Here is a 57,671-nt window from a genome sequence, read left to right on the forward strand (position 1 = left end):
GCTCCTGACCGGTGACGCCGAGAAGGCCGCCGAGACCGCCACCGACGCCACCGACGCTGCCGCGTCCGAGGCCACCGGTGCCGCCTCCGAGGGTGCGGAGGCCGCCGAGGTCGCCGAGACCGCTGCCCCCGCCACCGAGGGTGCCGAGGCGACCGAGGTCGCCGACGAGGCGAAGGCCTGATCAAGCCGTACGACGCAGCGACCGCGGGCCGATGGCCCGCGGTCCGCTGCGCGTGTGGCCCGGCTCGCGAGGCCCGACCGGTCGCCGAGCCGTACCGACTCCCCACCAGACGACACAGAGGGAAGACCCACCATGGCTAACATCTCCGCGGCCGACGTCAAGAAGCTCCGTGAGCTCTCCGGCGCCGGCATGATGGACTGCAAGAAGGCGCTCACCGAGGCCGAGGGCGACTTCGAGAAGGCCGTCGAGATCCTGCGCATCAAGGGTGGCAAGAAGATGGCCGAGCGCGCCGCCGAGCGCGAGGCCTCCGCCGGCCTGGTCGCCACCGCCGGTGGTGCTCTCATCGAGCTCAACTGCGAGACCGACTTCGTCGCCAAGAACGACGCGTTCATCGCCGCCGCCGACCAGATCGCCGCGGTCGCGAACGAGAACAAGATCGGCGACGCCGAGGCGCTCAAGGCCGCCGAGCTCAACGGCAAGACCGTCGGCGAGGTCGTCAACGACCTGGCCGTCTCCATCGGCGAGAAGATCGAGCTCGGCCGCGTGGCGTACTTCGACGGCGAGGTCGTCACCTACATGCACCGTCGCGCCGCGGACCTGCCGCCGGCCGTCGGCGTCATCATCGAGTACACCGGTGACGAGGCCGCCGCGCGCGCCGCCGCCATGCAGGTCGCCGCGATGCGCCCGAAGTACCTCACCCGTGACGAGGTCCCCGCGGACGTCGTCGCCAAGGAGCGTGAGATCGCCGAGGCGACCTCGCGCGAGGAGGGCAAGCCCGAGCAGGCGATCGCCAAGATCACCGAGGGTCGCCTCAACGGCTTCTTCAAGGACGTCGTCCTGCTGGAGCAGCCCTCCGTCGTGGAGAACAAGAAGTCGGTCCAGGCGGTGCTGGCGGACTCCGGCACCCAGCTGACCCGCTTCGCCCGTTTCGAGGTCGGGGCCTGATCCACTAGGTTTCACCCCAGACGTCACGAGGAGGCCGGTCCCGCTTGATCCCCCACACACGAGGATCAGCGGACCGGCCTTCTTGCATCTCCCGCCCACCCCGATGAAGGGAACCCCCTTGACTGGTTACCGCCGTGTCCTCCTGAAGCTCTCCGGAGAGGTCTTCGGTGGCGGACAGGTCGGCCTCGACCTCGATGTCATCAACGGCATCGCCGCCGAGATCGCCGATGTCGCCCGCTCCGGCACCGAGGTGGCGATCGTCGTCGGCGGTGGCAACTTCTTCCGCGGCGCCGAGCTCCAGCAGCGCGGCATGGAGCGTGCCCGCGCCGACTACATGGGCATGCTCGGCACCGTGATGAACTGCCTGGCGCTGCAGGACTTCATCGAGAAGAACGGCGTCGAGACGCGGGTGCAGACCGCGATCACGATGGGCCAGGTCGCCGAGCCGTACATCCCGCGCCGCTCGATCCGTCACCTGGAGAAGGGCCGGGTCGTGATCTTCGGCGCCGGCGCCGGCATGCCGTTCTTCTCCACCGACACCGTCGCCGCCCAGCGCGCGCTCGAGACCCGCTGCGAGGTGATCTTGATGGGCAAGCAGGGCGTGGACGGCGTCTACGACTCCGACCCCAAGACCAACCCCTCCGCGGTCAAGTTCGACACCCTCACCTACGACGAGTTCATCGCCCGCGACCTCAAGGTCGCCGACGCCACGGCGGTCAGCCTGGCCCGCGACAACGACGTCGACATGGTCTTCTTCAACCTCTCCACGCCCGGCACGATCGCCCGCGCGGTCTCGGGTGAGAAGATCGGTACGACGGTCTCGCGGGGCTGACCCGCCCCGTACGACCGGCCGCACCACCCACCGAGCAGCAGCGAACACACAGGAGCACCCGTGATCAACGAGATCCTCAACGAGGCCGACGCCAAGATGGGCAAGTCGGTGGAGTCCACCCGCGAGGAGTTCGCCGCGATCCGCGCCGGGCGTGCTCACCCCAACATGTTCAGCAAGATCCTGGTCGACTACTACGGCTCGCTGACGCCGATCCAGCAGCTCGCGTCCTTCACCGCCCCCGAGGCACGCACGATCCTGGTCGCGCCGTTCGACCAGGGCGCGATGAAGAACATCGAGCGGGCGATCCGCGACTCCGACCTCGGCGTGAACCCCGCCGACGACGGCAAGGTGATCCGCTGCGTGTTCCCCGAGCTCACCGAGGAGCGCCGCAAGGAGTACATCAAGGTCGCCCGCGGCAAGGCCGAGGACGGCCGCGTCGCCGTACGCAACCTGCGCCGCAACGCCAAGCAGCAGCTCGAGCGTCTGGAGAAGGACGGCGAGGTCGGCAAGGACGACGTCACGGGTGCGGAGAAGCGCCTCGACGGCCTGACCAAGAAGCACACCGACGCGATCGACGAGATGCTGAAGAACAAGGAGGCCGAGCTGATCGAGGTCTGAGGACCCCGGCACTCGTCTGACTTCATGCACTCCACCTCAGCGCAGCCCAAGGACCACGGCCGCGCCGGGCGTGACCTGCGCGCGGCCTTCGGCTCCGCGTTCGTCCTGCTCGGCGCCGTCGTCGCCTCCCTGATGGTCGAGAAGACCGTCTTCATGGTGATCGTCGCGATCGCCGTCGTGGTCGCCATCTGGGAGCTGCACAAGGGCTTCCTCGCCAAGGACATCGACCTGCCCGAGCAGCCGATGATGGTCGGCGGCCTGGTGATGGTGGTGGTGGCGTACTTCTGGGGCGCCCCGGCGCTGGTCACCGCCACGGCGGTGACCGCGCTGGCGATCATGCTGTGGCTGCTGCGCCGCGGGATCGACGGCTACGTCAAGAACGCCACCGCCGCGGTCTTCACCGTCATCTATGTGCCGTTCCTCGGCTCGTTCGTGGCCCTGATGCTCGCGGAGGGTGGCACCACCGGCGGCGGGTTCGACGACGACGGCGTCAAGGGCATCCTGGTCTTCGTGCTGGTCACGATCGCCTCCGACACCGGGGGGTACGCCGCGGGCGTGCTCTTCGGCAAGCACCCGATGGCCCCGGTCATCTCCCCGAAGAAGTCCTGGGAGGGCTTCGCCGGCTCGATCGTCTTCACCGTGGTGGCCGGCTGGGCGCTGGTCACCTACCTCCTCGACGGTGACTGGTGGGTGGGCATCGCGCTCGGCCTCATCGCCGTGGTGATGGCGACGCTCGGCGACCTGTGCGAGTCGGTCATCAAGCGCGACCTCGGCATCAAGGACATGAGCCAGGTGATCCCCGGTCACGGCGGCCTCATGGACCGCCTCGACTCGCTGCTCGCCACGATCGCGCCGATCTGGCTGCTGCTGCACTACGCGGTCTTCTGAGCCGCGCCATGACCTGGTTCCTCGTCCGCCACGGGCGCCCGCTGGTCGACCCGGGCACCCCGGCGGCCTCCTGGGAGCTGGACCCGGCGGGCTTCGACGACGTCTGGGCGCTGCGCGAGCGGCTCCCGCAGGACGACGCGGTCTGGTTCACCTCCCCGGAGCCCAAGGCGGTCGCGACCTGCCAGCTGCTGACCGAGGGCGACGTCGGCATCCTCGACGGCCTGCGCGAGCAGGAGCGAGGTGCTGCGTGGGTCGAGGACTTCGAGGCGACCGTGCGGCGGGCGTTCGCCGACCCCGACGCCCAGGCGCACCCGGGCTGGGAGCCGCTCGCCGCGACCCGGCTGCGGCTGCTCGACGCCGTACGACCGATCCGGCACGCGCACGCCGACACCGACGTGGTGCTCGTGGGCCACGGCACCGCGTGGACGCTGCTCGCGGCCGAGCTGAGCGGAACCGCGCCCGATCTGGATCGCTGGGCGCGCCTCGGCATGCCCGACGTGATCACCCTGCCCGAGCCGCTACCCTCCCTCCGGTGAGCACCGACGAACAGGCACCCGTGCAGCCGGAGCCACCGGCCGCAGGGCCCGGTGCCTCCGCACCCCCGTCGCGGGCGGGGTGGCGCGACCGCGACCACCCGACGTTCACCGCACTGGCCGCGTTCTTCGCCGGTCTGGTGCTCGTCGTGGTCGTCCCCGGCACGTACGCCGCGCTGCTGCGGCTCGTGGTCGATCAGGAGACCGCCGAGGACCTGTTCCCGCTGGCGCTCCTGGCCCTGGTGGTCCCGCTGGTGCTGGCGTTCGTGCCGCGGACCCGGCGGGTCGGGCGCTACCTGCTGCTCGGCATGGTCAGCACCGCGGTGGTGGTCCTCGGCTCGGCAGCGCTCGTGCTGTGGATCCTCTACCGCACCGAGGGCTGAGCGGGCGAGCGGTGGCGGAGGCTGGGGTTTTCGCCCCTCACCGCCCCGGTGGGAGAATCGGCCCTGATGTCTGAGACGCCCCCCGCCGCCGCCCCCTCCGGAGCCACGACGCTCCCGCTGGTCTTCGAGGAGCCCCGCGGCCGCAAGAAGCCGCCGCGCCACCTCGCCGACCTCGACCCCGCGGGCCGCAAGGCGCTGCTGGAGGAGCACGGCCTGCCCGGCTTCCGGGCCAAGCAGCTCTCCACCCACTACTTCGCCCGGCTCGTCGACGACCCGGAGCAGATGACCGACCTGCCCGCCGCTCAGCGCGCGGAGCTCGTCGCGGCGCTGCTGCCCGAGCTGATGACGCCGCTGCGCACGCTCGAGGCCGACAAGGGCACCACCCGCAAGACGCTGTGGAAGCTCTTCGACGGCGCCCTGGTGGAGTCGGTGCTGATGCGCTACCCCGACCGGGCCACGATGTGCGTCTCCAGCCAGGCCGGCTGCGGCATGGCGTGCCCGTTCTGCGCCACCGGCCAGGGCGGCCTGCAGCGCAACATGTCCACCGCCGAGATCGTCGAGCAGGTCGTCGCGGGTGCCCGGGCGCTGGCCCGCGGCGAGGTCCCCGGTGGCCCCGGCCGGGTCTCCAACGTGGTCTTCATGGGCATGGGGGAGCCACTGGCCAACTACAAGGCGGTCATCGGCACCATCCGGCGCCTCACCGACCCCTCGCCCGACGGCCTGGGCATGTCGGCGCGCGGCATCACGGTCTCGACCGTCGGCCTGGTCCCGCGGATCTACCAGCTCACCGACGAGGGCATCCCGGTCACGCTCGCGCTGAGCCTGCACGCCCCCGACGACGAGCTGCGCAACGAGCTGGTGCCGATCAACACCCGCTACTCGGTCGCCGAGACCGTCGAGGCGGCGTGGAACTACGCGCGCACCACCAAGCGCCGGGTCTCGATCGAGTACGCCATGATGCGCGGCATCAACGACCAGGGCCACCGCGCCGACCTGCTCGGCGACGTGCTGCGCTCCTACGGCGACTGGGGCTGGGTGCACGTCAACCTGATCCCGCTGAACCCGACCCCGGGCTCGAAGTGGACCGCTTCGGACCCCGCAGACGAGCGTGAGTTCGTACGCCGCCTGGAGGCCAAGGGCATCCCCACGACGGTCCGCGACACCCGCGGCCGCGAGATCGACGGGGCCTGCGGGCAGCTCGCCGCGACCGAGGACTGACGCCTCAGGCGCCGGCGCGCAGGATCGCGGCCGCCTCCTCGCCGCTGTCGACGAGGTGGACGTGCTCCTCCATCGGTCGTCCGCGCGCGAGCGTCTCCAGCAGCGGCCAGGCCGGCAGCGTCGAGGTCCAGTACTCCCGGCCGACCAGCACCATCGGCGCCAGCGAGGACTCGTCGGCGTAGTAGTTCTCGCACGCGTCCTGGAAGATCTCCTGCACCGTGCCACCGGCGCCGGGCAGGAACACGATCCCGGCGTCGCAGACCTGCAGCAGGATCGCCTCGCGGGTGGAGTTGCGGAAGTACTTCGCGACCGCTGTCGCGAACAGGTTGGGCGGCTCGTGGCCGTAGTGCCAGGTCGGGATGCCCAACGAGTCCGCGCCGGGCGCGAGGTCCGCGCGGACCTCGCGGGCGCTGGTGACCCACGCGTCGATCGAGGGGCGGTACGACGGCACCGCGGACAGCCGCGCGACCGCGTCGTCGAGGTCGGCCGGGCTCGCCGCGGCGTACCACGCGCCGAGGTTGGCCGCCTCCATCGCGCCCGGGCCGCCGCCGGTGGCTACCGCCAGGCGTGCGCCGAGGGCCTGCGCGAGCCGGGCGGCGTCGCGGTACGTCGGGTCGCCGCGCCGAGCGGCGTGCCCGCCCATGACCCCCACGACCCGGCGCGGGGCGGCCCACTCCTGGAGCGCCTGGTCGATCGCGTGGTCGTGCAGCGCCTGGCGCAGCGCGGAGTCCGCCGTGGCGGGGCGCTGGGACCAGGCGTAGGCCCGCCCGTCGAGGGACGCCGCCCAGGTCGGGGCGTCGTAGAGGTCCTCGACGGTGTACAGCGAGGTGCGACCCACCTCGGGCGGCTCCACCGGACCGGCTCCGGGCGGGGCGGCGAGGTCGGTCGCCGGCGGCTGGTCGAGCACCACGGCGCCGGCCGCGCGGGCTCGCTCGGCCTCGGCCGGCGGCCAGGTGCAGCCGAGGAACGTCGCCCCGGAGAGGTCGCGGGAGCGGAGCGCCTCGATGCGACCGGTGAGGTCGAGGGTCCGCACCCGCCAGCCCGAGAGCGACCGGGCCCCGGCCGCCAGACGCCGATCGAGGTCGGCGAGGGAGTCGATGTCGACGATGCGTCCGCGGTGTTGCTCCACCCTGGCGAACCTAGCCGCCGGCGGGTGGCGGCGTGCAGTGGCCGCTCAGTGGCCGCTCAGTACGCCTGCGCCATCAGCTCGGCGAAGAGCGCGTGCTCGTCGGCGTCCAGCCCGCGGGCCCGGGCCCAGGTGCAGATGTTCGTGCAGTCGCGCATCAGGAAGTCCGGGCCCTGGAGGTTGCCGACCAGGTCGACGGCCTGCGGCACGTCGATGAGCACCACCCGCTCGCCGGCCGCGAGCACGTTGTAGGCGGAGAGGTCGCCGTGCACGATCCCGTGGCTGGTCATGGTGACCAGCGCGGCGCGCAGCTGGTCGAACCAGTGGGCGGCCAGCTCCACCGATGGACGGGTCTGGGCCAGCCTCGGCGCGCTGCAGGTGGGGTCGTCCTCGGCGGTGATCCACTCCATCAGGATCTCGGTGCCGTCGACCTGCACGGGGTAGGGGACCGGCACGCCGAGGGTCCACAGCCGCCGCAACGCCTCCCACTCCGAGGCCGCCCACTCGCCGGCGGCGACCTGACGGCCGAACGTGCTCTTGCGCTTGATCGCGCGCTGGTCGCGGGAGCGCCGGGTGCTGCGGCCCTCGGTGTACGCCGCGGCGCGGTGGAAGCTGCGGTGCTCGGGCGCGCGGTAGCGCTTCGCGGCCATCACCACGCCGCGGTCGGGGTCGTGAGGGTCGGCGCGCTCGAGCAGGAAGACGTCGGCCTCCTTGCCGGTCTTGAGGACGCCGAGGTCGGTGTCGACGGCGCCCTGGGAGGTCACGACCCAGTCGGGGCGTGGTTCGGGTCCCCGGGCGAGCGCCTCCACGGCGTACCAGGTGGACCAGCGACGGCCGGGGCCTGCTGGGTCGTCGTACGCCTGGAAGTCGCAGACGAAGGACGGGTCGAGGGTGGCGGGGACGGGGGTGGACGGGTCAGGTGTGAAGTCCTGGGGCATGACGAGGGGTGCTCCGTGCGATCGAGGGGAGGCCAGGGGCCGGGACGGCGATGTGCGCGCCGGTGACAGTCGTGGTCATGTCACGCTCCTCTCGACGGGAGCCCCTCCTGGGCTCGCTCGGGGCAAGCGTCCTCGGCGCCCCGCGTGCGGGGCAACCGGTTCTTGCGGGTGCCCTCCTCAGGCGGCCCGGGAGCCGTGCGGCACCGCGCGGTCGGCCACCCGGTCCCAGCGGTCGTCGATGTGCACGACCGCGCGCCCGAGGCGCTGGAACAGGCTGGCCGCGACGGCCGCCGTGCGTCCGGAGCGGCAGTGCACCCAGAGCTCGCCGGAGGGCAGGGTGGGGCCGATCCGCTCGACGTCGTGGAGGGGCACGTGGATCGCGCCCGGCAGGTGCGCCCGCTCGTGCTCGTCGGCGTCGCGGACGTCGACCAGCACCCGGCGGTGCGCGGGGTCCGCGGCCAGGTAGTCGGCCCACTCGACGCGGCGGTAGCTGGCCGGGGGCGGCTCGGGCGACAGCACGTGGGTGCCGACGCCGTCGATCCCGATCCGGGCCAGGTCGCGCAGCGCCGGCTCGAGGAGGTCGGGGGAGTCGCTGAGCAGCACGATGTCGTCGTGCCAGGGCACCAGCCAGCCGACGTAGGTCGCGAAGTCCGCGGACCACTCGACGTTCACGGTGCCGGGCACGTGCGCCTCGGCGTACCGCTGTCGATCCCGCAGGTCGATGACCCAGGAGCCGCACAGCACGGCATCGGTCACGTCGTCGGCGGTGACCCGGCGGGCGGGGGCGGCGTCGCGACGGTCTTCGAGGCTCATGGTCCCTCCCACGGTGGTAGACGAAAGCGGTGCTAGATAAAGTTCACCGACTTAGTCTAGGTATACCTGCTCGGGCCCGTCGCGACCAGTAGTCCGTCGGAGTACGTTGAGGTGATGCGCACTCCCGTCCTTCGCCGGCTCGCCGCGCTGGTGGCCCCGGCCCTGCTGATCCCGCCGCTGCTCACCAGCCCGTCCGCGGCGCTGGTCGCGGACCCGGTGCCGGGTGCGGCGGGCATCGGCGACCCCTACTTCCCGCTCGACGGCAACGGCGGGATCGACGTGCGCCACTACGACGTGCGCGTCGCCTACGACTTCGACAGCGGGATGCTGCGCGGGCGCACCGACGTGCGCTTGGAGGCCACCCGGTCGCTCGCCAGCTTCCACCTCGACCTGCTGGTGCCGGTGCGCTCGGTGCGGATCGACGGACGCCCGGCGCGCGTCGAGCGCCCACGGCCGCATGAGCTGAAGATCATCCCGCGCCGCCCGCTCGCCGAGGGGCGGGTGGTGACCGTGGAGGTCCGCTACGCGGGTCGCCCGGGGCCGGTGTCCTACGCCGGTGAGAGCAACTGGCTCGCCGACGCCGAGGAGGTGGTCACGATGAACCAGCCGCACATGGCGCCGTGGTGGTTCCCCGCCAACGACCACCCGCTCGACAAGGCCACGATGGACGTGCGGGTCACCGTCCCGCGCCACAAGCAGGTGGTCTCCAACGGCACGCTCGTGGACCGGCGGGTCGACGGGGCACGCGCCACGACGCACTGGCGCTCGGCGGACCCGATGGCGCCCTACCTCGCGTTCTTCGCGGCCGGGCGGTACGCCGTGGCACGCGGCGTACACGACGGTCTGCCGTGGTACGTCGCGGTGTCGAAGGAGCTGCCCCGCCCGGTCGCGCGGCGCGCGATGAGGCTGATGAAGCGGACCCCGGCGATCACCGCGTGGACCGAGACCGTGCTCGGCGACTACCCGTTCGAGAGCACCGGCGGGCTCACGACCTCGCTGGACCCCGGCTTCGCGCTGGAGAACCAGACCCGGCCGACGTACCCCGTCCTGCAGAACGAGCGGGTGGTGACGGTGGTCCACGAGATCGCCCACCAGTGGTTCGGGGACTCCGTGGCGCTCGCCCGGTGGCGGGACATCTGGCTCAACGAGGGTGCCGCCACGTTCATGGAGAAGCTGTGGGCCGAGGAGCACGGCGGTCGCGACGGGCAGGACTGGCTGGTCGAGCAGCGCGACGCCCTGGCGGCCGAGCGGGGCTTCTGGCGGGTGCAGGTCGACGACCCGGGCCCCGAGCGGATCTTCGCCACGCCGGTCTACCTGCGCGGGGGGATGGCCTTCCAGGCGCTGCGGCACCGCATCGGCGACGACGACTTCGGCGACCTGCTGCGCACCTGGGTGCAGGGCCGCGAGCACGGCCACGGCACCACCGCGGAGTTCATCGCGCTCGCCGAGCAGGTCAGCGGCGAGGACCTCGACGCGTTCTTCGAGGCCTGGCTGCGCGCCCCGCGCCCGCCGGCGAAGACCGCCGCCAACGGCTTCTGACTCCACCCCGAGTCGACGCCACGGCGCCCGATGAACGGGACGCGGGCGTGACGCCGGTCACGTCATGGCTAGGTTGCCCCTGACCGGCCGTCATGACCAGGAGGAGGAACGCCGTGTTCCGTCACATCTCACGCGCTCTCACGCTGCTGTTGGTGGTCGGCGGCCTCAGCGTCGGCCTCACGCTGCCGTCCAGCGCGTCGCCGGCCGGCGACGGGCGCGCGCCAGCAGACTGCACGTCCCCACAGCGGGACCTCGCGGCAGCAGAGACCCGCCTCGGTCAGGTCACGAAGAAGGTCGTCCGTCGCGCGGCCGAGCTGGAGCGCGCGCAGAACAAGCTCGAGCGGGCCAAGAAGAAGGCGTCCGCCAAGCCGACGAAGCGGCACAAGAACCAGGTCACGAAGGCGAAGGCGGCCAAGAAGGCGGCCGCCGCAAAGCTCCGGAAGGCGAAGAAGAAGCGCGCCGACGCGAAGAAGTCCGTGCGCAGCGCGCGGACCGCACTCGCCGCCTGCCGCGCCGGCCTGCCTCTCGTGACCGGCCCGATCACCGGCGGCGAGCACGGCTTTCCGGGCACCTCGACGACTCTCGACCTCCAGACCCCGGGCTACGAGGAGACCGAGTACTTCCTCAGCGGGACCGCGACGTCCTACGAGCGCGACGGCGCCTGGACCTCCGACGGCCGGTGGGGCGTGAGTGCGGCCGACACCGCGCCGTACCGCACCCGCCTCCTGGTGCGCGCACCACGCAACCCCGCCGACTTCAACGGCACCGTGCTGGTCGAGTGGCTGAACGTCTCCGGCAACTCCGACGCCGACGTCGCCTTCCCCTACATGTACGACGAGATCGTCCGTGAGGGCTACGCGTGGGTGGGGGTGTCCGCGCAGAGCGTCGGCGTCAACAGCGAGGGCGGTGCCAGCACGGTCGGCGACAGCGTGATGGGCCTGAAGAACTGGGACCCGGCGCGCTACGGCGACCTGGTGCACCCCGGGGACGAGTACTCCTACGACATCTTCACCCAGGCCGGCGCCGCGCTGCGCGCCGCCCGAGGCGTCGACCCGCTGCCCGGCATGGAGGCCGAGCAGCTGATCGCGGCGGGCCAGTCGCAGTCGGCCTTCCGGATGGCGACGTACGCCAACGCGTTCCAGCCGATCGCCGGCGTCTACGACGGCCTGATCGTGCACTCCCGCAGCGGGATCAGCGCACCGCTCGGCGCCCAGGCGGACGCCCCGGCACCGCAGGGGCCGGCAGGTCCCGACGCGCCGTCGCCGGTCCGGCTGCGCACCGACCTGGACGTCCCCGTGCTGCAGATGCTCTCCGAGACCGAGCTCTTCGAGCTCGGAGGGGGAGCGCCCGGCACCCGGTTCGTCGACGCTCGTCAGCCCGACAGCGCGATGGTCCGCACCTGGGAGATGGCCGGGACCGCGCACTCCGACAGGTACCTCGTGGCGATCATGAACGCGATGTACCAGCGTCAGTTCGAGGGCGCCCGCGACCTTTCCCCCGTGCTCGGCCTGATCAACGACGGCCCGCAGCGCTATATCTCCGCCGCCGCGCTCCGCGCCATGCGCACCTGGGTCATCCAGGGCGAGGCGCCCCGGAGCGTCGACCCGATCCAGACGGCGGACGGCACCATCGTGCGCGACGAGCACGGGAACGCGGTCGGTGGCGTGCGGACTCCACAGGTCGACGTACCGATCGCGGCACTGTCCGGTCAGACCACCTTGGTCCCCATGAACGGATCCACCACGCGGTTCGACGCGGCGAGGCTGCACGAGATGTACGGCAGCAACGCCGAGTACGTCGCGCGGTTCACCGCGGCCGCCCGGGCCGCTGTGGCCGGGGGATTCCTCCTGGAGGAGGACGCGGAGCTGCTGATCGCCGCGGCCGCGGCGTCCGGCATCGGCGAGCCTGCTGAGGGATCCCCAGGTCACTGATCCGGGAGGGTCCTCGCCGCACCGTCGGAGGCAGACGGCACGATGGGCCCCGATGACGACGCACACGCCGACCGAGGTCCTCTCCCGGGTCTTCGGTTACGACGCCTTCCGGGGAGACCAGGCCCAGATCATCGACACCGTCGTCGCCGGCGGGGACGCGCTGGTGCTGATGCCCACCGGTGGCGGCAAGTCGCTGTGCTACCAGATCCCGGCGCTGGTGCGGCCCGGCACGGGGATCGTCATCTCCCCGCTGATCGCGCTGATGCAGGACCAGGTCGACGCGCTGGAGGCGCTCGGCGTCCGGGCGTCGTTCCTCAACTCCACGCAGTCGGCCGAGGAGCGCCGATCCGTCGAGGCGGCGTACGTCGCGGGTGAGCTCGACCTGCTCTACCTGGCCCCGGAGCGGCTCTCGGTGCCCTCGACCGTGGCGCTGCTGGAGCGCGGCACGATCTCGCTGTTCGCGATCGACGAGGCGCACTGCGTGTCGTCGTGGGGCCACGACTTCCGGCCCGACTACCTGGCGCTCGCGATCCTGGGGGAGCGGTGGCCCGGCGTACCCCGGATCGCGCTGACCGCGACGGCCACCGAGGCGACCCGCGCCGACATCGTGGCCCGGCTCGGCCTCGGCGGGGCGCGGGTGTTCGTGTCGTCGTTCGACCGGCCCAACATCGAGTACCGCATCGTGGCCAAGGACAACCCGCGCCAGCAGCTGCTGGAGCTGCTGCGCACCGAGCACGCCGGCGACTCGGGCATCGTCTACTGCCTGTCGCGGCGCTCGGTGGAGGAGGCCGCGCAGTTCCTCTCCCGCAACGGGATCCCGGCGCTGCCCTACCACGCCGGCATGGACGCCCGGCAGCGCGCGGAGCACCAGTCCCGCTTCCTGCGCGAGCCCGGGCAGGTCATCTGCGCGACCATCGCCTTCGGCATGGGCATCGACAAGCCCGACGTGCGGTTCGTCGCGCACCTCGACCTGCCGAAGTCGGTCGAGGGCTACTACCAGGAGACCGGCCGCGCGGGGCGCGACGGCAACCCGGCCACGGCCTGGCTGGCCTACGGGCTCGCCGACGTCGTGCAGCAGCGCAAGATGGTGCAGACCTCCGACGGCGACGCCGCCCACAAGCGCCGCCTCGGGGCCAACCTCGACGCGATGCTCGCCCTCTGCGAGACCGTGGAGTGCCGCCGCGGGCAGCTGCTGGCCTACTTCGGCCAGCCCGGCGGCTCGGCCTGCGGCAACTGCGACACGTGCACGGCGCCGCCGGAGACCTGGGACGGCACCGTCGCGGCCCAGAAGTTCCTCTCCGCGGTCGTCCGCCTCGCCCAGCGCCGCCAGCGCTACGGCGCCGGCCACGTCATCGACATCCTGCTCGGCAAGACCACCGAGCGGATCGTCAACCTCGACCACACCTCGCTGAGCGTCTACGGCATCGGCACCGAGCTCGACGAGCGGCAGTGGCGCGGCGTCGTACGACAGCTCCTCGCGCAGCGGCTGCTGACCGTGGGCGACGACGGCTACGGGACGCTCGAGCTTACTGAGGACTCCTCCGCCGTGCTGCGCGGCGAGCGCGAGGTGCGCCTGCGCCACGAGGTCGCGCCGTCCTCGACCCGCCGGTCGCGGTCGTCCACGCGGAAGGCCAAGCCCGACGACGTACCGCTCGACGCCGCGGGGGAGCAGCTCTTCGAGCAGCTCCGCGCCTGGCGTGCCGCGACCGCCAAGGAAGCCGGCCTCCCCGCGTACGTCGTGTTCCACGACGCCACGTTGCGCCAGATCGCCGCAGTGCGCCCGACCGTCCGCGAGCAGCTCGCCGGGATCTCCGGGCTGGGTGCCGCCAAGCTCGAGAAGTACGGCGACGCGCTGCTCGGGGTCACTGCGGGGTAGGCCCCGAGATGGGCGCGGGGCAGGCGCTCGTTGCGAGCGGCCGAGGTCGAGGACCCCACCCTTCCCGCCGCGCGTTCTAGACGCGCGCCCAGCGCCGCGCCTCACTCACCGCGACGGCGAATTCCGCGCCGTGGGCTGCCACATCCCGGCACCCTGGTGCGAAGCCCACGACGGCGGCACTCCCAGGGCGGCCGGCGGCCGCACGGACCTTGTGGACGGGCTGCTCCTCTGCTCCCACCATCACCTCCGGGCCCACGATCTGAGGTTCACCACCGACCGTGTGGCCGATGGCGGGGCGAGGTTCCATCGGTGGGCGTAGGCCGGTGGGGGAGGTCCTAGCGGCGGGTAGACGCAGCTGGACGCGGGCGTTCGGTGACTTTTTCGGTCCACACTCGGCGTCGGGCACGCGGGTCGATCCGTGTCGATGACGCAGCCTCTGGGTGGTGGTGAGTGAGGAGGATCCACTGTCGGTGGTGGCTGTTTGACTGTTCTCATGCAGGCGGACCCGGTGTGGGATGAGATGTCGGAGGACGAGGTCCTCGACTTCGCCGGCGCCTGCGCCGAGACCGCACAGCGGGCCGAGGTCGACCTGCTGCACGCGGCTTACCAGTGGGCGGTGATGCACTGCGCGCAGCGGTTGGACCCCCTCGAGGCCGCCAAGCCCGGCCGGGAGAACGCGCGGCGGCTGGGCGGTGCCGGCGTGTCTGAGGTGAGCGAGTTCGCTGCCGCGGAGCTCGGCGCGCGGATCGGGCGCTCTCCTTACGCCGCCGCGCGGCTGATCGCCGACGCCCAGGACCTGCACCACCGTCACCCGCGGCTATGGGAGAGGGTGCAGGCCGGCGAGGTACGCGCGTCGTACGCCCGTCACGTCGTGACCCGGACCCGCGACCTCAGCGTCGAGCAGGCGGCCTACGTCGACGCGGCGGTGGTCGAGTCCGCCGACGGGCGGATCACCTGGTCCCGGTTCGAGGCGCTGGTCGAGGGCAAGGTCGCCCAAGCGGCGCCCGAGGTCGCGCGGGAGAAGGAGGAGCGGGCCGCGAAGGCGCGGTTCGCCAAGAAGCTGCGCGGTGAGGCGCACGGGATGGCCTCGTTCATGATCCGCGCCGACCTCGCCACGATCGAGGCGATCGACGCGGCCGTGAGTGCCAAGGCCACCCGCATCGCGCAGGCCCAGCCCGACGCGCCGCACCGGCAGACCGACGACGAGCGACGGGTGTACGCCGTGCTGCTGCTGGCCACCGGCGCAGAGCCCGCCGCCGACCCGGCCGACCTGGTCCCCGACGTCCACCTCGTCGTGCACGTCTACCACGGCCCGGACCGCGAGGGCATCGCCCGGATCGAGGGCCACGGTCCGGTCACGGAGGAGTGGGTGCGCGAGGTGCTCGGGCCGCGGGCCCGGTTCCGGATCAGACCCGTGCTCGACCTCGCCGGTCAGGCACCGGTGGACGGCTATGAGATCCCGGAGCGACATCGCCAGGCCGTGCATCTGATGACGCCGGCCGACACCTTCCCCTTCGCCTCCTGCACGAGCACCTCGATGCAGGTCGATCACACCATCGCCCACGATGACGGCGGTGCGACAGGCGTGGGCAACTACGGGCCGATGACCACCTTCCACCATCGGATCAAGACCCACGGCCGGTGGCAGGTCCAGCAACCCTTCCCGGGCATCTACGTGTGGCGCGACCCCCACGGCGCCCTCTTCCTCGTCGACCACACCGGCACCCGCCGGATCCCGACCCGATTCACCGAGCCGGTGGCCGTCGAGCTCTGGTACTCCCCGATCGAGATCGAGTACGCCGCCTGACCACACGCAGCAAACGCGGCGGAGTGGGCGTGGCCTGCTGGCACCGATGAAGTGTTGCTCGGCAACAGCGGGGCCGATAGCGAGGCGAGCCCGCGCCACTAACTGATCGGATGATCGTGGACCGCCGACGAAAGGTGCACGCCATTTAGTTCGAGGTAGAGCTGCCGCTCGGTAACAGTGAGCGTGAGCGCGTTGCGGCGCTCGATCGCGTCCACGGCGGAATCGATGAACCCGGGATCAAAGTTGTGCAGGACGATCTCGCTTGCGCGATGTATTTTCGCGCCCGCCCACTGCGCCAGCACCCTGGTGTGGTCGCGGTGCGTGTAGATGGTCGTGCGCTCAGCAGCCTTGCTGCCCGCGTGAAGGCGCGCGGCGTCCGGCGCCCCAACCTCGATCCAGGCCAGCAGCCTCCCGCTTAGGTCGCGCACGAGCACCGCCGGGTCGGCGGCCGCCGAGATCCCCTCGCTGAACGCGATGCCCTCTTCGTATTCGAGGCAGTAGGCAAGCACACGCGTCACGAGGTACGCCTCGGTTTCCGACGGATGCCGCGCCGCCCGAAGCGTGAACTGCTCGTAGACGCCCCGATCCATGTCGGCCAGCTCGATCTCGAACGTGTGCATCGTCGCGCCGGCTGCCATGGGGCAATGCTGGCCTACATCGCGTCCTGAAGTCGAATGGCTTGAATCGCCGGGGGGGAAACGAGGAAACGTCGCGACGTGTCAGCGACAAGGCCTTGTCTTCCCTCGGAAAGCGGCGCATATCCTTCTGGGCGCACGGGACGCACGACGTTCACACTCCAGCGACGTAGGCGGTGAGGAAGTGGACGCCGTGTCGGTCGAGGTTTCCGCGGGCGCGGTCGTAGTGCTCGGTCGTGCGCGGGTCGGCGTGGCGCGTCAGGATCTGCGCGTCGCGCAGCGGGACGCCGGCGTCGAGAGCGTTGGTGATGGCGGCGTGACGCAGCGAGTGCGGGCTGATGTGCCGAGGAATCCCCGCGACCTTGGCGACACGCACAACCATCCGGTAGACGTCTCGGCGGTCGATCGGCTTTCCCGTGGTCGGTCTCAGGACGAGCGGCCCGTCGGATCGCTGTCCTCGGCAGGCCTCAAGGACACGCAGCACTGGGATCGTGATCGGCATGGTGGCGGGCTTGTTGCCCTTGCCGACCAGGTGCAGGACTCGGTGTCCCCGCAGCGTTTCCGCGTAGTCCTCGATGCGTACCGCGGCTGCTTCGGATGCGCGCAGGGCGTTGATGCCGAGGAGGAATGCGAGCGCCCCGTGGTGCACCGTGAGGGTCTGGGCGACCTGGAGGAAGCGGATGAGTTCGAGTCGGTCGAGTCCCTGGGTGCGGGACTCGTCGTGTTGGACCTTGGGAAGGCGTGCGTAGACGGCCGGGTCGGCAGTGATCAGACCGTCGATGTGTGCGAACCGGAAGAAGCCGTGGACGCCGTGCATCATCGTGACGATGGAGGAGTCCATCAGGCCGGTTTCGCCGAGTTGGTGGATGTACAGCTCGACGTGGGCACGCTGGATACCGAGGAGTGGATCCAGTCCGTGGTTCTCGCACCAGGTGAACCAGCGCCCGAGCTGGTAGGCGTAGAGCTTGTGCGTGCGTCCCGAGTAGCGGGCGAGGTAGGAGACGGCTGCGAGTTGGGCCGTGGTCATGGTGGTGGGCTGGAACGGGAAGACGGTCGAGTCGGACATGGAATGCTCCGTGCGGCGGCTGGCTTGGCTCAGCCCGCCCGCCGCCAACGCGCCAAGCTCTTTGGCCAGCGACGCTAGTCCGAGGCGTGACTCAGCGCGTCCGCAGGCGGCGGCATGACGCACCGGGCCGTGCGCTCATCGCGGCAGAAGCGGACCGTCTGTGCAACCGTGAGGCGTGCTCGAACGTCCCATGCCTGTGAGGCACCCGCGACTGGCCGCTGCGAATCTTCTGCTCCTGGCGCTTGTCGTCGCCTGCGGCGAAGATGACAGCGCCGATGCCGACCCCAGTTCGAGCGGGAACGGTCCAGTCGTCGCGCACCGTGCTGAGGGAGACGGTTCTGGCGACGGCGCACTGATCGAGGGTTCACTGGCAATGTCCGGCGGGTGCCTGTTGGTGGGCGATCTCCCGGTTGTCTGGCCATACGGAACCACGTGGGATGCGGAAGCCCAAGCAGTCCGGTTGTCCGACGGCCAAGTGGTCGCCTCGCGCGGTCGAGTTAGCGGTGGTGGCGGCTACCACTACTTAGGCGACCTTGCAGCCGAATTCGCCGAGCCGCTGGCGGACTGCCCGACGAACAAGTATGAGGAAGTCGCGATGTTCAATGCCGGGGAGCAGATCACCGTCACCGAATAGTGCATGTTCGCAGCGGCAGGTGCGGAAGTTTCGAAGCGCCGGCCTCCTACGCACGCTCGCTCATCGGCAGATCCGTGCGTCCGGATCGCGGCGGAATGACACCGCTGTTTCGGCTGGCACGCGTGGCGCTCGATAGCGAGCGATCTGAACGGCCAGCGGGGTTACCGGGCGGCGGTAGGCGTGCCGCACGCGCTCTGACGGTTTGACGCACAATTGCCATCTAATCGCTCTAGCCTGGCACTCATGAGACGAGCGGCTTCCATCGGCTTAGCTATCGCGGTCTGCCAACTTGTCGGTTGCTCCGCATCTGGAGGAGACAGTCCAGTGCCCACCGCGACAGTGACCACCACCGCCACCGTCACTACTACTGCGACGCCGGAGGTGCCTTCGGCCCAGAAACCAGCACGTATCGGCAGCGAGGTGATCGGCGACGGCGTTGTCGTTCAGCTCATCGAGGTCGATCCGAACACCCCAGTCGACTTCGAGGACCACGAGCGCTGGGCGTCCGCGTTGGTGAAAACCTGCGCAACCGTCGATACGAAAGACGGCGAACCCCTTGAGGTGTCGTGGGCTGCTTGGCAGATGACGGACGCCCAGTCCGGGGTTTACAACATCACCGACGTCACGGGCGGCGTGACCTATCCATTGCCCACCTATCCCCAGTTCCCGCAGCGCTTGGCTAAGGGGCAATGCGTTCGCGGGTGGATCACGTTCAACGTCGCCCCGAACACGAAGTTGTCTCAGGTGATCTACGGCAATGGCGGCGCTGAGCCCATCCACTGGACGATCGACTAAGCGCATTCGGGTGGGCGTCTATGGCGGCGGAATGGGGCAGGTTCAACCTGCCTGGTCCGAGCGGCGGTCCAACGGGTCGCGGCATGCCTTTCAGCCTGGTGTGACTACATCCAGGGGGCAAGGTAGCCGGTGCACTCGGTCGGCTTGGTTGTGGTGTAAAGCGAGGACACGTCGACCAACACACGTCCCGATGCGGGAATCAGCTCTGGGTACTCTCCGGCACCGCCGACGATTTCACCGGCCTTGTTCGTGCAGACCACCTGAAACGACGCCCCATCGAGTGGCTCACTAGTCGGGTTCGTGACTGCAAACCGCGCGCCGTAGGAGTCGGCGTACTCCGGCCGGTAGATCTTGCCGGGGAACGTGCCCCAGTCCTCAGATGTCTGGTCGTCGAAGGTTCCCTCGTCCTCGACCAGTACCGTGGCCTCGACGGTTGCGGGCTTCTTCCCCTTCGGCACCGCGACCTGGGTTGCGACCGGGAGCACCTGTCCTGGCCAGCTGAAGTGAGAGACCTGGGAGCCGCTTGCTAGTAGTTCGCCGGATTCGTCTAGCAGGTTGAAGTTGACGGTGACGGTCTGGCCGGCGTGGTCGTCGTCGTTCTGCACCCTAGCGATCGTCCAGGCGTAGCCGTACTGGGCGCCGAAGCCGGAGTCCACCAGCGTCCACGGCTCCTCCTCGGGTGACGGGGCACCGCTGCCACCCTCCGTCCCTGTCGCGTCGGGGAGCTTGTCGCTGACGTCTTCACCGAGGTCCGCGGACTTGAAGACGTCCGCGTAGGCCTCGGCGTCAGAAGGGTCCATGTTCCCCGTGACTCGCAGGAGCAGGTTGTCGCGGACCGTGTTCCACTCACTTCCGAGGAGTCTGCTGCCAGACTGCAGGTCCTGGATGTACTCGGACCGCTTCTCCGCGTCCTCCTGCGAAGGCCACTCCTCGATGGTCGCGCCGCAGTCGACCCCCGGCTCGTCCCCTTCGCAGGACACCCGCGAGTCTAGGACGACGGTTGCGGCCGTGTACCCGTTCGGGCGTCCGATGAGGTCGTTCGGGTCGTTGTCCTCATCGAGCTCGATTAACTCCGTGATGTCGGGGATCTGTGACTGCAGGACCAGCGCCGCGCTCTGAGCGGTGGGGTCGCTCGAATCCGAGGAGTCGTCAGAACCGCCACCGCAACCGGCCAGCAGGACCAAAGCCGCGCAGACCGCGAGTATCTTTCGCATGGGAGGACCGTAGTGCAGTCGACCGACGGGGTCGCATCAGAGAATGTCGAGTTCGCCGAATTGCTACACGCGAGGATTCGCCCGGGCCCGCGCCCGTGCTGGGCTGGGTTAGAGCGCTTCGTGACATGTACCGCTCTCGCGGCGGAATGACGCGAGATTCGAGGCGAGCTGCTCGCAGAAGATCTGAACGCTTGCCCTGCGCCCACCTGGCTCGACCTCGCCGACACGCCTCCACCCTTTTGCGACGATCCTCTGCACCTGCCGCCGGCCAGAACGACCGTGGGGCCTCGCCGACGACCGACGAGAAGCAGTTGCAGAACGACAAGTACGGGCAATGAGAGCACCCACGACGCTTTGCGGGGCAGAATGAGACCGTGGACGTCGCCCAGCTCGTGCTCGACTATCTCAAGGCGCTTGCCTGGCCTCTGATCGTCGGGTTCGCCGTCTACCACTTCCGCGAACCGATCAGAGACAAGATCAGCTCGCTCGAGAACGCAAAGACTCCGCTTGGCGAAGCGAGCTTCTACCGCGATGTGCACAGCGTTGAAGAGCGCGCCGGTGAGATCGCGGAACAACTGGCCGCAAAGGACGAGCCTGCGTCAGTGAACTTGAACGGCGGTACGCCGTCCGTCGCCGGATCGTCCTCTTCGGTCAGCCCGCCTGCGACCATGACGCCTATCGCACCTGAGAGCGCATGGCTAGCGTCCGCTCTTGGGACTGTGCTTGAGGGGTACGACCTCAGTTCGGTGCGAGATCTGGTCCAGCTCGATCCAAACGCTGCCGTCATCATGAGCCTTCGAGAGCTGGAGAAGCTGACTAAGGCAGTGGTGGTGATTTCCGACATGGAGCCACTTCAGCGACCGTTGAGCCTCCAGCCGCTTCTTGAACGCCTGCGCGGGAAGCTCGCCGCCGAGTACATCTCCATCGCGCGAGATCTCGCACGCCTCCGAAACCGAGTCGCTCACGGAGATGAGGACGTTAACGCCTCCGCCGCTCTGAGCTTTGTCCACGCATGCGAGCCACTCGGTGAAGCGATCACCTCACTCGGCCAGTCGATGGCTCGCCATCCCTCCCGAGCTGTGGCCATCCAACGCGCCCTCGGCGTGAGTCAACATCCAGTCCTCGACCCGCAAGGCACCGACGGATCGATTCAGTAGCCTGATCGGCCCCTGGGGTCACCCGTCGAACTCGTTGGCCGCGTTGCACCGCCCGGGCAAGTCGATCGCGCTCTCGGCGGGAGAGGGGCGCGAGTTCCACGCCGGCACGCGCGGAAAGATGTGCCCACGTAGGCCGAAGCCCTGCCGAGCTCAAGGGGCTCATCCCAATCCAGGGTGTAGTCGCGGTCTGAACCCTCCGGTCTCGAGCAGGCTCCTGGCGATGTAGTTGGTGAGGTTGCGGAAACCGAGCGCGGAGCCGCGGAGGTGTTCGAGTCGGCCGTTGATCGCTTCTGTCGGGCCGTTCGATGTGCCTGGGCGGTCGAAGTAGGCCAAGACGTCGTCGGCGCGCTTCTTCAGCGTCCGCCCGAGGGTCGTGAGCTCGACCAGGGCCTTCGGGACGCCGCTGCTGACAGTGGCGATCAGCTGGGCCATCAACGCGAACCCCTGGCTGCGGTCCTCGTGCCGGTACGCGGCGATCATGCGCTGGTAGACGCCCCAGGTCGCCTCGACCTCGACATGCTCATCGGCCGCGAACAACGCCCGCAGGCGCGTGGCCTGCTTGTCGGTGAGCAGGCCGGCGCCGGTGTGCAACGTGCGGCGAGCCGAGTAGAGCGGGTCGCCCTTCATCCCGCGGTGGCCGTGGATGGCCTGCTGCACACGCCGGCGGCACCGGTCGAGTGCGTCGCCGGCCAGGCGCACGACATGGAAGGGGTCCATGACCGCGACCGCGTCGGGGAGCTCCTCGGTGGTGGCGGTCTTGAAGCCGGTGAACCCGTCCATCGCCACGACCTCCACACCGTCGCGCCAGGAGTCGGGACGGGCGGCGAGCCAGGTCTTGAAGACCTCTTTCGAGCGGCCCTCGACCATGTCGAGCAGCCGCGCCGGTCCGGTCTTGTCGCGGATCGGGGTGAGGTCGATGACCACGGTGACGTACTTGTCGCCGCGTCGGGTGTGTCTCCAGACGTGCTCATCGACCCCGACCACACGAACGCCGTCGAAGCGGTTGGGGTCGTCGATGAGGACCCGCTTGCCTTCGGCCAGAACGGCGTCGTTGGCCGTGCTCCACGCGACCCCGAGTCCCTCAGCGACGCGGGCGACGGTCAGGTGGGCGACCACGATCCCTTCCAGTGCCCACCGCAGCCCACGGCGCGAGAGCTTCGCTCGGGGCTCGGCGGCCCGGCTGGTGTCCTGGCGCCAGACATGCTGACAGCCGGTGCACCGGTAGCGGCGGATCGTGACGACCAGGATGGTGGGCCGCCAGCCGAGCGGCTCGTGGGCCAGCTGCCGGGTCACGGTGTCGCGTGGCGCTCCTTCGCAGCCACAGCGGCGGCACCACTGATCGGCGCCGTCGCCTGGTTCGTCGACCCGGCATGCGAGGACCGCGCGGTCGGGCTCGAGGCGTTGGCCGGTGACGACGAGGCCGAGCTCATCAAGGCGGCAGAAGGTGGTCAGGTCGGGGTGGGCGAACGCGGTCGAGCGGTCGCCGACGGTAGCGTCAGGCACGTCGAGGTCTTTCAGGATGGCGAGCGTAGGAACTTCCATCCTCGGGAGACCTCGACGTCTATCCCGGGACCGCCACGCCAACGCCCGCTACACCCTCAACTGGGAAGAGCCGCTCAAGGCTTCCGGCACGCCCTCGGCACTGAACACACATATGCCCTGGGCGCGGCCGAGCGCTGGACGCGGGGGGGGTCGGCAAGAATGCCGGGATCGGGTGATTGCAACCGGCCGCTGCCGATTTCGTCCCGCCGGTGGACGAAGGCATCCGGGAGGGATTGATACAGGTGACAAGGGTGGGCCTAAACGGTACGAGCTCTTTCGTCGGGCGGCAGTTCTACTTGCAGTTCGCCTCGTACCAATCATTCATCGCGGTGTTGATGACGTTGGCTGTGTAGCAGTCGTTGGTCCAATCCTTCGCTATCAACTTGGTGTTGTGCTCGTTGAGGTTGCCAGCGAACACATTACCGAGGTAGGTGCTGGGTGACGAGTAGGTGAGATTGCCCTTCGCCGCCAGCTTCGCCGCATGGTTCACGACGTCCCCCATGTAAACGACATCGTTGATGCCGCTTCCGCTGTACCCGGCCTTGATCATCAGAGCGCGACCGTATGACACGCCCACGCCAGCAGAGATCGGGTCCTTATACCCCGCCTTGGCCAACTTGAAGTTGAGGACCCTCATCAGCGAGTTGACCTTCGCTACCAAATCGAAGACCTCGTTTATGTCGACCTTCTGGGGTGTGTTGAAGACAGCCCAGACACCGTCCCCAACGATGTTCACCTCACGCGTCCGAGCACTTGAGTTCAGGATTGCCACAACCTCAGAGATGTATGCCCGGTACAACTTGGCCAACGCTGGTCGGTTGTACTTGTCGGGAAGCGAGGATGAATCGCGGATGTCGACAAACACGGCAGAGCAGTATGCATAGAACCCGTTGACGAAGGTCAAACGGTCGCGGCCGGGCAACTCCTTGACCTCTTCGTAGTTGCCCTTCGGCGTGGCCAGGATTCCGTCGATACGAGCGAAGCTCGCTGAATGGTCGTACGCCTTGTAGTTGCTGTCCATCAGGCGACCACCCTCGCGATGCCCGTCAGCGCGACGAACAGCAAGCCACCCGCGAGCCCCTTGATGGCCCGGTCCGCCCACTCGAACTTGCGGCGAGCGACGGCGGCGTTGGCGTGCACCTGCTCACCGATGTGCTTGGTCAGCTCCTGCTTGTTAAAGGTAAGCGAACCCAACTTGTGCACGAAGTCGGCAGGCTTGCCCTCGTAGCCACCGGCGATGTGCTTGTAGAAGAGCAGGTTCGTGTACGCCTCGGGATCACGTCGGCGGCCGACCTTCACCTTTGGGACAAGTCCAACCACGGCGAACGCTGCCGCGAGCAGAAGAATCCCGGCAGCGAGCCAAGCAGGCACAACCAACCAGCAACCGGGGTCCTGCGCATCCTTGACGATGTTGAAAAGCATCACGCCCGCGGCACCTGTGACTGCGAGCGTCACGCCGATCTTTGCGTCGCCATGTCGGATCCAGTCGTTGACGAGCGATAGCGCCTTCCAGGCATGGTCCGGATCAGGCTCGCTCGGCCAGTTGGCGATGGCCGGGATCGAGTCATCGGTGTCGGTCACTTCGTCCCCCTAGTTGTGATCGTTCCGACCCTAGAGGCGGCCGCCGACAGTTTCGCCAAACATCAATCCCCGAACCCCCGGCCCGCCTTCCCCCGGTCCTCATAGAAGCCTCCAGCGATGGCACATCTGATGACCCCGGCGCTCGGTCCGTCGGAGAAGATGCGGCCGGTGGTCCTGTGGTTCCCGCCCCCGCAGTCAAGCGACCGAGCCGAGGAGTTCCGCCGCAGTTCGGGGTGGTCCTTCAGTCCCACGCAGCGGCAGTCGGCAGACAATGCCGAGGCAGCTGTTGGTATTCGTCGCCCATCGGACGTCGTTGACGAGTAGAACGTGTCGAATCGAGGAGGACGTGACCGTTGGCCGAAGTGTGATTGATCCTTGATGACCGGACTGTTGCCGACGGTCCGGTACGTCGTGGCGGCCGCAGCGCCGTGACTCACAACCGAAGGAGTCCGCGCGGGCTCCGATGAGGCCATTGGCGGCTGATGGTCTCGTCGGCAGAGTCGCTGACGAAGCTAAGCGAGTCCGCTGCCAACCGTGGTGGGATGCCTTGAAGTGCTCGGCGGTGGCGGGGCGCAACACCAAGATTCTCCGCGTCATAGTGGGCTACTAGAGGATTCCCGTAGGACCGGCGTCCGGCCAGACTCGGTCCAGGTGCCCGGCGGGCTTGCTCTCTTTTGGGCTGCCCACCCGTCCGCGGGTGTGGCTCGATTCCGGTTTGCAGCCCACCGGGCACCGCTGACGAGGCGTGGCTCAAGAGGGGACTGCCCAGCTCGTAGTAGCAATGCCCACCTCGCCGTCCACATCGGTACGAGCACAGGCGGGAGCAACGCATGGACCATGTCGTTATCGGGGTCGATCCCCACAAGCTGTCCGCGACGATCGAGGTCGTCGACCAGCACGAGCATCTCCTCGGATCCGGTCGCTTCAGCACCGACCAGGCTGGCTACGCCGCCATGCGTGCCTACGCCAAGACGTGGCCGAAGCGCCTGTGGGCGGTCGAAGGCGCCAACGGCGCGGGTCGTCCACTTGCCCAGCGTCTCCTCGAAGCCGGCGAACATGTCGTCGACGTGCCCGCGAAGCTTGCTGTCCGTGTCCGGCTCTTCGACACCGGCCACAACCGCAAGACCGACGCCCACGACGCACACGCGGTCGCGGTCGTAGCCGTGCGCACGACGAACCTGCGGGTGCTCAAGGTCGACGGCGAGCTCGAGGCGATGCGGATGCTGGCCGATCGCCGCGAAGCCCTCACCCGGCGTCGTGTTCAGACCGTGTGCCGACTCCAGGCGCTACTCGCAGAACTCCTGCCTGGCCAGGCCAAACGCGACATCACCACTGGTCAGGCCAAGGCGATGCTGGCCACCGTTCGCCCGCGCGACATCGCCGGGAAGACCCGTCGCCGCATCGCTGCCGAAGAGCTGGCCGAGTTGATCGCGGTCGAGGCGAAGATCAAGAAGGCCACTGCCGAGTTGAAGGCGATGGTCCTGGCGCGGGAATCACGGCTGATGGACATCCACGGTGTCGGTGCTGTGGTGGCCGCCAGGATCCTCGCCGATGTCGGAGACGTCGCCAGGTTCGCTGACCGCAATCGGTTCGCGTCCTGGACCGGTACCGCGCCGCTGGACGCCTCGTCTGGTGAGCAGAACCGGCACCGTCTCTCCCGCGCCGGGAACCGCCGGGTCAACCACATGATCCACATCGCCGCGGTCACCCAACTCCGGCTCGACACCGAAGGCCGCGCCTACTACCGGCGCAAACGCGCCGACGGCAAGAAGCCCCAAGAAGCACTCCGCTGCCTCAAGCGACGCATCTCAGATGCCATCTACAAGCAGCTCGTCACCGACGCTGTCCGAGCCGAAGGCGCGGACCCGGGAGGGCACTGCGGGGCGTCTCAAGAATCCAGCGCGGTCGACCTACCCCCGCACATCGACACTTCGGATCAGCCACTCCCGGACCCGCAGACCCGACGCTACGCCGCACCACCCGGCACGCGGAAGAGCCAACCGGTCGGAACCCTCGCCAGCACCGGTTGACAACAGAGGGGAGCCGGAAGGACACCCCTCAGTCCGCGCACCCACCCTCAGTGATGCCACGCGGGTGGAGCCATCCGCCGAGGATTCTCCTTGGCGCCGGGTCAGACCAACGCCGACGCGTCGTACACCCAGCTCGTGTCGGCAGCGGCGAGCGACTCGACCCACGACGCCGGCGCGTGGTTCATGATCGCGGCGTAGTCCCAGTAGTCCTTCCACAGGCACACGCGGCCGTCGCGGACGCGGTGGACGGTGGCGAAGGGGAGGGTGAGGACCTCGCCGGTGGCGAAGGTCCAGGTCTCGGAGTGCTCGTACATCACGTTGCCGGCGGCGTCGGCGACGAGCAGGCCGTCGTGGTTCTCATAGGCCGCGAGTTCGCCCCAGCCGACCTTCAGTCGCTTGGCGATGTCGTCGGGGCCGCGGGCCGACAGCGTCGGGCCGAGGGGCATGTCCATATAGACGCAGTCCTCGGTGACCCACTCGGCGAGGCCGTCGTAGTCGCGCGCCGACAGCGTGCGCCACAGGCCGCGCACGGCCTCCTCGGGGGTGCGGGTCACGACGCGACGTCCGAGGCGGTACGACGGGTCGCGGGGAGCGGCTCGCGCGACTCCTCGCCGGCGCGCAGGAAGCGGCCGGTGCGCTCGCTGCGGAGGGCGTCGGTCGGGGCGCCGTCGCGCCAGACCGCGCGGCCACCCACCATCACCAGCGGGACCGTCGCGTCGTTGCGGTTGACCATCCGGGAGAGCCCGCCGTACTGCTCGACCGGTGCCTCGACGTACTCCTCGAGCGAGGCGTCCAGGCGGGTCGGGTCGACGAGCACCAGGTCGGCGCGGTCGCCCTCGCGCAGGTGGCCGGCGTCGAGGGCGTACCAGTCGGCGAGCTCGCCGGTCAGGCGGTGCACGGCCTGCTCCATCGACAGGAACGGCCGCCCGGCCTGCTCGGCGTCGCGGGCGTGCTTGAGCAGCCGCAGCCCGAAGTTGTAGAAGGACATGTTGCGCAGGTGCGCGCCGGCGTCGGAGAACCCCATCTGCACCGACGGGGTCTGCGCGAGCTTGCGCAGCACCTCGGGCCGGTGGTTGGAGATCGTGGTGCGCCAGCGCACCGCGGTGCCGTGCTCGAGCACCAGGTCGAGGAACGCATCGACTGGGTGCTGCCCGCCGCGCTCCACCCCGACCTGGCCGAAGGACTTCCCGATGACCGAGGCATCGGGGCAGGCCACGATCTCGGCGTCGAAGAAGTCGCGGTGCCAGACGCGGGGGCCGTACTTGGACTCGTAGTCCTTGCGGAAGCGGGCACGGTACGCCGGGTCGCGCATGAGCTCGTCGCGGGCGATCTTCTCCTGCAGGTGCAGGGCAGCCGCGCCGGAGCCGAACTCCTCGAAGATCACCAGGTCGATGCCGTCGGCGTAGACCTCGAACGGCACCGGGAGGTGCTGCCAGCGGAAGTCGGCGCCGAGGCGGTTCACCGTCCCGGCGAGCAGCCGCATCAGGTGGATGATGAACGGGATCGCCTTGATGTCGGCGGCGGAGAGCAGGCTGGTGCGCAACGGCTTGCCGCGCAGCCCGATCGAGCCGAGCGCCTGGGTCACGATCGTGTGCGGGTGCGAGGCGTCGGGCCCGGCCTGCAGCACCCGCTCGCGGCGGCGCAGGATCGAGCGCAGCCCGCGCATCTCGCGCCACTTCGCATACGTCGAGGGCAGGGTGCGCGAGCGGCACAGGTCGCCGTCGAGCTTGTCGAAGAGCAGCTGCTGCGCCGACATGCCGACGAACCCGGCGTCGAGCGCCTCGCTGAGCCGCGCCTCCATCCAGGCCTGCTCGGCGCGCGTGGGTCGTACGTCGTCGCGGGTCGCGCGGTCCAGCCCCATCGCCGCGGTGCGGATGTCGGAGTGCCCGAGGAACGCCGCGAGGTTGGGACCCAGCGGCAGCGACTCCAGGCCCGCGACGTACTCCTGCGCGGAGCTCCAGGTCTGTCGCCGCTCGAGGTTGTCGATGACGTGCTGGCGCGGGATCGCCTCGACCCGGCCGAACAGGTCCCCGGCATCGACCGGCCCGACGTGCACGGTGGACAGCGAGCACGAGCCGATCAGGATCGTGGTGACCCCGTGGCGCAGCGACTCGCGCAGGTCGGGCTCCTCGAGCACCTCGATGTCGTAGTGGGTGTGGATGTCGAGCATGCCGGGGATCACCCACTTGCCGGCGGCGTCGACGACGTCGGCACACCCGGTCTCGTCGAGGGGGTCGGCGGACACGGTGGCGAGGCGGCCGTCACGGATGCCGAGGTGGCGCACGGCCGAGGGGCCACCCGTCCCGTCGAACCAGCGGGCGTCGCGGATGATGGTGTCGTACGTCACACGGGCATTCGAACCCGGTTCCTGACACACGTCAAGCGTTGTTGCGAGGTGGCGGCTCAGCGCCCCCTCAGCGGCCCTTCAGCGACGGCTGGGAGCATGGCCCGCGTGAGAGACGTCGTGATCCTCGGTTCGACCGGTTCCATCGGCACCCAGGCGCTGGAGCTGGTGCGCTCCAACCCCGACCGGTTCCGGGTGGTCGCCCTGACCGCCGGGGGATCGAACCCCGAGCTGTTCGAGGCCCAGGTGGCCGAGTTCGCGCCGGCGTTCTCCGGGCTGGGGGAGCAGGCCTCGGTCGAGGCCGCCGGCATGGCGTGCGACGTGGTGCTCAACGGCATCACCGGCGCCGTCGGCCTGCGCCCGACCCTCGCCGCGCTCGACGCCGGCAACACCCTCGCGCTGGCCAACAAGGAGTCGCTGATCATCGGCGGCCCGCTGGTGCGTGAGCGCGCGCGGCCCGGGCAGATCGTCCCCGTGGACAGCGAGCACAGCGCGATCGCGCAGAGCCTGCGCGCCGGGCGCACCGAGGAGGTACGCCGCCTGGTGCTGACCGCCAGCGGGGGACCGTTCCGCGGCCGCACCCGCGAGGAGCTGCTCGAGGTGACCCCCGAGCAGGCGCTGGCGCACCCGAACTTCTCGATGGGCACCGTGGTCACCACCAACTCCGCGACCCTGGTCAACAAGGGCCTCGAGGTCATCGAGGCGCACCTGCTCTTCGACGTGCCCTTCGACCGCATCGACGTCGTGGTCCACCCCCAGCAGCTGATCCACTCGATGGTCGAGTTCGTCGACGGCGCCGTGGTCGCCCAGATCGGGCTGCCCACGATGATGGTGCCGATCGCGATGGGCATGGCCTGGCCGGACCGGGTCCCCGACGCCGAGGCGTCGGTGGACTGGACCAAGGCCGCCGACTGGCGCTTCGAGCCGCTCGACGACGTGGCGTTCCCCGCCGTACGCCTGGCGCGCGAGGCGGGGGAGCGCGGCGGCACCGCGCCGGCGGTCTACAACGCCGCCAACGAGGTGTGCGTCGCGGCCTTCCACGAGGGGCGGATGCGCTTCGTCGACATCGTGCCCACGATCGAGTCCGTCCTGGGGGCGCACGACGTACCCTCGACAGCGTCGCTCACCGTCGATGACGTGCTCGCCGCGGACGCGTGGGCCCGCGCCGAAGCCGCCCGCACCCTTGCCGAAGGACCCGCATGACCGTTCTGCTCTACACCGCCGGCGTGCTGATCTTCGCCCTGGCGATCCTGGTCTCGATCGGGCTGCACGAGCTCGGTCACATGATCCCGGCGAAGCGGTTCGGCGCGAAGGTCACCCAGTACTTCATCGGCTTCGGGCCGACGGTCTGGAGCAAGCAGATCGGTGAGACCGAGTACGGCGTCAAGGCGATCCCGCTCGGCGGCTACGTCAAGATCGTCGGGATGCTGCCGCCGGGAGCCGCCGAGCTCGCCGAGTCGGTGCACCACGACGAGAACGGCGAGCAGGTCACGGTGGTGCGCAAGTCCAACACCGGCATGTTCACCCAGCTGATCTCCGACGCCCGCGCGGCCGAGTGGGAGCTGGTGGGCCCCGAGGACCGCGACCGGCTGTTCTACCAGCTGCCGTCGTGGAAGAAGATTGTCGTGATGGCCGGCGGCCCGACGGTCAACATCCTCATCGCGTTCTTCTTGTTCTGGACCATCTTCGCCACCTACGGCACCCGCGAGGTCGTCCCCGACGAGGGCCGACCCGTCCTCGAGACCGTCTCGCAGTGCGTGATCCCGTACGCCGACGAGCGCACCACCTGCGAGCCCGGCGACCCGCCGAGCCCGGCGTACGAGGCGGGCCTGCGCCCCGGGGACGAGATCGTGTCGTTCAACGGCACCCCGGTCACCGACTGGTCCCAGCTGCGCGAGCTGATCCGCGACAACGACGCCGGCCGCGCGGAGATCACCTACCTGCGCGACGGCAAGGAGCTCACCGGCACCACCAGCACCACTGTCGAGGCGCGCCCGGTCGACAACACCGGGGAGACCGTCCGCGAGGTCGGCTTCCTCGGCGTCACCCCGACCTCGCACGTGCAGGTCACGACCGGCGGCCCGCTCTACACCCTGGACCAGATGGGCGACATGACCGTGCGCACCGTCGAGGCGCTGGCGACCCTGCCCCTCAAGGTCTGGGACGTCGGCCAGGCCATCCTCGGCCTCGAGGAGCGCGCCCTGGACAGCCCGGTCAGCATCGTCGGCGGCGGCCGGCTGGCCGGCGAGACCGTCTCGCACGAGGAGTTCCCGGTCCTCGAGAAGACGATGTTCGTGCTCAGCCTGATCGCCGGCTTCAACTTCTTCATCGGCATGTTCAACTTCGTCCCGCTGCTGCCCCTGGACGGCGGCCACATCGCCAGCGCGCTGTATGAGTGGCTGCGCCGCGGCTTCGCCCGGCTGCGCCGCCGGCCCGACCCCGGCTACGTCGACGCCGCCAAGCTGCTCCCCGTCGCGTACGTCGTGGGGCTGGCCATGCTGGTCATGGGCGTCGTGCTGATCATCGGCGACCTGGTGGTCCCGCTGCACCTGGGCGCCTGAGCCGTGGACGCGCCGGTAACCTTGCGCCCATGAGCACCATCAGCCTCGGCATGCCCGCCGCCCCTCCGCCGGTGCTCGCACCGCGTCGGACCACCCGCCAGATCCAGGTCGGCTCGGTCGGTGTCGGCAGCGAGCACCCCGTCTCGGTGCAGTCGATGACCACGACGCTCACCAGCGACGTGAACAGCACCCTGCAGCAGATCGCCGAGCTGACCGCGGCCGGCTGCGACATCGTCCGGGTCGCCTGCCCCAGCGCCGACGACGCCGAGGCGCTCCCGGCGATCGCGCGCAAGTCGCAGATCCCGGTCATCGCCGACATCCACTTCCAGCCGAAGTACGTCTTCGCCGCGATCGAGGCCGGCTGCGCCGCGGTGCGCGTGAACCCCGGCAATATCAAGAAGTTCGACGACCAGATCAAGGAGATCGCCCAGGCCGCCAACGACCACGGCACCTCGATCCGGATCGGCGTCAACGCCGGCAGCCTGGACAAGCGGCTGCTGGAGAAGTACGGCAAGGCCACGCCCGAGGCGCTCGTCGAGTCCGCGATCTGGGAGGCGAGCCTGTTCGAGGAGCACGGCTTCCGCGACTTCAAGATCTCGGTCAAGCACAACGACCCGGTCGTGATGGTGCGCGCCTACGAGCTGCTGGCCGAGGCCGGCGACTGGCCGCTGCACCTCGGCGTCACCGAGGCCGGCCCGGCGTTCCAGGGCACGATCAAGTCCGCCACCGCGTTCGGCGCGCTGCTCAGCAAGGGCATCGGCGACACGATCCGCGTCTCCCTCTCGGCACCGCCGGTCGAGGAGGTCAAGGTCGGCATCCAGATCCTGCAGTCGCTCAACCTGCGCCCGCGCAAGCTCGAGATCGTCTCCTGCCCCTCCTGCGGTCGCGCCCAGGTCGACGTCTACACCCTCGCCGAGCAGGTCACCGCCGGCCTCGACGGCCTGGAGGTCCCGCTGCGCGTGGCCGTGATGGGCTGCGTCGTCAACGGCCCGGGCGAGGCCCGCGAGGCCGACCTCGGCGTCGCCTCCGGCAACGGCAAGGGTCAGATCTTCGTCAGGGGCGAGGTCATCAAGACCGTGCCCGAGTCGAAGATCGTGGAGACCCTCATCGAGGAGGCCATGCGCATCGCGGAGGGGATGGAGGCCGTCGATGGCGCCGGCGCCCAGGTCACCGTCTCCTGAGCCGCCAGCGGGACCGCGGGGGCGTCCGGCCGGGGATCGGCCGTAGGCTGCCCCCGTGCTGACCACGCAGCAGGGGATCCGTCCGCTGGGCGCGCCCGACCTGGACGCCTTCCTGGCCCTCGCTGCGCTGGACCCGGTCGTCAACGTCTTCGCCGACCACCGCGCCCGCACCACCCACCTCGAGCCACGCTGGCTCGGCGGGGAGATGTGGGGCCGCTTCGTCGACGGCCGCCTGGTCGCCGCCTGCCACGTGGGCGCCAACCTGGTGCCGGTCGGCGCCAGCGCCGAGGACGCCCGGCTCTTCGCCGAGCGCGCCCTCGAGCGCGGCCGCACGGTCTCCACCATCGTCGGACCGCACGACGCGGTGGCGGCGTTCTGGGAGACCGTCGCCGACGTCTGGGAGGAGCCGCGCGAGGCGCGCTGGGAGCAGCCGCACCTCGAGCTCGCCGGCCCCCCGCGGGTCGCTCCCGACCCCGAGGTGCGGCGCACGACGCGCGCCGACCTCGCCGAGCTCTACCCGGCCTGCGTGGCGATGTACACCGAGGAGGTCGGCGTCTCCCCCGAGGAGGGCGGCGGCGCCAGCCTCTACCGCGCCCGCGTGCAGCAGCTGATGAGCCGCGGCTGGTCCTTCGCGCGCTTCGACGACCGCGGCCGCCTCGTGTTCAAGGCCGAGGTCGCCTGCGCCTCGCCGTACGCCGCCCAGATCCAGGGGGTCTGGGTGCCGCCGCACCGACGCGGTGAGGGCCTGGCCACCCACGGGATGGCAGCGGTCGCCGAGATCGTGCGCCGCGAGATCGCGCCGGTCGCCTCGCTCTACGTCAACGAGTGGAACCGCTCGGCGCGGCACAGCTACGCCGCCGCCGGGTTCGTGGAGACCGCACGGTTCTCCACCATCATGTTCTGAAGGCAACGCCTCCGGGAGGGCCGAGAAGGCCGAGAAGCGTGGCGAGGTTCTCGTCACAGGGGAACTGGTTCGAGGCCCGGGAGGGCGCGGCCCTACCCTGAACCCATGATCTTGCGGATGTCGAGCCTGTTCGTGCGGACCCTGCGGGAGGATCCCGCGGATGCGGAGGTCCCCAGCCACCGGCTCCTCGTCCGGGCGGGGTACATCCGGCGTACGGCGCCGGGCATCTACAGCTGGCTGCCGCTCGGCCTGCGCGTGCTGCGCAAGATCGAGGGCATCGTGCGCGAGGAGATGGACGCCATCGGCGCCCAGGAGGTCTCGTTCCCCGCCCTGCTGCCCCGTGAGCCCTACGAGGCCACGAACCGTTGGACCGAGTACGGCGACAACCTCTTCCGCCTGCAGGACCGCAAGGGCAACGACTACCTGCTCGGGCCCACCCACGAGGAGATGTTCACGCTCCTGGTCAAGGACCTGTACTCCTCCTACAAGGACCTGCCGCTGTCGATCTACCAGATCCAGCAGAAGTACCGCGACGAGGCGCGCCCCCGCGCCGGCCTGCTGCGAGGTCGTGAGTTCACGATGAAGGACTCCTACTCCTTCGACGTCGACGAGGCGGGCCTGGAGCAGAGCTACCAGAACCACCGCGACGCCTACGTGCGGATCTTCGACCGCCTCGGCTTCGACTACGCCATCGTCAAGGCCACCGCCGGCGCCATGGGCGGCTCGCGCTCGGAGGAGTTCCTCGCCAAGGCCGCGGTCGGCGAGGACACCTACGTGCGCTGCACGCGCTGCGACTACGCCGCGAACGTCGAGGCCGTGCAGGTGCGCCCGGGCGTGCCCGCCGCCCTCGACGGCGCCCCTGCCGCCCACGTCGAGGACACCCCGGCGACGCCGACCATCGACACCCTGGTCGACCACCTCAACAGCGCCTTCCCCCGCGAGGACCGTCCCTGGACCGCGGGGGACACCCTCAAGAACGTGCTCGTCGTGCTGCACCACCCCGACGGCACCCGCGAGCCGCTCGCGATCGGCCTGCCCGGCGACCGCGAGGTCGACGCGAAGCGCCTCGAGGGCCAGCTCGAGCCGATCGAGGTCGAGGTCTTCGACGAGGCCGACTTCGCCAAGCACCCCAGCCTGGTCAAGGGCTACATCGGTCCCGGGGTGCTGGGGGAGGAGCGCGCCTCCGGCATCCGCTACCTCGTCGACCCCCGCGTCGTCGAGGGCACCCGCTGGGTCACCGGCGCCGACCAGGACGGCAAGCACGTCCTGGACCTGGTCGTCGGCCGCGACTTCACCCCGGACGGCACCATCGAGGCCGCTGACGTGCGCGACGGCGATGAGTGCCCCGCCTGTGCCGAGGGCGTGCTCGAGACCGCGCGCGGCATCGAGATGGGACACATCTTCCAGCTCGGCCGCAAGTACGCCGAGGCGCTCGGCCTCGAGGTGCTGGACGAGAACGGCAAGCGGGTCACGGTGACCATGGGCTCCTACGGCATCGGCTGCACCCGGGCGGTCGCCGCCATCGCCGAGGGCACCCTCGACGAGAAGGGCTTGAGCTGGCCGCGCAACGTCGCACCGGCCGACGTACACCTCGTCGCGGCCGGCAAGGACGAAGCCGTCTTCGCCGCGGCCGAGCGCATCGCGCACGAGCTGTCCGCCGACGGCATCGAGGTGCTCTACGACGACCGTGCGGGCAAGATCAGCCCCGGAGTGAAGTTCAAGGACGCCGAGCTGATCGGCGTCCCCACCATCGTGGTCGTGGGCAAGAACCTCGCCCAGGACGGCACCGTGGAGATCCGCGACCGCCGTACCGGGGAGATGGCGGCCGTGCCCGCCGACCACGTCGTCGACCACATCGTCCAGGCCGTCCGCCGCGTGCGGGCCTGAAGAAGGAACACGAAGCAACGATGAGCAGGATCTCCGATCCCTTCCTGGCCTCGAAGGTCACCACCGCCGAGGCTGCCGCCGAGCACATCGGCCCCGGCGACTCGGTCGGCATCAGCGGTTTCACCGGTGCGGGCTACCCCAAGGCCGTGCCCAAGGCCCTGGCCAGCCGCATCGAGGCCGCCCACGCCCGCGGCGAGGAGTTCACCGTCGGGTTGTGGAGCGGCGCGTCGACGGCGCCGGAGGTCGACGGCGTGCTCGCCGAGGCCCACGGCCTGCACACGCGGGTGCCCTACAACTCCGACCCGACGCTGCGCGGGCTGATCAACTCCGGTGAGGTCGACTACGTCGACTCCCACCTGAGCCACTCCGCGCAGCACATGTGGTTCGGCTTCTACGGCAACCTCGACGTCGCGGTGGTCGAGGTGGCAGCGATCCTGCCCAACGGCCTGCTGATCCCGGGCAGCTCGGTCGGCAACAACAAGACCTGGCTGGACCAGGCCGACCGGGTGATCCTCGAGGTCAACCACTGGCACCCGCGCGAGTACGAGGGCTTCCACGACATCTACTACGGCACGGCGCTCCCGCCGCACCGTTTCCCGCTGCAGATGACGCACTCCTTCCAGCGCATCGGTGACCCCTACCTGCGCGTGGACCCGGCGAAGGTCGTCGCGGTCGTGGAGACCAACGCCCCGGACCGCAACACCCCGTTCAAGGCGCCCGATGCGGACTCCCGCGCGATGGCTGAGCTGCTGGTGGACTTCCTGCGCCACGAGGTCGCCCACGGCCGGATGCCCAAGGACCTGCTGCCGCTGCAGAGCGGCGTCGGCAACGTCGCCAACGCGGTCCTCGAGGGACTGGTCGACAGCGAGTTCGAGAACCTCACCTCCTTCACCGAGGTGATCCAGGACGGCATGCTCGACCTGCTCGACTGCGGCAAGCTGCGCTCGGTGTCGGCGACGTCCTTCGGGCTCTCCCCGACCGGGCAGCAGCGGTTCCTCGACAACATGGGGGCCTACAAGGGCCGGGTGCTGCTGCGCAGCGAGGAGATCTCCAACCATCCCGAGCTCGTGCGTCGTCTGGGCGTGGTCGCGATCAACGGGATGATCGAGGCCGACATCTACGGCAACGTGAACTCCACCCATGTCATGGGATCGGGGATCATGAACGGCATCGGCGGCAGCGGTGACTTCGCGCGCAACGCCTTCCTGAACTTCTTCGTCTCGCCGTCGACGGCCAAGAACGGCGCGATCTCCGCGATCGTGCCGATGGCCAGCCACGTCGACCACACCGAGCACGACGTGCACGTGCTGGTCACCGAGCAGGGCCTCGCCGACCTGCGCGGGCTGTCGCCGAGCGCCCGCGCGGACCGGGTGATCGCGAACTGCGCCCACCCCAACTACCGCGACGCGCTCACCGACTACGTCGCGCGGGCCCGCGCCGCGCGGCCCGCCGCGCAGCACACCCCGCACCTGCTCGACGAGGCGCTGTCGTGGCACTCGCGCTACCTCGCGACGGGGAAGATGTGAGCCTCCGGTGAGCGCCGCCCCAGGGCTCGAGCCAGGGATCGAGCCAGGGATCGCCGCGGGCATCGAGGCGGTGATCTTCGACTGGGGCGGCACCCTCACCCGGTGGCACGACGTGGACTTCCACGCCGAGTCCGTCGCGCTGGCCCAGGCGGTCATCACGACGCCGACTCCGGACGACGACCACCACGCCCACGCCGCCCGCCTGCACCGCGCCGGCGACGTGATCTGGGGACGCAGCCGCGACCACCAGCAGAGCTCCACGATCGCTGACCTGTTCGCCGAGGCGGGCCTCGACCACGACCCCGAGCTGCTCAGCGCCTACTACGGCTTCTGGGAGCCGCACACCGAGACCGACCCCGAGGTCGGGCCGATGTGGCGCACGCTGCGCGAGCAGGGGATCCGGGTCGGGGTGCTGTCGAACACCATCTGGCCCCGGGCCTGGCACGAGGGCTTCTTCGAGCGCGACGGGGTGCGCCACCTGATCGACGGCGACGTCTACACCAGCGAGATCCCGTGGACCAAGCCGTCCCCGCGCGCGTTCGCGGCGGCGATGGCCGCCGTCGGGGCCACCGACCCCGCCCGGTGCGTGTACGTCGGCGACCGGCTCTTCGACGACGTGTGGGGTGCCCAGAACGCCGGGATGCGCGCGATCCACGTCCCGCACAGCACGATCCCGGCGACCCAGGTCGGTCACACCGAGGGGACCCCCGACGCGGTGGTCTCCCGGCTCTCCGAGATCCCGGACGTCCTCCTCGCCTGGTCCTGAAGGGGCCCCGCACCACCCCCATGTGCCGCGGCTCGGGCTGCGGCTGGTGCTGCGACTTCGTGCATTGCACGATCCTGAGGATCGCTCCTGATCGCCCTCCGGGCCGCGGGCTGGCAGGCTGCTCCTCGAGGACGCGCCGGCGGTCCCCCTTTCGGTCGGCGCCCTCGGGGCCGTGTCACGGCCCAGCAGCGGTCCGCGTGGTCCGGCGCCGGGAGACATCTCGGGGATCTCCCAGGCGGAGGGCCACGCGGACCGCTCCGGACCTTCTCGGGATCCCTCTCGGACCCGTGCCGGCCGTCGCCGGGGTCGCTCAGTCGATGCCGGGCAGAGTCTCCGGGCGCGCCCCGAACGCCAGCCCTCGCACGGCCGCGTCGGTGAGGTCCACGATCGCCCGGGCGCGCCGGGTGCCCGTCGTACTCGCCACGACGAAGGCGTAGGTCTCGGCCGCGGCCTGCTCGAGCTCGCGCGCACGCCGGGTGACGGCGCCCGGGTCGTCGAGCCGCTCGGGCAGGTCGTAGGCGACCTCCGGACCGACCGGGGTGCCGCCGAGGTCGCGCACCGCAGCGATCACCCGGTCGCGTCGGGCGCGGTGCTGGGCGTAGGCGTCCTGGAGCGCCGCGGCGAGCGTCGGCTGGGCGGTGCGGGAGGTCTGGGCGCCCAGCACGCCGTACACGTGGACGGCCGCGTGCTCCGCGGCGAGCGCGGTCTGCAGCGCCTCGAGCTCGCTCATGCGGCACCGCCCCGGGGAGCGGGCGCCGACAGGGCGGCCAGCCGCTGCGCGACAGCGGCGGACATCGAGGCCAGCACGCTCGCGAGGGCGCCGCTGGCCGCGCGTCCGGCCAGGTCGGCGAGCGTGGCGCGGTGCGCCTGCTCCTGGGCGATGAGGGCGCGGCGGCCCGGGCGGCCCACCCCGTCCGGGCCACCGAGGGTCTCGGGACACCCGTCGTCGGGTCCGCAGGACCGTACGCCGCCCTCGGGGTCGAGCTCCTCGAGGTGCGCGCGGTGCAGGCGGTCCAGCTCGCGCACGGCGCGGCGCAACGAGGCGTCCCCGCGCACCGACTCCACCACGGCGAGCGTCGTGACGATGCTCCCCACCGCGGCGTCGACCAGGGCGGCGTCGTCGTCCGGCTCGCTCACCGAGCCGGTGCCGGTGCCGGCGGGCGCCGGGACCGGCCGCGGGTCGAGGTCGTCGAGGTCGCAGCCGGTGGTGACCAGCACGCCGGCGCTCAGGGCGAGGAGGGTCACGCGCCGGGTGGCGACGGGGCGGGCAGGCACCCGGTGACCCTATCCCCGCGGCTGCCGCCGTGGATGATCAGGACGCCGCCAACGGTTATCGTGTGCGTAGACATGGCGCACGCCGGTGCGCACAACAGAACAGGGAGGCCGAGAACCGTGAGCACAGCCAGGCAGGACGAGGTCCGGGCCAGGATCGAGACCGAGCTCGCGGAGCCCCTCGCAGCCCTCGGGCTCGACGTCGAGGCGGTGGAGCTGACTCCCGCCGGGAAGCGCCGGGTCCTCCGCATCGCCGTCGACAAGGACGGCGGGGTGACCCTCGACGACGTCGCCGACGCCACCGGAGCCATCAACCGCGTGCTCGACGACTCCGACGTGCTCGGTGAGCAGCCCTACACCCTCGAGGTGACCTCTCGCGGGGTCGACCGGCCGCTGACGCTGCCGCGCCACTGGCGCCGCAACGCCGACCGGTTGGTGAAGGTGACCCTCGCCGACGGCTCCACCGTCACGGGGCGGATCGGGGACTCCGACGAGACGTCGGTGACCCTCGACGTCGACGGCACCGCCCAGCAGGTGGCCTACGCCGACGTCAACAAGGCGCTCGTGCAGATCGAGTTCAACCGGAAGAACGAGGAATCCTGATGGACATCGACCTGAGCATCCTGCGGATGCTGGAGCGCGAGAAGGAGATCTCCTTCGACGTGCTCGTCGAGGCGATCGAGCAGGCGATGCTCACGGCCTACCACAAGAGCCCCGGCGCCCAGCAGCACGCGCGAGTCGTGCTGGACCGGCGCAGCGGACACGTGAGCGTCCTGGTGCGGGAGACCGACGAGGAGGGCAACCTCATCGGCGCGGAGTACGACGACACCCCCCAGGGCTTCGGCCGGATCGCCGCCACCACCGCGAAGCAGATCATGCTCCAGCGGCTGCGTGACGCCGAGGACGACATCCGCTTCGGGGAGTTCGCCGGCAAGGAGGGCGACATCGTCTCGGGCGTGATCCAGCAGGGTCGCAACCCCGACGACGTGATGGTCGACCTCGGCAAGCTCGAGGCGCTGCTGCCGGTCAGCGAGCGCGTGCCGGGGGAGAGCTACGTCCACGGCACCCGCATCAAGTGCCTGGTGATCTCGGTGCGCAAGGGCATGCGTGGTCCGCAGATCACGCTGTCGCGCTCGCACCCCAACCTGGTCAAGAAGCTCTTCGCCCTCGAGGTCCCCGAGATCGCCGACGGCACCGTCGAGATCGCGGCGATCGCCCGCGAGGCGGGGCACCGCAGCAAGATCGCCGTCCACTCCACCGTCGACGGCGTCAACGCCAAGGGCGCCTGCATCGGCCCCCTGGGCCAGCGGGTGCGCAACGTGATGGCCGAGCTCAACGGCGAGAAGATCGACATCGTCGACTGGTCCACCGACCCGGCCGTCCTGGTCGCCAGCGCGCTGTCGCCGGCCCGGGTCAGCTCGGTCGAGATCATCGACGCCGCCGCCCGCTCGGCGCGCGTGGTCGTCCCGGACTTCCAGCTCTCCCTCGCCATCGGCAAGGAGGGCCAGAACGCTCGGCTCGCGGCGCGGCTCACGGGCTGGCGCATCGACATCCGCTCCGACGAGGAGGCTCCGGCCTCCTGAGGCACCGGCGTTCCGGGCGCCGCGCGGCACGGGGGTGAGGCAACTCACCGCCGTTCTGGGCGGCGCTCGGGGCGGCCAGGGCCTCTCGGTTCGGAAACCGCCGCCGTTGAGGGTAGTCTTCTCGTTCAGTGGCTCGACAACGCAACGCTCCCGCATGCCCGGACCTCCCGTCCCTCACCGGACCGGTCCGGACCTGTGTGGGCTGCCGCGCTCGAGTCGCCAAGCGCGAGTTGTTGCGGGTGACCGCCGGCTCGGACGCAGACGGCCGACCAGCCGTCGTGCCCGATCCAACGGCCACCTCGCCCGGCCGTGGAGCGCATCTGCACCCCACGTCCGAGTGTTACGAGCTCGCGGTGCGACGGAAGGCATTCCCTCGCGCACTGCGGTTCACCGCAGGCGCCGGACTCTCCGCCGCACTGCTGGGCGAGTACCTCGGCCAGCGTGACCACCAGGCATGAAGCACCCGACCAGAAACTGGAGCAGCAGCTCATGAGCACTCGATGAGTACTTCCCGATGAGTTCGCCCCACCATTAACGCCTCTCGAGCAACACCCGGAACCGGGTCGAGGGGCACGAAGGAGAAACGTGGCCAAGACCCGAGTTCACGAACTCGCCAAAGAGTTCGGTGTCGAGAGCAAGTTCGTTCTTGAGAAGTTCAAGGAGATGGGGGAGTTCGTCAAGTCGGCGAGCTCCACTGTCGAGCTGCCCGCCGAGATGCGCTTCCGCAAGGAGTACGGCGACAAGCTGAAGGCCCCCCAGGGTGGCAACGCCGCCCCGGCGAGCGCCCCCGTGCCGTCCGCGCCGAAGCCCGGCCCCAAGCCCTCGAAGCCGGCCCCCAAGCCGGCTGAGACCCCGGCCGCGCCGGTCGCCGAGCCGGCTGCCCAGCCGGTCGAGACCCCGGCCCCCGCTGCTCCGCAGGCCCCCGAGGCCCCGGCGGCGCAGGCCCCTGCCGCTCCGGCTCCGGCCGCTGAGCAGCCCGCCACCAAGGCCCCGCGGCCCGGTCCGAAGCCGGGTCCCAAGCCCGCGCCGAAGCCTGCCCCCGCGCAGCCCCAGGCTCCCGCCGCCGCCGCTCCGGCGCCGGCTGCACCCAAGCCGTCCCCGAAGGCTCCCGGTGGCCCGAAGGCGCCGTCCCCGGGCCCGCGTCCGGTCGGTCGTCCCGGCGCCCCGCGTCCGGGCAACAACCCGTTCGCCTCCAGCCAGGGCATGGGCCGTCGGCCCTCCGCCCCGCGTGACGGCGGCGCCCCCGGCGCCCCCGCCGCCGGTGGTGGCGACCAGCAGCGTCCGCCGCGTCCCCCGGCCGCCCGTGACGGCGGTGCACCGGCTCGCCCCGGCATGCCGCGCCCGAACCCGGCGATGATGCCGAAGTCCCCTGCCGCCTTCGCCGGTGGTCGTGGCGCCCCGGGTCGTCCCGGTGCTCCGGGCCGCGGTGGCGCCCCCGGTCGTCCCGGTGCTCCGGGCCGCGGTGGCCCCGGTGGCGCTCCCGGTCGTCCCGGTGGCGGTGGCTTCGGCCCCGCCGGCGGCGGCCGTCCCGGTGGTGGCCGTCCCGGTCAGCGTGGCCAGACCCAGGGTGCCTTCGGTCGCCCGGGTGGTCCCTCGCGCCGTGGTCGCAAGTCGAAGCGGGCCCGTCGCCAGGAGTTCGAGGCCATGGAGGCCCCGACGATCGGCGGCATGCGCGTCCGCAAGGGCAACGGCGAGACCGTTCGCCTGGCCCGTGGCGCCTCGCTCACCGACTTCGCCGAGAAGATCAACGTCGACGCCGCTCAGCTGGTGCAGATGCTGTTCGGCCTCGGTGAGATGGTGACCGCGACCGAGTCGGTCAACGACGCGACGCTCGAGCTGCTCGGTGAGGAGCTCAACTACATCGTCCAGGTCGTGTCCCCGGAGGACGAGGACCGCGAGCTGCTCGAGTCCTTCGACATCGAGTTCGGCGAGGACGAGGGCGACGAGGGCGACCTCGTCGTGCGTCCGCCGGTCGTCACCGTCATGGGTCACGTCGACCACGGCAAGACCAAGCTCCTCGACGCGCTGCGCAACGCCAACGTCGTCGACAAGGAGGCCGGTGGCATCACGCAGCACATCGGTGCCTACCAGGTGCAGACGGAGGTGGACGGCCACGAGCGCCGCATCACCTTCATCGACACCCCCGGTCACGAGGCGTTCACCGCCATGCGTGCCCGTGGTGCGCAGGCCACCGACATCGCGATCCTCGTGGTCGCGGCCGACGACGGTGTCATGCCGCAGACGGTCGAGGCGCTCAACCACGCCAAGGCCGCGGGTGTCCCGATCGTGGTCGCGGTCAACAAGATCGACAAGCCGGACGCCGACCCGACCAAGGTCCGCGGTCAGCTGACGGAGTACGGCCTGGTCCCCGAGGAGTACGGCGGCGACGCGATGTTCGTCGACGTGTCGGCGAAGTCGGAGCTCAACCTCGACAAGCTGCTCGAGGCCGTCATCCTCACGGCCGACGCGTCCCTGGACCTGCGGGCCAACCCGACCCAGGACGCTCAGGGTCTCGTGGTCGAGGCGCACCTGGACCGCGGTCGCGGTCCGGTCGCCACGGTCCTGGTCCAGCGCGGCACGCTGCGCGTCGGCGACTCGATCGTCGCCGGCCCGGCCCACGGCCGTGTGCGTGCGATGCTCGACGAGTACGGCAACGAGCTCACCCAGGCCGACCCGTCGCGTCCCGCGATGGTGCTGGGTCTGTCCTCGGTGCCCGGCGCGGGTCAGAACTTCCTCGTCGTCGAGGACGACCGGATGGCGCGCCAGATCGCTGAGAAGCGTGAGGCTCGTGAGCGTGCGGCCATGCAGGCCAAGCGTCGCGTCCGCCGCACCCTCGAGGACTTCATGGCCTCCATGGAGAAGGGCGAGAGCCAGGAGCTCAACCTCATCCTCAAGGGCGACGTGTCCGGTTCGGTCGAGGCCCTCGAGGACTCGCTGTCGCAGATCGACGTCGGCGACGAGGTCACCCTGCGCGTCATCGACCGCGGTGTCGGTGCGATCACCGAGACCAACGTCGACCTGGCCGCCGCCTCCGACGCCATCATCATCGGCTTCAACGTCCGGCCCCAGGGCAAGGCGACCGAGATGGCGGACAAGGAAGGCGTCGAGATCCGCTACTACTCGGTCATCTACCAGGCGATCGAGGAGATCGAGGCGGCCCTCAAGGGCATGCTCAAGCCGGAGTACGAGGAGAAGACCCTCGGCCAGGCGGAGATCCGCGCGATCTTCCGCTCGTCGAAGATCGGCAACATCGCCGGCTGCATGGTCACCAGTGGCCTGCTGCGCCGCAACGCGAAGGTCCGGGTCATCCGCGACGGCAACGTCATCGCGGACAACCTCGACCTCGCCTCGCTCAAGCGTGAGCGCGACGACGCATCCGAGGTCCGCGAGGGCTTCGAGTGTGGTCTGGTCCTGAAGAACTTCCAGGACATCAAGGAGGGCGACGTCATCGAGGCGTTCGAGATGCGGGAGATTCCCCGCAGCTGATCCCTGTCATCGAGTCGGCGCCACTCCCCACGGGGGGTGGCGCCGACTCGGCAGTTTCGGGACCGTCGGTACTGCGCCACCTGGCGCGGAGGAGTAGGAAGACACCATGAGCAACCCCCGTGTGCGCAAGATCGCCGATCGGATCCAGGTCATCGTCGCCGAGATGCTCGAGCGTCGGATCAAGGACCCGCGCCTCGGCTTCGTCACCGTCACCGACGTCCGGGTGACCGGCGACTCCCAGCAGGCGACCGTGTTCTACACCGTCCTCGGCGACGAGGAGGCGATGGTCGGTACCGCCGCCGCGCTGGAGTCGGCCAAGGGGCTGCTGCGCTCCGAGGTCGCCAAGCAGCTGCAGATGCGCACCGCGCCGACGCTGACCTTCGTCCACGACGCGCTGCCGGAGACCGCCCGCCAGCTCGACGAGGTGCTGGCCCGCGCGCGCCAGTCCGACGAGCAGGTCGCGGCCGCCCGCGAGGGCGCGACGTACGCCGCCGGCGAGGACCCGTACAAGAAGCCGCGCGTCGAGGGCGACGAGGACGAGGACGACGCCGAGGAGCCGGAGACCTCCGGGCCGGCCGCGGAGCGCGACCGGGCCGACGAGGAGTGAGTGCCGGGTCCGCGGCTGCGGGGCCGGCGGGGCTCGTCGTCGTCGACAAGCCGGGAGGGATGACCTCCCACGACGTCGTCGCTCGCGTCCGGCGGCTGGCCGGCACCCGCAAGGTCGGGCACGCCGGCACCCTGGACCCGATGGCCACCGGGGTGCTGGTGCTCGGCATCAACCGGGCGACCCGGCTGCTGGGGCACCTGATGCTCACCGAGAAGGCCTACGACGCGACGGTGCGCCTCGGTGTCGCCACCAGCACCGACGACGCCGAGGGCGAGGTGCTCGCCAGCACCCCTGCCGGTCACCTCGACGAGGCCACGGTGCGGGCGGCGTTCGCCACCCAGGTCGGTGACCTCGAGCAGGTGCCGACCGCGGTGTCGGCGATCAAGGTCGACGGCAAGCGCGCCTACCAGCGGGTCCGCGACGGCGAGCAGGTCGAGCTCAAGGCCCGTCCGGTGACCGTCCACGAGCTCGCCGTCTCCGACGTGCGCACCGTCGGCGAGCACGTCGACGTCGACGTCTCGCTGCGCTGCTCCAGCGGCACCTACGTCCGCGCGATCGCGCGTGACGTCGGCGCCGCCCTGGGCGTGGGCGGCCACCTCACCGCGCTGCGGCGTACCGCGGTCGGCCCCTACGACCTCGGCGTCGCGCGCACCCTGGAGGAGCTGCAGGAGTCGTTCACGCTGCTGCCGATCGCGGACGCCGTGCGTGCGGCGTTCCCGTCGGTCGACCTCGACGCGGGCGCCGCCGACGACGTGCGCGTGGGCCGGCGCCTCGAGCTGGACCTGGACTCCCTGTCGGCCGTGTTCGCCCCCGACGGGGAGTTCCTGGCCCTCTACGAGCCGCATGAGGGCCGGGCGCGCGCGGTCGCGGTGTTCGTGTGAGCGGCGACGCACCCGAGGTGGCCGGACCGGCGCGGAGCGCGCCCGATCGCGCCAGTAGGGTTCGGGATGTGGAGATCTGGCGTTCGCTCGACGACGTACCGGCCGACCTGGGCCGCACCTCGGTCGTCATCGGCAACTTCGACGGCGTGCACGTGGGTCACCGCCAGGTGCTCGCGCGGGCCCGCGCGATCGCCGACGCCCAGGGCCTCACGGTGGTCGCGGTGACCTTCGACCCGCACCCGATGGCGGTGCTGCGCCCCGAGCACGCGCCGACCACGCTGACCACGATGCAGGCCCGCGCGGAGCTGCTCGGCGAGGCCGGTGCAGACGCCGTGCTCGCCGTACCGTTCGACCGCGAGGTCGCCGCCTGGTCGCCCGAGGACTTCGTGCGCCGGATCCTGGTCGACGCGCTGGGCGCGGCGGCGGTCGTCGTCGGCGCCAACTTCCGCTTCGGCAGCCGCGCGAGCGGCGATGTCGCGACGCTGCAGGAGGCGGGGGAGCGCTACGGCTTCACGGCCGAGGGCATCCCGCTCGACGGCGGACCGATGGTGTGGTCCTCCACCTACGTGCGCACCTGCCTGGCCGCCGGCGACGTCGCCGGCGCCGCCGAGGCGCTCGGCCGGCCGTACGCCGTGCGCGGCGCGGTCGTCCCGGGCGACAAGCGCGGTCGCGAGCTGGGCTACCCGACCGCCAACGTGCCCACCGACGGCATGACCGCGGCGCCCTCCGACGGCGTGTACGCCGGGTGGCTGCGTCGCCTCGACACCGGCGAGCGCTTCCCGGCCGCGATCTCGGTCGGCACCAACCCCACCTTCGACGGCGTCCGGGCCCGCCGCGTGGAGAGCTACGTGCTCGACCGCACCGACCTGGAGCTCTACGGCGTGGAGGTCGAGGTCTCCTTCGTGGAGCGGCTGCGCGGCATGGTCGCGTTCGACTCCGTCGACGCGCTGATCGTCCAGATGGAGGACGACGTGCGCCGCGCCCGCGAGCTGCTGGTCCCGTGACGCGCGGGCCCGCGCCCGAGCGCGGCCTCCTGGAGGCCACTGACGCGTGGTTCCTCACCCACGGCCTGGCCTACTTCGTCCCCGAGGAGCGGGCCGCCGCCCACGCGGCCCTGCGCGGGCGACGCACGCTCCCGCTGGCGGTGCTCAGCGGTCTCGTGGCCGCGGCCGCGGGCGCCGGGCTGGCCTGGGTGACCGGGCAGCCGAGCGTCGCCCCGGCGCTGATGATCTCCGCGGCGATGGTCGCGGTGCTGGTCTACGCGCTGACCTCCCTGCGGGCCGCGCCGATCGTGCGCTGGGCACTGGGGCGCACCTTCGGCAGCCTGCGCACGCTGCTGCCGATGATGAGCCGGGCGCTGCCGCTGCTGTTGTTGTTCGTGACGTTCTTGTTCATCAACGGCGAGGTCTGGCAGGTCGCCGCCGACCTGCCCACCGGCACCCTGTGGCTGACCGCCCTGCTCTTCGTGCTGCTGGCGACCGGCTTCCTGCTGGTCCGCCTGCCCGAGGAGGTCGACAAGGTCGACGACGAGGTGGACGCCGACTTCCTGCGTCGCACCACCGCCGGGACCCCGGTGGCCGACGTCGCCCGGGAGCTGCTCAGCGACGTCGAGGGGCGCCCGGCGCTCGCGGCGTACGCCGAGGTGCGCGGCTTCGAGCGCTGGAACCTGGTGCTGGTGCTGGTCGTCATCCAGGCGGTCCAGGTGCTGCTGATGAGCGTCGGCGTCTTCGTGTTCTTCCTCGCCTTCGGCGGCCTGGTGATGGACCTCGACGTGCAGTCCGCGTGGACCGCGATCCCCGAGTCCGACATCCGCGCGCTGCCGGTCCTGTCGCAGGTGAGCGAGCCGCTCGTGCAGGTCTCGGTGTTCCTGGCGTCGTTCTCCGCGCTCTACCTGACCGTCTCCACGGTCACCGACGAGACCTACCGGGTGCAGTTCTTCGGCAGCGTCATGCGCGAGCTGGAGCGCGCCGTGGGCGTCCGCGCGGTCTACCTGGCGGTGCGCGACCGCGACGCCGACGTGGTGGTCTGACCCGCACCACCTCTTCCTAAGTGCACGAATCTGATGTAGTAAATGGTCCATGACCACGACTCCCGCGCGGCCGGTCAGCCGCCGCAGCGTCCTGAAGCTCTCGCTCGCGACCGCCGCGGTGGCGCCGGTGCTCAGCGCCGGCCCCGCGCTGGCCGGGGGAGCCCGGTCGCCCCTGGCCCCGCGGGCAGGCGCCCCGGCGCCGACCGGCCCGATCCTCAAGCCGCTGCCGCCGGACCGGTTCGTGGTCCACGGCACCAACGCCGAGATGCGGTGGGGCTCGGTGCGGGCCCGCGAGGCGCTGACCTCCCAGGCGGACCTGTTCGTGCGCAACCACACCCGCACGCCGGTGATCGAGCCCGCGACGTACGCCCTGCGGGTGCACGGTGACGGCCTGGCCCGTGGGCGCGGTGCGGACGAGGGGCTGTCGTTCCGGCTGGCGGACCTGAAGCGACTGCCGCGCACCACGATCACCGCCACCCACGAGTGCACCGGCAACGGGCGCCGGTTCTTCGCCGAGCAGCAGGGCACGCCCGCCTCCGGGACCCCGTGGGCGCTGGGTGCGGTCGGTGCGGTCCGGTGGGAGGGTGTGCTCCTGCGCGACCTGCTCCACCGCATCGGGATCCGCCGCGACGCGGTCTCGGTGATGGCCACCGGCCTCGACGATCCGTACGTCAGCGGTGGCGTCGACTACGGCCGGGTCCGGCGCCCGTTCGGCATCGACAAGGCGCTCGACGACGCGCTGCTGGCCTGGAGCGCGAACGGCGAGCCGCTGCTGCCCGACCACGGGTTCCCGCTGCGCCTGGTGCTGCCCGGCTGGGTGGGCATCGCCAGCATCAAGTGGCTGGGCTCGCTCGAGGTCTCCACCACCGAGCAGACCTCGCCGTGGAACACGCTGTGGTACCGGATGACCGGCGGCGACCACCCGGCCGACGCGGCGCCGCTGAGCCTCAACCCGGTGCGCTCGGCCTTCGAGCTGGACTGGGACGAGGTGCTCCCGGCTGCGCGGACGATCACGCTGACCGGTCGGTCCTGGAGCGGCGCGGCGCCGATCGTGCGGGTCGAGGTGAGCGTCGACGGCGGATCGACCTGGCGTGCCGCCGGGCTGCGCGACAAGCCCCGCTGCGGGGCTGGTCACGGGGCTGGTCACGGGCGCACCCGCGACCTGTCCTGGACGCGCTGGTCCTACCAGTGGCGCCGGCCCGCCGCCGGCGCGCACGAGCTGCTCGCCCGGGCCACCGACGCCGCGGGCCGCACGCAGCCGCTCACCGCGGCGTACAACGACGGGGGTTACCTCTTCGACGCCGTGGTCCGCCACCCGGTCACGGTGGTCTGAGGCTCAGACCCGCAGCCAGGCCAGCACGGCGCGGACCCGGCGGTGGTCGTCGGGCGCCGGCGGCAGGTCGAGCTTGGTGAAGATGCTGTTGATGTGCTTGGCCACGGCCTTGTCGGTGACGACCAGCCGCGCCGCGATCGCGGCGTTCGAGCGTCCCTCGGCCATCAGCGCCAGCACCTCCCGCTCCCGCGGGCTGAGCCGGTCGACGGGCTCGGGGCCGCGGCTCATCACCGAGGCGACCACCTCCGGGTCGAGGACGGTGCCGCCGGCCACCACCCGGCGCAGGCCGTCGACGAACTCCGCGACGTCGGCGACCCGGTCCTTGAGCAGGTAGCCGACCGCGCCCTCGCCGCTGGCCAGCAGCTCGCGGGCGTAGAGGTGCTCGACGTACTGGCTGAGCACCAGCACCGGGAAGCCGGGACGGGCGGCGCGCACCTCGATCGCGGCACGCAGGCCCTCGTCGGTGTGCGTCGGCGGCATCCGCACGTCGAGCACCGCGGCGTCGACGCCGGGGTCGCGCAGCGCGGCGCGCAGGTCCGCCTCGTTGTCGACGGCGGCTGCGACCGTGCAGCCGTGGATCTCGAGCAGCTGGGTCAGGCCGGCCCGGAGGAGGGCGTGGTCCTCGGCGAGGACAAGGCGCACGGGACCTCCACGGTGACGAGGGTCGGCCCGCCGGTCGGGCTCGCCACCGCCATTGTCCCGTCGAAGGCGCCCAGGCGCCGCATGACGCCGAGCATCCCGGTGCCGTGTCGCGGGTCCGCGCCGCCGACGCCGTCGTCGCCGACCTCGCCGCGCAGCACGCCGTCGGCGTGGGTGAGGCGCACCCAGGCGTGCTCGGCGCCGGCGTGCTTGACCACGTTGGCCAGGCACTCGGCCAGGGCGAAGTAGACGGCCGACTCGACCGGCGCCGGCGGGCGTCCCGCGAGCGAGGCGTCCACCCGCACCGGTACGGCGAGGTCCAGCGCGAGCGCCTCGACGGCACCGCCCAGCCCGCGGTCGGCGAGCACCGGCGGGTGGAGGCCGCGCAGCACCGCGCGCAGGTCGCCGATCGCGGCGACGCTGCTGGCCCGGGCGTCGGCCACCAGGCGCCGGGCCGCGTCGGGGTCGTCGGCGAACGTGGACTCCGCCATCCCGAGGTGCATCGACAGCGCGACCAGGCGGGCCTGGGTGCCGTCGTGCAGGTCGCGCTCGAGTCGGCGCAGCTCCGCCGCGGAGTGGTCGACGGCGTCGGCACGGGTCACGGTGAGCTCCTGGACGCGCTGCTCCAGCCGCTCGGTGTGCCCGACGCTGAGGAACCAGCGGTCGACGACCGACCGGGCGCGCATCAGCGGCTCCACGCCGAAGTACCAGAGCCCGCCGGTGACGACCAGCACCAGGAGCAGCACGACGAGCAGGGACAGCGCGAAGCCGAAGGTGGCCGTCCACAGCAGCCAGCCCAGGTCGCGCCAGGTCATCGGGTCGCGCGCCCATCCGAGCACGCGCGGCACCGGGCCGCGCTCGGCCGGGCGGTACTGCTCGGGGATGGCCGTGCCCAGGACTCGCTCGGCCATCCGGCGGTGCCGGTCGGCCAGCCAGCGGGTCGCCGGGATCGCCACCAGCAGCACCGGGATGCCGATCCACAGCAGGGCCAGCACGCCACCGAGGACCGAGGCGACCACGAGCAGCACCGCGGGGACGAAGCACGCCAGCTGCCACGCGGCGTACGACGTCAGGCGCAGCCGGCCCGCGTGGGCGGGACGGGCAGCGGCCGGCGAGGTGCTCACCCGCCCATCCTCGCGGGATCCGGTCGCCGGCGACAGTGGTGCTGGCACCACCGTGCGGCCGGGTGCCTGCGTTCCTGACCGGGACCCGCTCGCCTCGCCAGGCTGGCCGGAGGCCGGACCCCGTCGGCCCCGGACGCACCAGGAGCCCCGATGTCGCACCTCCTCACCGCCCTGCCCCTGCGGGCCGCACGCTGGAGCGCGAGCCATCCGTGGCGCGCCATCCTCGGCTGGCTGGCGCTGGTGGCCCTCGCCGTCGGCCTGGCCGCCGCGATCCCCACCCAGGAGACCACCTCCGCCGACTACCGGGTCGGCGAGTCCGGCCGGGCCGACGCGCTGGTCGAGGAGGCCGGTCTGGCCGACCCGGACGCCGAGCACGTGCTGATCACCACCACGGGCGGCGGTGCCCTCGACCGCGCCGAGGCGGGCGCGGCCGGGACGGCGCTGGCCGAGCGGCTCGGTGACGTCGACGGCGTGGCGGGGGTCGCGCCCCCGCAGTGGAGCGGGCCGGGGACGGCGGCGCTGGTCACGATCGCGCTCGACGAGGGTCACGACGACATCGAGGAGGTGACCGCGGCGACCGAGGCGGTCCAGCGCGACCATCGTGACCTCGAGCTGCGCCAGGGCGGCGACGTCAGCCTCGAGAAGGAGATCAACGACCGGGTCGCCGACGACCTCGCCTCGGCCGAGCTCACGAGCGTGCCGGTCACCCTGGTGCTGATGCTCCTCGCCTTCGGTGCCCTGGTCGCCGCCGGGCTGCCCGTGCTGCTCGCCGGGACCAGCGTCGCCGCGACCATCGGGGTGATGGCGCCGATCTCCCACCTGGTGCCGACCGAGCCGACCGTCGGGAGCATGGTCGTGCTGATCGGCATGGCGGTCGGTGTCGACTACTCGCTGTTCTACCTCAAGCGTGAGCGCGAGGAGCGGGCCGCGGGACGCGGCACCCGCGACGCCATCGAGATCGCCGCCGAGACCTCGGGGCATTCGATCCTGGTCTCCGGCGGCGCCGTCATCGCCTCCCTGGGGGCGCTCTACGTGATGGGGGATCCCACCTTCAACTCGCTGGCGACGGGGGCGATCGTCGTGGTCGCGGTCGCCGTGCTCGGCTCGATCACCGTGCTCCCGGCGCTGCTGGCCACGCTCGGACGCTGGGTGGACCGGCCCCGGGTCCCGCTGCTGTGGCGCCTCAACGCGCGCATCGGGCGCGGCGGCATCAGCAGCCGGCTGCTCGCCCCGGTGCTGCGCCACCCGCTGGCCGCGCTGCTCGCCTCGAGCCTGGTGGTCCTCGCCCTGGCGGTGCCGGCGCTGGGCATGAAGACCGCGCACGCCGACCTCGACACCCTGCCGGCCGACCTCCCCGCGGTGGCGACGACGAAGGCGATCGCCGCGGAGTTCCCCACCGAGGGCGCCTCGGCGCGGGTGGTGGTCAGCACCGCCGGTGACGAGGCGAGCGCGAGGCGTGCGCTCGAGCGGCTCGGCCGGACCGCCCTGGCCGGTGGCGACTTCACCGGGGCCGGCGAGGTCGAGACCTCCGCGGACGGTCGCACCTCGACCCTCGAGCTCGGGATGGACTGGTCCGAGACCGACCCGCGGGCGGCGCAGGCCGTGCGCACGCTGCGCGCGGACCTGGTGCCCGAAGCCCTCGACGGCATCGAGGGCGAGCGCGCCGTGGGCGGCGGGGTCGCCGAGGCGCTGGACTACGACGAGGACCAGCGCCTCGCCCTGCCCCTGGTGATCGGAACGGTGCTGCTCCTCACGATGCTGATGATGTACGCCGCGTTCCGCAGCGTGCCGATCGCGCTGCTCTCCACCGTGCTCAACCTGGCCTCGGTCGGGGTCGCGTTCGGGGTGCTGGCACTGGTCTTCCAGCACGGCTGGGGCAGCGGCGCCCTCGACGTCACCACCCCCGGCTTCGTGATCCACTGGATCCCGCTGTTCGTGCTCGTGGTGCTGGTGGGCCTGTCGATGGACTACCACGTGTTCGTGGTGAGCCGGATCCGCGAGCACGTCGCCCGCGGGCTGCCCACCCGCCTCGCGGTCGAGCGCGGGATCGCCGACACCGCCGGCGTGGTCACCAGCGCGGCCGCGGTCATGGTCTCGGTGTTCTCGATCTTCGCGACCTTGAGCATGCTGGAGATGAAGATGATGGGCGTGGGCCTGGCCGCCGCGATCCTGCTCGACGCCACGCTGGTGCGCCTGGTGCTGCTGCCCGCCGCGCTGGTGCTGCTGGGGGAGCGGGCCTGGTGGCCGCGCCGGCCCCGCCGCCCGGTCGGTGAGCAGGTCGTCGAGCAGGACCCGGCGTACGCTCTGCAGGGCCGGTGAGCACGCTGCTCGCCCCGCCGCCCGCGTTTTGGGCGGGTGTCGCGCCGCGCGCTAGTCTGATGCGGTTGTCCGGGGCCTCGTGCGCCGGCCGACACCAATCCATTGCTGAGTCATCTGCCGTGCAACGGCCGCGGATCCAGAGTGCCCGGGAGAACAGGCCCCGGCGCGCCGCGCAGCGAGAGTGCCCTGGAAGGGGCGGAGGGGAGCCCGCATGTCGATCGGTACCGACGCGGAGACCAAGAAGAAGATCATCGCCGAGTACGCCCTGACCGAGGGTGACACCGGTTCGCCCGAGGTGCAGATCGCGCTGCTGAGCCACCGCATCTCGCACCTCACCGAGCACCTCAAGCAGCACAAGCACGACCACCACAGCCGTCGTGGTCTGCTGCTGCTGGTCGGTCAGCGCCGTCGCCTGCTGAACTACCTGCAGAAGACCGAGATCGCCCGTTACCGGTCGATCGTCGAGCGCCTCGGCCTGCGTCGCTGACGCTTGGTCCTCGCGGGCGGGGCGGCCGCTCCTCGAGAGCGGCCGCCCTGCTCCATTTCCGGGCCGGCGTTCGCTAGGCTCGCAAGCACAACTTCATAGCATCCACATCCAGGAGCGACCGCATCGTTTCGGCCCGGTCCTCGGTAGTGGCCTTCAGATCGTCTCGATCTGCGGGCCTCGATCGAAGACCGGCCCCTCGCACCAAGGCGAGGCCCCGGCGGGCACCTCGAGATCGAGATCCCCGCACCCCCACCGGGACGACGCGGAGCTCCGCGCACAGAACAAGGACAAACCCCTTGACTGAACCCGTCATCAGCGCCGTCGAGACCGTTCTCGACAACGGCAAGTACGGCACCCGCACCATCAAGTTCGAGACCGGGCTCCTCGCCCGCCAGGCCGCCGGTTCGGTGACCGCCTACCTCGACGACGACACGATGCTGCTCTCGGCGACCACCGCCGGCAAGCACCCGAAGGACCACTTCGACTTCTTCCCCCTGACGATCGACGTCGAGGAGCGGATGTACGCCGCGGGCAAGATCCCCGGCTCGTTCTTCCGCTCCGAGGGTCGCCCGGGCGAGGACGCGATCCTCACCTGCCGCCTGATCGACCGCCCGCTGCGCCCGACCTTCAAGAAGGGTCTGCGCAACGAGGTCCAGGTCGTCATCACGGTCATGGCGCTCAACCCCGACGCGCCGTACGACGTGCTCGCGATCAACGCCGCGTCGCTGTCCACCCAGCTCTCCGGTCTGCCGTTCTCCGGCCCGGTCGGCGGCGTGCGCGTCGCGCTCATCGAGGGCCAGTGGGTCGCGTTCCCGACCCACAGCCAGCTCGAGGACGCCGTCTTCGACATGGTCGTGGCCGGCCGTGTCACCGACACCGGCGACGTCGCGATCATGATGGTCGAGGCGGAGGCCACCGAGACCACCTTCGACAAGGTCCAGAACGGTGCCCAGGCGCCGACCGAGGAGGTCGTGGCCTCGGGCCTCGACGCCGCGAAGCCCTTCATCAAGCAGCTCTGCGAGGCGCAGAGCGAGCTGGCGAACGTGGCCGCGAAGCCGGTCCAGGACTTCCCGGTCTTCCTCGACTACGAGGACGACGTCTTCGCTGCCGTCGAGTCCGCCGCCCGCGAGGACCTCGCCGCCGCGATGAAGATCGCCGACAAGGCCGAGCGCGAGGCGCGCACCGACGAGATCAAGGCCTCGCTCATCGAGCGCCTCGCCGCCCAGTTCGAGGGCCGCGAGAAGGAGATCGGCGCGGCGTTCCGCTCGCTGAACAAGCAGCTGGTCCGCGAGAGCATCCTGCGCGACAAGATCCGCATCGACGGCCGCGGCCTGGCCGACATCCGTCCGCTGCACGCCGAGGTCGGCGTGATCCCGCGCGTGCACGGCTCGGCGCTGTTCGAGCGTGGCGAGACCCAGATCCTGGGCGTCACCACCCTCGACATGCTCAAGATGGAGCAGCAGCTCGACACCCTCTCCCCGGAGAAGTCGCGCCGCTACATGCACAAGTACGTCTTCCCGCCGTTCTCGACCGGTGAGACCGGCCGGGTCGGCTCCCCGAAGCGTCGCGAGGTCGGCCACGGCGCCCTGGCGCGCCGCGCGCTCCTGCCGGTGCTCCCGGACCGCGAGGTCTTCCCCTACGCGATCCGCCAGCTCTCCGAGGCGATGGGCTCCAACGGCTCCACCTCGATGGGCTCGGTCTGCGCCTCGACCCTCTCGCTGCTCCAGGCCGGTGTGCCGCTGAAGGCCTCCGTCGCGGGCATCGCGATGGGCCTGGTCTCCGGTGAGATCGACGGCCAGACGCAGTACGTCGCGCTGACCGACATCCTCGGTGCCGAGGACGCGTTCGGCGACATGGACTTCAAGGTCGCCGGCACCCGCGAGTTCGTCACCGCGCTCCAGCTCGACACCAAGCTCGACGGCATCCCCGCCGAGGTCCTGGCCGCCGCGCTGACCCAGGCGCGCGACGCCCGCCACGTCATCCTCGACGTCATGGCCGAGGCCATCGACGCCCCCGAGGAGATGTCCTCCACCGCGCCGCGGATCATCAGCGTCAAGATCCCGGTCGACAAGATCGGCGAGGTCATCGGCCCGAAGGGCAAGGTGATCAACCAGATCCAGGACGACACCGGCGCCTCGATCTCCATCGAGGACGACGGCACCATCTACATCGGTGCCACCAACGGTGAGGCGGCCGACGCGGCCCGCTCGGCGATCAACGCGATCGCCAACCCGACGATGCCCGAGGTCGGCGAGCGCTACCTCGGCACCGTCGTGAAGACGACGAACTTCGGTGCGTTCGTCTCGCTCATGCCCGGCAAGGACGGCCTGCTGCACATCAGCAAGCTGCGCCCGCTCGCCGGTGGCAAGCGCGTCGAGACCGTCGAGGACGTCGTCTCCGTCGGTCAGAAGATCCAGGTCGAGATCGGCGAGATCGACGACCGCGGCAAGCTCTCCCTCATCCCCGTGGTCGAGGAGACCGCTGGCGAGGGCGAGACCGCGGAGCCGGCCGCCGAGGCGACCGAGGAGGCCTGACCTCCACGTGGCTGAAGCCAACACGACGACCGGCCCGCAGGCGACTGCGGGCCGGTCGTCCGGTTCCCGGGGCATGTCGCCCACGATCGTGTCCGGCGCCGAGCAGGAGCCGGGCACCACGATCACCGTCCAGACCGTCACCGACGCCGCCGGTCAGGTGACCTCCGAGATCCGTCGTACCGTCCTTCCGGGCGGGCTGCGGGTCATCAGCGAGCGCCTCGCCGGCGTGCGCTCCGCGAGCGTCGGCGTGTGGGTCGGGGTGGGCTCGCGCGATGAGTCCGCGACCCTCCACGGCTGCTCGCACTTCCTCGAGCACCTGCTCTTCAAGGGCACCAGCACGCGCTCCGCGCTCGACATCTCCATCGAGCTCGACGCGGTGGGCGGGGAGTTCAACGCCTTCACCGCCAAGGAGTACACCTGCTTCCACGCGCGGGTCCTCGACGAGGACCTGCCGCTGGCCGTCGACGTGCTCGGAGACATGATCACCGACTCGCTGATCACGCCGGAGGACGTCGAGGCCGAGCGCGACGTGATCCTCGACGAGATCGCCATGCACGACGACGACCCCGACGACGTGGTGCACAACCTCTTCGCCGAGCAGGCCTTCGGCGCCGACACGCCGTTGGGCCGGGGCATCGCCGGCACCATGGAGTCGATCGGTGCGCTTACCCGTGAGCAGATCCACGACTTCTACCGCGCCCACTACCGCCCGGCGACGATGGTCGTCTCGGTGGCCGGCAACGTCGACCACGACGCCCTGGTCGAGCAGGTCAGCGCCGCCTTCGGGCGCAACGACTTCCTCTCCGGCGACGAGCGCCCGGTCCCGCCGCGCGGTGCGAACGGCGCGGTGCCGGTGCACCCCGGCACGGCCAGCACCACCCGGCCCTTCGAGCAGGTCAACGTCGTGCTCGGCATGGCCGGCATCCGTCGCGACGACGAGCGCCGCTATGCGCTCGGGGTGCTCAACACCGCGCTCGGCGGCGGCACCTCGAGCCGGCTGTTCCAGGAGGTGCGCGAGCGCCGCGGACTGGCCTACTCGGTCTACTCCTTCGGCAGCCACCACGCCGACGCCGGACTGGTCGGGGTGTCGGTCGGCTGCCTGCCGGCCAAGCTCGACGACGTGCTCGCCGTGGTCCGCGCCGAGCTGGCCAAGGTGGCGGCCGACGGCATCACCGCCGAGGAGCTCGCCCGCGGCAAGGGCCAGCTGCGCGGCGGCCTGGTCCTCGGCCTGGAGGACTCCGGCTCGCGGATGTCGCGCCTGGGCAAGGGCGAGCTGGTCCACGACGAGCTGCTGAGCATCGACGAGGTGCTCGCGCGCATCGACGCGGTCAGCCTCGACGACGTGCGCGAGGTCGCGGCCGCCGTCTTCGGCGCACCGGAGATCCTCGCGGTGGTCGGCCCCGAGAGCGGGCCGGGCGCCACCGAGGAGCAGCACGCCTGACGTGGCAGTGGGTCGGGGTCAGCGCACCAGCACCACGACGGCGGCGCAGGCCCCGGCCCACAGCACGCTCGCGAAGGTGCCGATGATGAACCGCTCCGCGGCGCCGGTGCGGACGCCGTCCTCCGCCGCGCGCAGCTCGGGGTAGCGCCCGAACGCCTTGACGGCCAGCACCACCGCGATCCCTTCGGGCCAGCCGGCCACGAGCGAGGCGTAGACCGCCGCCCGCTCGAGCACCCCGATCCAGGTCCCGCCGCGCAGCACCGACCCGGCGCCCTGGGTGGTGGTCGTGGTCCCGTCGGCCCGCGGGCGGTCCACGAGCGCGAACAGGCGCGCGGTGACCGGCCGCCGCCCAGGACGGCGGCTGCGGCGCCCAGCACGACCAGCAGCGCGGTGGCGGCGCGAGCGCCGCTGTCGATGTCGGCAGGTGTCGCGGCCACCCCCGCCGCGGCGGCGAGCAGCAGCAGCGTCGCGGGGGTCCACACGTC

General features: G+C 71.0%; 52 protein-coding genes (1 of these 52 only partly in view). 36 read left to right on the top strand and 16 right to left on the bottom strand.

From position 1 onward, the window contains the following. The 8 genes from rpsB to rlmN all read left to right on the top strand — a co-directional run. Positions 1 to 181, top strand: partial view of a 30S ribosomal protein S2 gene (gene rpsB, locus GFH29_RS06900; RefSeq protein ID WP_153322646.1) — the end only. The gene continues 752 nt to the left of window position 1, outside the view; only the last 181 of its 933 coding nucleotides appear in the window; its start codon lies off the left edge, out of view; the stop codon is at positions 179 to 181. Between the two features lie 132 nt (positions 182 to 313). Beyond that, a complete protein-coding gene (gene tsf, locus GFH29_RS06905) occupies positions 314 to 1,126 on the top strand; it encodes a translation elongation factor Ts (protein ID WP_153322647.1) in 813 nt (270 codons plus the stop codon). A gap of 103 nt (positions 1,127 to 1,229) precedes the next feature. Beyond that, a complete protein-coding gene (gene pyrH, locus GFH29_RS06910; protein ID WP_153322648.1) occupies positions 1,230 to 1,958 on the top strand; it encodes a UMP kinase in 729 nt (242 codons plus the stop codon). A 63-nt stretch (positions 1,959 to 2,021) separates the two neighbouring features. Next, on the top strand, positions 2,022 to 2,576 hold the full coding sequence (gene frr / locus GFH29_RS06915; protein ID WP_228387880.1) for a ribosome recycling factor: 555 nt from the start codon (positions 2,022 to 2,024) through the stop codon (positions 2,574 to 2,576). Positions 2,577 to 2,600: 24 nt separating this feature from the next. Then, a complete protein-coding gene (locus tag GFH29_RS06920; protein ID WP_153322650.1) occupies positions 2,601 to 3,464 on the top strand; it encodes a phosphatidate cytidylyltransferase in 864 nt (287 codons plus the stop codon). An 8-nt stretch (positions 3,465 to 3,472) separates the two neighbouring features. Continuing rightward, positions 3,473 to 4,000, top strand: coding sequence for a histidine phosphatase family protein (locus GFH29_RS06925; protein WP_153322651.1), 528 nt, complete (start codon positions 3,473 to 3,475; stop codon positions 3,998 to 4,000). Next, the gene (locus GFH29_RS06930; protein WP_153322652.1) at positions 3,997 to 4,380 is read left to right on the top strand and encodes a hypothetical protein; all 384 of its coding nucleotides are present in this window, start codon (positions 3,997 to 3,999) and stop codon (positions 4,378 to 4,380) included. The genes GFH29_RS06925 and GFH29_RS06930 overlap by 4 nt, the downstream gene beginning before the upstream one ends. Positions 4,381 to 4,446: 66 nt before the next feature. Then, positions 4,447 to 5,598 (top strand): 23S rRNA (adenine(2503)-C(2))-methyltransferase RlmN, encoded by a 1,152-nt coding sequence (gene rlmN / locus GFH29_RS06935; RefSeq protein ID WP_153322653.1) that lies wholly within the window; start codon positions 4,447 to 4,449, stop codon positions 5,596 to 5,598. A gap of 4 nt (positions 5,599 to 5,602) precedes the next feature. Here the strand turns inward: rlmN and GFH29_RS06940 are convergent, their stop codons facing one another. The 3 genes from GFH29_RS06940 to GFH29_RS06950 all read right to left on the bottom strand — a co-directional run bounded on the left by GFH29_RS06940 (position 5,603) and on the right by GFH29_RS06950 (position 8,475). Continuing rightward, positions 5,603 to 6,727 carry an LOG family protein gene (locus tag GFH29_RS06940; RefSeq protein WP_153322654.1) on the bottom strand — a complete coding sequence of 375 codons (1,125 nt, stop codon included), beginning with the start codon at positions 6,725 to 6,727 and terminating at the stop codon, positions 5,603 to 5,605. Positions 6,728 to 6,783: 56 nt separating this feature from the next. Next, positions 6,784 to 7,662, bottom strand: a complete 879-nt coding sequence (locus tag GFH29_RS06945; RefSeq protein ID WP_153322655.1) for a serine protein kinase RIO — start codon at positions 7,660 to 7,662, stop codon at positions 6,784 to 6,786. Between the two features lie 177 nt (positions 7,663 to 7,839). Beyond that, positions 7,840 to 8,475, bottom strand: a complete 636-nt coding sequence (locus tag GFH29_RS06950; RefSeq protein WP_153322656.1) for a rhodanese-like domain-containing protein — start codon at positions 8,473 to 8,475, stop codon at positions 7,840 to 7,842. A 114-nt stretch (positions 8,476 to 8,589) separates the two neighbouring features. Here GFH29_RS06950 and GFH29_RS06955 point away from each other — a divergent pair, with 114 nt between their 5' ends. The 4 genes from GFH29_RS06955 to GFH29_RS06970 all read left to right on the top strand — a co-directional run bounded on the left by GFH29_RS06955 (position 8,590) and on the right by GFH29_RS06970 (position 15,628). Continuing rightward, positions 8,590 to 10,014, top strand: a complete 1,425-nt coding sequence (locus tag GFH29_RS06955; protein ID WP_153322657.1) for a M1 family metallopeptidase — start codon at positions 8,590 to 8,592, stop codon at positions 10,012 to 10,014. 113 nt (positions 10,015 to 10,127) lie between these two features. After that, entirely contained in the window at positions 10,128 to 11,945 is a 1,818-nt protein-coding gene (locus GFH29_RS06960) for an alpha/beta hydrolase domain-containing protein (RefSeq protein WP_194289080.1), read from the top strand. Positions 11,946 to 11,997: 52 nt separating this feature from the next. Continuing rightward, positions 11,998 to 13,821, top strand: coding sequence for a DNA helicase RecQ (gene recQ, locus GFH29_RS06965; protein WP_153322658.1), 1,824 nt, complete (start codon positions 11,998 to 12,000; stop codon positions 13,819 to 13,821). A gap of 493 nt (positions 13,822 to 14,314) precedes the next feature. Continuing rightward, positions 14,315 to 15,628, top strand: a complete 1,314-nt coding sequence (locus GFH29_RS06970; protein ID WP_153322659.1) for a DUF222 domain-containing protein — start codon at positions 14,315 to 14,317, stop codon at positions 15,626 to 15,628. 98 nt (positions 15,629 to 15,726) lie between these two features. On the opposite strand, the gene GFH29_RS06975 is transcribed toward GFH29_RS06970, so the two are convergent. After that, the gene (locus GFH29_RS06975; protein ID WP_153322660.1) at positions 15,727 to 16,266 is read right to left on the bottom strand and encodes a YaeQ family protein; all 540 of its coding nucleotides are present in this window, start codon (positions 16,264 to 16,266) and stop codon (positions 15,727 to 15,729) included. 151 nt (positions 16,267 to 16,417) lie between these two features. Further along, entirely contained in the window at positions 16,418 to 17,329 is a 912-nt protein-coding gene (locus GFH29_RS06980; RefSeq protein ID WP_153322661.1) for a tyrosine-type recombinase/integrase, read from the bottom strand. 175 nt (positions 17,330 to 17,504) lie between these two features. On the opposite strand from GFH29_RS06980, the gene GFH29_RS06985 reads away from it, so the two are divergent. Then, positions 17,505 to 17,963, top strand: a complete 459-nt coding sequence (locus tag GFH29_RS06985; RefSeq protein WP_153322662.1) for a hypothetical protein — start codon at positions 17,505 to 17,507, stop codon at positions 17,961 to 17,963. A gap of 324 nt (positions 17,964 to 18,287) precedes the next feature. Continuing rightward, positions 18,288 to 18,758, top strand: a complete 471-nt coding sequence (locus GFH29_RS06990) for a hypothetical protein (protein ID WP_153322663.1) — start codon at positions 18,288 to 18,290, stop codon at positions 18,756 to 18,758. Positions 18,759 to 18,862: 104 nt separating this feature from the next. Here GFH29_RS06990 and GFH29_RS06995 read toward each other — a convergent pair whose 3' ends face one another. Beyond that, positions 18,863 to 19,972, bottom strand: coding sequence for a hypothetical protein (locus tag GFH29_RS06995; RefSeq protein WP_153322664.1), 1,110 nt, complete (start codon positions 19,970 to 19,972; stop codon positions 18,863 to 18,865). A 374-nt stretch (positions 19,973 to 20,346) separates the two neighbouring features. On the opposite strand from GFH29_RS06995, the gene GFH29_RS07000 reads away from it, so the two are divergent. Then, a complete protein-coding gene (locus GFH29_RS07000; RefSeq protein ID WP_153322665.1) occupies positions 20,347 to 21,129 on the top strand; it encodes a hypothetical protein in 783 nt (260 codons plus the stop codon). 159 nt (positions 21,130 to 21,288) lie between these two features. On the opposite strand, the gene GFH29_RS07005 is transcribed toward GFH29_RS07000, so the two are convergent. The 3 genes from GFH29_RS07005 to GFH29_RS07015 all read right to left on the bottom strand — a co-directional run bounded on the left by GFH29_RS07005 (position 21,289) and on the right by GFH29_RS07015 (position 24,252). After that, positions 21,289 to 22,632 carry an ISL3 family transposase gene (locus GFH29_RS07005; protein WP_153325679.1) on the bottom strand — a complete coding sequence of 448 codons (1,344 nt, stop codon included), beginning with the start codon at positions 22,630 to 22,632 and terminating at the stop codon, positions 21,289 to 21,291. Positions 22,633 to 22,963: 331 nt separating this feature from the next. Continuing rightward, a complete protein-coding gene (locus GFH29_RS07010) occupies positions 22,964 to 23,692 on the bottom strand; it encodes an adenylate/guanylate cyclase domain-containing protein (RefSeq protein ID WP_153322666.1) in 729 nt (242 codons plus the stop codon). Continuing rightward, positions 23,692 to 24,252, bottom strand: coding sequence for a Pycsar system effector family protein (locus GFH29_RS07015; RefSeq protein ID WP_153322667.1), 561 nt, complete (start codon positions 24,250 to 24,252; stop codon positions 23,692 to 23,694). Before GFH29_RS07015 ends, GFH29_RS07010 begins: the two co-directional genes overlap by 1 nt. Positions 24,253 to 25,082: 830 nt before the next feature. Here GFH29_RS07015 and GFH29_RS07020 point away from each other — a divergent pair. Further along, the gene (locus GFH29_RS07020) at positions 25,083 to 26,282 is read left to right on the top strand and encodes an IS110 family transposase (protein ID WP_228387672.1); all 1,200 of its coding nucleotides are present in this window, start codon (positions 25,083 to 25,085) and stop codon (positions 26,280 to 26,282) included. A 101-nt stretch (positions 26,283 to 26,383) separates the two neighbouring features. On the opposite strand, the gene GFH29_RS07025 is transcribed toward GFH29_RS07020, so the two are convergent. Together GFH29_RS07025 and GFH29_RS07030 are read right to left on the bottom strand one after the other, a co-directional pair. Further along, positions 26,384 to 26,836: a nuclear transport factor 2 family protein gene (locus GFH29_RS07025; protein WP_153322668.1), complete on the bottom strand. Its 453-nt coding sequence runs from the start codon at positions 26,834 to 26,836 to the stop codon at positions 26,384 to 26,386. Beyond that, positions 26,833 to 28,629, bottom strand: coding sequence for an N-acyl-D-amino-acid deacylase family protein (locus GFH29_RS07030; protein ID WP_153322669.1), 1,797 nt, complete (start codon positions 28,627 to 28,629; stop codon positions 26,833 to 26,835). The genes GFH29_RS07025 and GFH29_RS07030 overlap by 4 nt, the downstream gene beginning before the upstream one ends. A gap of 96 nt (positions 28,630 to 28,725) precedes the next feature. Between GFH29_RS07030 and dxr the strand changes: the two genes are divergently transcribed. The 7 genes from dxr to GFH29_RS07065 all read left to right on the top strand — a co-directional run bounded on the left by dxr (position 28,726) and on the right by GFH29_RS07065 (position 37,451). Beyond that, positions 28,726 to 29,829 (top strand): 1-deoxy-D-xylulose-5-phosphate reductoisomerase, encoded by a 1,104-nt coding sequence (gene dxr / locus GFH29_RS07035; protein ID WP_153322670.1) that lies wholly within the window; start codon positions 28,726 to 28,728, stop codon positions 29,827 to 29,829. Next, a complete protein-coding gene (locus tag GFH29_RS07040) occupies positions 29,826 to 31,187 on the top strand; it encodes a M50 family metallopeptidase (RefSeq protein ID WP_153322671.1) in 1,362 nt (453 codons plus the stop codon). The genes dxr and GFH29_RS07040 overlap by 4 nt, the downstream gene beginning before the upstream one ends. A gap of 29 nt (positions 31,188 to 31,216) precedes the next feature. Continuing rightward, on the top strand, positions 31,217 to 32,368 hold the full coding sequence (gene ispG, locus GFH29_RS07045; protein ID WP_153322672.1) for a flavodoxin-dependent (E)-4-hydroxy-3-methylbut-2-enyl-diphosphate synthase: 1,152 nt from the start codon (positions 31,217 to 31,219) through the stop codon (positions 32,366 to 32,368). Positions 32,369 to 32,423: 55 nt separating this feature from the next. Next, positions 32,424 to 33,272, top strand: coding sequence for a DUF4081 domain-containing GNAT family N-acetyltransferase (locus GFH29_RS07050; protein WP_153322673.1), 849 nt, complete (start codon positions 32,424 to 32,426; stop codon positions 33,270 to 33,272). A gap of 105 nt (positions 33,273 to 33,377) precedes the next feature. After that, the gene (locus tag GFH29_RS07055; RefSeq protein ID WP_153322674.1) at positions 33,378 to 35,159 is read left to right on the top strand and encodes a proline--tRNA ligase; all 1,782 of its coding nucleotides are present in this window, start codon (positions 33,378 to 33,380) and stop codon (positions 35,157 to 35,159) included. Positions 35,160 to 35,179: 20 nt separating this feature from the next. After that, positions 35,180 to 36,685: an acetyl-CoA hydrolase/transferase family protein gene (locus tag GFH29_RS07060; protein ID WP_153322675.1), complete on the top strand. Its 1,506-nt coding sequence runs from the start codon at positions 35,180 to 35,182 to the stop codon at positions 36,683 to 36,685. A 7-nt stretch (positions 36,686 to 36,692) separates the two neighbouring features. Then, positions 36,693 to 37,451 (top strand): HAD family hydrolase, encoded by a 759-nt coding sequence (locus tag GFH29_RS07065; protein WP_228387815.1) that lies wholly within the window; start codon positions 36,693 to 36,695, stop codon positions 37,449 to 37,451. Between the two features lie 310 nt (positions 37,452 to 37,761). On the opposite strand, the gene GFH29_RS07070 is transcribed toward GFH29_RS07065, so the two are convergent. Then, entirely contained in the window at positions 37,762 to 38,181 is a 420-nt protein-coding gene (locus GFH29_RS07070) for a ferritin-like domain-containing protein (RefSeq protein WP_153322676.1), read from the bottom strand. Continuing rightward, positions 38,178 to 38,726 (bottom strand): hypothetical protein, encoded by a 549-nt coding sequence (locus GFH29_RS07075; protein WP_153322677.1) that lies wholly within the window; start codon positions 38,724 to 38,726, stop codon positions 38,178 to 38,180. Before GFH29_RS07075 ends, GFH29_RS07070 begins: the two co-directional genes overlap by 4 nt. A gap of 117 nt (positions 38,727 to 38,843) precedes the next feature. Here GFH29_RS07075 and rimP point away from each other — a divergent pair, with 117 nt between their 5' ends. From rimP to GFH29_RS07120, 9 genes are all read left to right on the top strand, one after another. Then, complete coding sequence (gene rimP / locus GFH29_RS07080; protein ID WP_228387816.1) at positions 38,844 to 39,326, top strand: ribosome maturation factor RimP; 483 nt, start codon at positions 38,844 to 38,846, stop codon at positions 39,324 to 39,326. Continuing rightward, on the top strand, positions 39,326 to 40,306 hold the full coding sequence (gene nusA / locus GFH29_RS07085; protein ID WP_153322679.1) for a transcription termination factor NusA: 981 nt from the start codon (positions 39,326 to 39,328) through the stop codon (positions 40,304 to 40,306). Before rimP ends, nusA begins: the two co-directional genes overlap by 1 nt. A 197-nt stretch (positions 40,307 to 40,503) precedes the next feature. Further along, positions 40,504 to 40,764: a YlxR family protein gene (locus GFH29_RS07090; RefSeq protein WP_228387881.1), complete on the top strand. Its 261-nt coding sequence runs from the start codon at positions 40,504 to 40,506 to the stop codon at positions 40,762 to 40,764. A gap of 127 nt (positions 40,765 to 40,891) precedes the next feature. Continuing rightward, complete coding sequence (infB, locus tag GFH29_RS07095; protein WP_153322681.1) at positions 40,892 to 43,792, top strand: translation initiation factor IF-2; 2,901 nt, start codon at positions 40,892 to 40,894, stop codon at positions 43,790 to 43,792. 106 nt (positions 43,793 to 43,898) lie between these two features. After that, positions 43,899 to 44,399 (top strand): 30S ribosome-binding factor RbfA, encoded by a 501-nt coding sequence (gene rbfA, locus GFH29_RS07100; RefSeq protein ID WP_153322682.1) that lies wholly within the window; start codon positions 43,899 to 43,901, stop codon positions 44,397 to 44,399. Beyond that, a complete protein-coding gene (truB, locus tag GFH29_RS07105; RefSeq protein WP_228387817.1) occupies positions 44,396 to 45,280 on the top strand; it encodes a tRNA pseudouridine(55) synthase TruB in 885 nt (294 codons plus the stop codon). The genes rbfA and truB overlap by 4 nt, the downstream gene beginning before the upstream one ends. A 68-nt stretch (positions 45,281 to 45,348) precedes the next feature. Then, the gene (locus GFH29_RS07110; RefSeq protein ID WP_153322684.1) at positions 45,349 to 46,284 is read left to right on the top strand and encodes a bifunctional riboflavin kinase/FAD synthetase; all 936 of its coding nucleotides are present in this window, start codon (positions 45,349 to 45,351) and stop codon (positions 46,282 to 46,284) included. Continuing rightward, positions 46,281 to 47,309 carry a hypothetical protein gene (locus tag GFH29_RS07115; protein WP_228387818.1) on the top strand — a complete coding sequence of 343 codons (1,029 nt, stop codon included), beginning with the start codon at positions 46,281 to 46,283 and terminating at the stop codon, positions 47,307 to 47,309. Before GFH29_RS07110 ends, GFH29_RS07115 begins: the two co-directional genes overlap by 4 nt. Before the next feature lie 49 nt (positions 47,310 to 47,358). After that, a complete protein-coding gene (locus GFH29_RS07120) occupies positions 47,359 to 48,642 on the top strand; it encodes a molybdopterin-dependent oxidoreductase (protein WP_153322685.1) in 1,284 nt (427 codons plus the stop codon). 3 nt (positions 48,643 to 48,645) lie between these two features. On the opposite strand, the gene GFH29_RS20455 is transcribed toward GFH29_RS07120, so the two are convergent. Next, positions 48,646 to 49,284, bottom strand: a complete 639-nt coding sequence (locus tag GFH29_RS20455) for a response regulator transcription factor (protein WP_194289582.1) — start codon at positions 49,282 to 49,284, stop codon at positions 48,646 to 48,648. Then, positions 49,236 to 50,405 carry a sensor histidine kinase gene (locus tag GFH29_RS07130; protein ID WP_228387819.1) on the bottom strand — a complete coding sequence of 390 codons (1,170 nt, stop codon included), beginning with the start codon at positions 50,403 to 50,405 and terminating at the stop codon, positions 49,236 to 49,238. The genes GFH29_RS20455 and GFH29_RS07130 overlap by 49 nt, the downstream gene beginning before the upstream one ends. 150 nt (positions 50,406 to 50,555) lie before the next feature. Here GFH29_RS07130 and GFH29_RS07135 point away from each other — a divergent pair, with 150 nt between their 5' ends. The 4 genes from GFH29_RS07135 to GFH29_RS07150 all read left to right on the top strand — a co-directional run bounded on the left by GFH29_RS07135 (position 50,556) and on the right by GFH29_RS07150 (position 57,186). Further along, positions 50,556 to 52,724 (top strand): MMPL family transporter, encoded by a 2,169-nt coding sequence (locus GFH29_RS07135; protein WP_153322687.1) that lies wholly within the window; start codon positions 50,556 to 50,558, stop codon positions 52,722 to 52,724. Between the two features lie 211 nt (positions 52,725 to 52,935). Further along, positions 52,936 to 53,211: a 30S ribosomal protein S15 gene (rpsO, locus tag GFH29_RS07140; protein ID WP_153322688.1), complete on the top strand. Its 276-nt coding sequence runs from the start codon at positions 52,936 to 52,938 to the stop codon at positions 53,209 to 53,211. A gap of 296 nt (positions 53,212 to 53,507) precedes the next feature. Then, positions 53,508 to 55,745 (top strand): polyribonucleotide nucleotidyltransferase, encoded by a 2,238-nt coding sequence (locus GFH29_RS07145; RefSeq protein WP_153322689.1) that lies wholly within the window; start codon positions 53,508 to 53,510, stop codon positions 55,743 to 55,745. Between the two features lie 73 nt (positions 55,746 to 55,818). Beyond that, the gene (locus GFH29_RS07150) at positions 55,819 to 57,186 is read left to right on the top strand and encodes a M16 family metallopeptidase (RefSeq protein ID WP_153322690.1); all 1,368 of its coding nucleotides are present in this window, start codon (positions 55,819 to 55,821) and stop codon (positions 57,184 to 57,186) included. 18 nt (positions 57,187 to 57,204) lie between these two features. Here GFH29_RS07150 and GFH29_RS20625 read toward each other — a convergent pair whose 3' ends face one another. Next, positions 57,205 to 57,501, bottom strand: a complete 297-nt coding sequence (locus GFH29_RS20625; protein WP_228387820.1) for a hypothetical protein — start codon at positions 57,499 to 57,501, stop codon at positions 57,205 to 57,207. Positions 57,502 to 57,671: the final 170 nt, after the last annotated feature.

Source organism: Nocardioides sp. dk884 (assembly GCF_009557055.1).
In the GTDB taxonomy this organism is placed as follows: Bacteria; Actinomycetota; Actinomycetes; order Propionibacteriales; family Nocardioidaceae; genus Nocardioides.

Coding starts and splice junctions, on each gene's coding strand:
- GFH29_RS07070 (WP_153322676.1), bottom strand. CDS start 38,181: ATGAGCGAGCTCGAGGCGCTGCAGACCGCGCTCGCCGCGGAGCACGCG.
- rpsO (WP_153322688.1), top strand. CDS start 52,936: ATGTCGATCGGTACCGACGCGGAGACCAAGAAGAAGATCATCGCCGAG.
- GFH29_RS06980 (WP_153322661.1), bottom strand. CDS start 17,329: ATGTCCGACTCGACCGTCTTCCCGTTCCAGCCCACCACCATGACCACG.
- ispG (WP_153322672.1), top strand. CDS start 31,217: ATGAGCACCATCAGCCTCGGCATGCCCGCCGCCCCTCCGCCGGTGCTC.
- GFH29_RS06995 (WP_153322664.1), bottom strand. CDS start 19,972: ATGCGAAAGATACTCGCGGTCTGCGCGGCTTTGGTCCTGCTGGCCGGT.
- GFH29_RS07010 (WP_153322666.1), bottom strand. CDS start 23,692: ATGGACAGCAACTACAAGGCGTACGACCATTCAGCGAGCTTCGCTCGT.
- rbfA (WP_153322682.1), top strand. CDS start 43,899: ATGAGCAACCCCCGTGTGCGCAAGATCGCCGATCGGATCCAGGTCATC.
- GFH29_RS06955 (WP_153322657.1), top strand. CDS start 8,590: ATGCGCACTCCCGTCCTTCGCCGGCTCGCCGCGCTGGTGGCCCCGGCC.
- GFH29_RS06925 (WP_153322651.1), top strand. CDS start 3,473: ATGACCTGGTTCCTCGTCCGCCACGGGCGCCCGCTGGTCGACCCGGGC.
- GFH29_RS06975 (WP_153322660.1), bottom strand. CDS start 16,266: ATGGCAGCCGGCGCGACGATGCACACGTTCGAGATCGAGCTGGCCGAC.
- dxr (WP_153322670.1), top strand. CDS start 28,726: ATGGCCCGCGTGAGAGACGTCGTGATCCTCGGTTCGACCGGTTCCATC.
- recQ (WP_153322658.1), top strand. CDS start 11,998: ATGACGACGCACACGCCGACCGAGGTCCTCTCCCGGGTCTTCGGTTAC.
- GFH29_RS07055 (WP_153322674.1), top strand. CDS start 33,378: ATGATCTTGCGGATGTCGAGCCTGTTCGTGCGGACCCTGCGGGAGGAT.
- GFH29_RS06920 (WP_153322650.1), top strand. CDS start 2,601: ATGCACTCCACCTCAGCGCAGCCCAAGGACCACGGCCGCGCCGGGCGT.
- GFH29_RS07150 (WP_153322690.1), top strand. CDS start 55,819: ATGTCGCCCACGATCGTGTCCGGCGCCGAGCAGGAGCCGGGCACCACG.
- GFH29_RS07135 (WP_153322687.1), top strand. CDS start 50,556: ATGTCGCACCTCCTCACCGCCCTGCCCCTGCGGGCCGCACGCTGGAGC.
- nusA (WP_153322679.1), top strand. CDS start 39,326: ATGGACATCGACCTGAGCATCCTGCGGATGCTGGAGCGCGAGAAGGAG.
- GFH29_RS06950 (WP_153322656.1), bottom strand. CDS start 8,475: ATGAGCCTCGAAGACCGTCGCGACGCCGCCCCCGCCCGCCGGGTCACC.
- GFH29_RS07020 (WP_228387672.1), top strand. CDS start 25,083: ATGGACCATGTCGTTATCGGGGTCGATCCCCACAAGCTGTCCGCGACG.
- GFH29_RS06970 (WP_153322659.1), top strand. CDS start 14,315: ATGCAGGCGGACCCGGTGTGGGATGAGATGTCGGAGGACGAGGTCCTC.
- GFH29_RS06945 (WP_153322655.1), bottom strand. CDS start 7,662: ATGCCCCAGGACTTCACACCTGACCCGTCCACCCCCGTCCCCGCCACC.
- rlmN (WP_153322653.1), top strand. CDS start 4,447: ATGTCTGAGACGCCCCCCGCCGCCGCCCCCTCCGGAGCCACGACGCTC.
- tsf (WP_153322647.1), top strand. CDS start 314: ATGGCTAACATCTCCGCGGCCGACGTCAAGAAGCTCCGTGAGCTCTCC.
- pyrH (WP_153322648.1), top strand. CDS start 1,230: ATGAAGGGAACCCCCTTGACTGGTTACCGCCGTGTCCTCCTGAAGCTC.
- GFH29_RS07120 (WP_153322685.1), top strand. CDS start 47,359: ATGACCACGACTCCCGCGCGGCCGGTCAGCCGCCGCAGCGTCCTGAAG.
- GFH29_RS07060 (WP_153322675.1), top strand. CDS start 35,180: ATGAGCAGGATCTCCGATCCCTTCCTGGCCTCGAAGGTCACCACCGCC.
- GFH29_RS07040 (WP_153322671.1), top strand. CDS start 29,826: ATGACCGTTCTGCTCTACACCGCCGGCGTGCTGATCTTCGCCCTGGCG.